This window comes from Streptomyces sp. KL116D (genome assembly GCF_030766975.1).
GTDB classification, from domain to species: domain Bacteria; phylum Actinomycetota; class Actinomycetes; order Streptomycetales; family Streptomycetaceae; genus Streptomyces; species Streptomyces longispororuber_A.
This window is the reverse complement of the sequence record NZ_JASERH010000106.1, coordinates 1-57,671: the sequence shown is the minus strand read 5'-3', so window position 1 is coordinate 57,671 and position 57,671 is coordinate 1. Positions and strand designations below refer to the sequence as shown.

The 57,671-nt window shown below is 72.0% G+C and carries 43 protein-coding genes and 1 riboswitch (1 of these 44 running past the window's edge); of the genes, 22 read left to right on the top strand and 21 right to left on the bottom strand.

Annotated features, from left to right (window positions below):
* The 4 genes from RBJ77_RS41375 to RBJ77_RS41360 all read right to left on the bottom strand — a co-directional run.
* Nucleotides 1-935 carry the 5' portion of a MoxR family ATPase gene (locus RBJ77_RS41375; RefSeq protein ID WP_255983632.1) on the bottom strand. It extends 55 nt beyond the left edge of the window, so only the first 935 of its 990 coding nucleotides appear in the window; it begins with the start codon at nt 933-935; the stop codon falls past the left edge of the window.
* Complete coding sequence (locus tag RBJ77_RS41370; RefSeq protein ID WP_372349689.1) at nt 935-2,083, bottom strand: DUF4350 domain-containing protein; 1,149 nt, start codon at nt 2,081-2,083, stop codon at nt 935-937. The genes RBJ77_RS41375 and RBJ77_RS41370 overlap by 1 nt, the downstream gene beginning before the upstream one ends.
* A gap of 227 nt (nt 2,084-2,310) precedes the next feature.
* Nucleotides 2,311-2,976, bottom strand: a complete 666-nt coding sequence (locus RBJ77_RS41365) for a DUF4129 domain-containing protein (RefSeq protein WP_372349686.1) — start codon at nt 2,974-2,976, stop codon at nt 2,311-2,313.
* Nucleotides 2,977-3,004: 28 nt separating this feature from the next.
* On the bottom strand, nt 3,005-4,423 hold the full coding sequence (locus tag RBJ77_RS41360) for a glycerophosphoryl diester phosphodiesterase membrane domain-containing protein (protein ID WP_372349685.1): 1,419 nt from the start codon (nt 4,421-4,423) through the stop codon (nt 3,005-3,007).
* Nucleotides 4,424-4,563: 140 nt separating this feature from the next.
* On the opposite strand from RBJ77_RS41360, the gene mtnA reads away from it, so the two are divergent.
* From mtnA to RBJ77_RS41325, 7 genes are all read left to right on the top strand, one after another.
* Complete coding sequence (gene mtnA, locus RBJ77_RS41355) at nt 4,564-5,751, top strand: S-methyl-5-thioribose-1-phosphate isomerase (protein ID WP_372349684.1); 1,188 nt, start codon at nt 4,564-4,566, stop codon at nt 5,749-5,751.
* A gap of 4 nt (nt 5,752-5,755) precedes the next feature.
* On the top strand, nt 5,756-6,445 hold the full coding sequence (mtrA, locus tag RBJ77_RS41350; RefSeq protein WP_305128854.1) for a two-component system response regulator MtrA: 690 nt from the start codon (nt 5,756-5,758) through the stop codon (nt 6,443-6,445).
* Between the two features lies 1 nt (nt 6,446).
* On the top strand, nt 6,447-8,576 hold the full coding sequence (mtrB, locus tag RBJ77_RS41345; protein ID WP_372349683.1) for an MtrAB system histidine kinase MtrB: 2,130 nt from the start codon (nt 6,447-6,449) through the stop codon (nt 8,574-8,576).
* A gap of 89 nt (nt 8,577-8,665) precedes the next feature.
* On the top strand, nt 8,666-10,423 hold the full coding sequence (locus tag RBJ77_RS41340) for an LpqB family beta-propeller domain-containing protein (protein ID WP_372349688.1): 1,758 nt from the start codon (nt 8,666-8,668) through the stop codon (nt 10,421-10,423).
* Between the two features lie 356 nt (nt 10,424-10,779).
* The gene (locus tag RBJ77_RS41335) at nt 10,780-11,568 is read left to right on the top strand and encodes a ComF family protein (protein ID WP_372349682.1); all 789 of its coding nucleotides are present in this window, start codon (nt 10,780-10,782) and stop codon (nt 11,566-11,568) included.
* A 336-nt stretch (nt 11,569-11,904) separates the two neighbouring features.
* A complete protein-coding gene (gene hpf / locus RBJ77_RS41330; RefSeq protein WP_372349681.1) occupies nt 11,905-12,600 on the top strand; it encodes a ribosome hibernation-promoting factor, HPF/YfiA family in 696 nt (231 codons plus the stop codon).
* A gap of 229 nt (nt 12,601-12,829) precedes the next feature.
* Nucleotides 12,830-13,582: a response regulator transcription factor gene (locus tag RBJ77_RS41325; protein WP_255981126.1), complete on the top strand. Its 753-nt coding sequence runs from the start codon at nt 12,830-12,832 to the stop codon at nt 13,580-13,582.
* Here RBJ77_RS41325 and RBJ77_RS41320 read toward each other — a convergent pair.
* Nucleotides 13,579-14,748 (bottom strand): winged helix-turn-helix domain-containing protein, encoded by a 1,170-nt coding sequence (locus RBJ77_RS41320; protein ID WP_372349680.1) that lies wholly within the window; start codon nt 14,746-14,748, stop codon nt 13,579-13,581. The two genes, RBJ77_RS41325 and RBJ77_RS41320, sit on opposite strands and share 4 nt — an antisense overlap.
* 335 nt (nt 14,749-15,083) lie before the next feature.
* The gene (locus RBJ77_RS41315; protein WP_372349679.1) at nt 15,084-15,758 is read right to left on the bottom strand and encodes a GNAT family N-acetyltransferase; all 675 of its coding nucleotides are present in this window, start codon (nt 15,756-15,758) and stop codon (nt 15,084-15,086) included.
* Nucleotides 15,759-15,955: 197 nt separating this feature from the next.
* Between RBJ77_RS41315 and secA the strand changes: the two genes are divergently transcribed.
* Nucleotides 15,956-18,763, top strand: coding sequence for a preprotein translocase subunit SecA (gene secA, locus RBJ77_RS41310; RefSeq protein ID WP_255981120.1), 2,808 nt, complete (start codon nt 15,956-15,958; stop codon nt 18,761-18,763).
* A gap of 85 nt (nt 18,764-18,848) precedes the next feature.
* Here the strand turns inward: secA and RBJ77_RS41305 are convergent, their stop codons facing one another.
* Nucleotides 18,849-19,271 (bottom strand): Rv3235 family protein, encoded by a 423-nt coding sequence (locus RBJ77_RS41305; RefSeq protein WP_372349678.1) that lies wholly within the window; start codon nt 19,269-19,271, stop codon nt 18,849-18,851.
* Nucleotides 19,272-19,554: 283 nt separating this feature from the next.
* Between RBJ77_RS41305 and RBJ77_RS41300 the strand changes: the two genes are divergently transcribed.
* The 3 genes from RBJ77_RS41300 (at nt 19,555) to RBJ77_RS41290 (ending at nt 23,217) form a co-directional block, all read left to right on the top strand.
* Entirely contained in the window at nt 19,555-20,070 is a 516-nt protein-coding gene (locus RBJ77_RS41300) for a hypothetical protein (protein ID WP_372349677.1), read from the top strand.
* A gap of 47 nt (nt 20,071-20,117) precedes the next feature.
* Complete coding sequence (locus RBJ77_RS41295) at nt 20,118-20,789, top strand: HAD family hydrolase (protein WP_372349676.1); 672 nt, start codon at nt 20,118-20,120, stop codon at nt 20,787-20,789.
* 127 nt (nt 20,790-20,916) lie between these two features.
* Nucleotides 20,917-23,217 carry a LuxR C-terminal-related transcriptional regulator gene (locus RBJ77_RS41290; protein ID WP_372349675.1) on the top strand — a complete coding sequence of 767 codons (2,301 nt, stop codon included), beginning with the start codon at nt 20,917-20,919 and terminating at the stop codon, nt 23,215-23,217.
* Nucleotides 23,218-23,506: 289 nt separating this feature from the next.
* Here the strand turns inward: RBJ77_RS41290 and RBJ77_RS41285 are convergent, their stop codons facing one another.
* A complete protein-coding gene (locus tag RBJ77_RS41285; protein WP_372349674.1) occupies nt 23,507-24,073 on the bottom strand; it encodes a DJ-1/PfpI family protein in 567 nt (188 codons plus the stop codon).
* Between the two features lie 425 nt (nt 24,074-24,498).
* Between RBJ77_RS41285 and RBJ77_RS41280 the strand changes: the two genes are divergently transcribed.
* The 4 genes from RBJ77_RS41280 to RBJ77_RS41265 all read left to right on the top strand — a co-directional run bounded on the left by RBJ77_RS41280 (nt 24,499) and on the right by RBJ77_RS41265 (nt 32,352).
* Nucleotides 24,499-29,430, top strand: a complete 4,932-nt coding sequence (locus RBJ77_RS41280) for an NAD-glutamate dehydrogenase (RefSeq protein WP_372349673.1) — start codon at nt 24,499-24,501, stop codon at nt 29,428-29,430.
* 198 nt (nt 29,431-29,628) lie between these two features.
* Nucleotides 29,629-30,429 carry a polyprenol monophosphomannose synthase gene (locus RBJ77_RS41275; RefSeq protein WP_372349672.1) on the top strand — a complete coding sequence of 267 codons (801 nt, stop codon included), beginning with the start codon at nt 29,629-29,631 and terminating at the stop codon, nt 30,427-30,429.
* Nucleotides 30,426-30,890, top strand: a complete 465-nt coding sequence (locus RBJ77_RS41270; RefSeq protein ID WP_372349671.1) for a GtrA family protein — start codon at nt 30,426-30,428, stop codon at nt 30,888-30,890. The genes RBJ77_RS41275 and RBJ77_RS41270 overlap by 4 nt, the downstream gene beginning before the upstream one ends.
* Complete coding sequence (locus tag RBJ77_RS41265) at nt 30,874-32,352, top strand: hypothetical protein (RefSeq protein WP_372349670.1); 1,479 nt, start codon at nt 30,874-30,876, stop codon at nt 32,350-32,352. Before RBJ77_RS41270 ends, RBJ77_RS41265 begins: the two co-directional genes overlap by 17 nt.
* Nucleotides 32,353-32,474: 122 nt before the next feature.
* Here the strand turns inward: RBJ77_RS41265 and RBJ77_RS41260 are convergent, their stop codons facing one another.
* The 5 genes from RBJ77_RS41260 to RBJ77_RS41240 form a co-directional block, all read right to left on the bottom strand.
* Entirely contained in the window at nt 32,475-34,139 is a 1,665-nt protein-coding gene (locus RBJ77_RS41260) for a glycosyltransferase family 2 protein (protein ID WP_372349669.1), read from the bottom strand.
* Nucleotides 34,139-36,361, bottom strand: a complete 2,223-nt coding sequence (locus RBJ77_RS41255) for a CDP-glycerol glycerophosphotransferase family protein (RefSeq protein ID WP_372349668.1) — start codon at nt 36,359-36,361, stop codon at nt 34,139-34,141. The genes RBJ77_RS41260 and RBJ77_RS41255 overlap by 1 nt, the downstream gene beginning before the upstream one ends.
* 1 nt (nt 36,362) lies before the next feature.
* The gene (locus RBJ77_RS41250) at nt 36,363-40,055 is read right to left on the bottom strand and encodes a CDP-glycerol glycerophosphotransferase family protein (RefSeq protein WP_372349667.1); all 3,693 of its coding nucleotides are present in this window, start codon (nt 40,053-40,055) and stop codon (nt 36,363-36,365) included.
* Nucleotides 40,056-40,148: 93 nt separating this feature from the next.
* Nucleotides 40,149-40,985, bottom strand: a complete 837-nt coding sequence (locus RBJ77_RS41245; RefSeq protein WP_372349666.1) for an ABC transporter ATP-binding protein — start codon at nt 40,983-40,985, stop codon at nt 40,149-40,151.
* A complete protein-coding gene (locus RBJ77_RS41240; RefSeq protein WP_372349665.1) occupies nt 40,978-41,907 on the bottom strand; it encodes an ABC transporter permease in 930 nt (309 codons plus the stop codon). The genes RBJ77_RS41245 and RBJ77_RS41240 overlap by 8 nt, the downstream gene beginning before the upstream one ends.
* Before the next feature lie 129 nt (nt 41,908-42,036).
* Between RBJ77_RS41240 and RBJ77_RS41235 the strand changes: the two genes are divergently transcribed.
* The gene (locus tag RBJ77_RS41235) at nt 42,037-42,660 is read left to right on the top strand and encodes a TetR/AcrR family transcriptional regulator (protein WP_372349664.1); all 624 of its coding nucleotides are present in this window, start codon (nt 42,037-42,039) and stop codon (nt 42,658-42,660) included.
* Here the strand turns inward: RBJ77_RS41235 and RBJ77_RS41230 are convergent.
* Nucleotides 42,647-42,856: a DUF397 domain-containing protein gene (locus tag RBJ77_RS41230; protein ID WP_372349663.1), complete on the bottom strand. Its 210-nt coding sequence runs from the start codon at nt 42,854-42,856 to the stop codon at nt 42,647-42,649. The two genes, RBJ77_RS41235 and RBJ77_RS41230, sit on opposite strands and share 14 nt — an antisense overlap.
* Nucleotides 42,853-43,686 carry a helix-turn-helix domain-containing protein gene (locus tag RBJ77_RS41225; protein ID WP_372349662.1) on the bottom strand — a complete coding sequence of 278 codons (834 nt, stop codon included), beginning with the start codon at nt 43,684-43,686 and terminating at the stop codon, nt 42,853-42,855. Before RBJ77_RS41225 ends, RBJ77_RS41230 begins: the two co-directional genes overlap by 4 nt.
* Before the next feature lie 140 nt (nt 43,687-43,826).
* On the opposite strand from RBJ77_RS41225, the gene RBJ77_RS41220 reads away from it, so the two are divergent.
* From RBJ77_RS41220 to RBJ77_RS41210, 3 genes are all read left to right on the top strand, one after another.
* Nucleotides 43,827-44,240, top strand: coding sequence for an ATP-binding protein (locus RBJ77_RS41220; RefSeq protein WP_372349661.1), 414 nt, complete (start codon nt 43,827-43,829; stop codon nt 44,238-44,240).
* A 50-nt stretch (nt 44,241-44,290) separates the two neighbouring features.
* On the top strand, nt 44,291-45,064 hold the full coding sequence (locus tag RBJ77_RS41215) for a class I SAM-dependent methyltransferase (RefSeq protein WP_372349660.1): 774 nt from the start codon (nt 44,291-44,293) through the stop codon (nt 45,062-45,064).
* 106 nt (nt 45,065-45,170) lie between these two features.
* The gene (locus RBJ77_RS41210; protein ID WP_372349659.1) at nt 45,171-45,521 is read left to right on the top strand and encodes a hypothetical protein; all 351 of its coding nucleotides are present in this window, start codon (nt 45,171-45,173) and stop codon (nt 45,519-45,521) included.
* Between the two features lie 25 nt (nt 45,522-45,546).
* On the opposite strand, the gene RBJ77_RS41205 is transcribed toward RBJ77_RS41210, so the two are convergent.
* Nucleotides 45,547-46,623, bottom strand: coding sequence for an NlpC/P60 family protein (locus tag RBJ77_RS41205; RefSeq protein WP_372349658.1), 1,077 nt, complete (start codon nt 46,621-46,623; stop codon nt 45,547-45,549).
* Nucleotides 46,624-46,921: 298 nt separating this feature from the next.
* On the opposite strand from RBJ77_RS41205, the gene RBJ77_RS41200 reads away from it, so the two are divergent.
* Complete coding sequence (locus RBJ77_RS41200) at nt 46,922-47,275, top strand: hypothetical protein (protein WP_255979137.1); 354 nt, start codon at nt 46,922-46,924, stop codon at nt 47,273-47,275.
* On the opposite strand, the gene RBJ77_RS41195 is transcribed toward RBJ77_RS41200, so the two are convergent.
* Nucleotides 47,253-48,227 (bottom strand): tellurite resistance/C4-dicarboxylate transporter family protein, encoded by a 975-nt coding sequence (locus tag RBJ77_RS41195; protein ID WP_372349657.1) that lies wholly within the window; start codon nt 48,225-48,227, stop codon nt 47,253-47,255. The two genes, RBJ77_RS41200 and RBJ77_RS41195, sit on opposite strands and share 23 nt — an antisense overlap.
* Before the next feature lie 25 nt (nt 48,228-48,252).
* Nucleotides 48,253-49,449: an NlpC/P60 family protein gene (locus RBJ77_RS41190; protein WP_372349656.1), complete on the bottom strand. Its 1,197-nt coding sequence runs from the start codon at nt 49,447-49,449 to the stop codon at nt 48,253-48,255.
* Between the two features lie 6 nt (nt 49,450-49,455).
* Nucleotides 49,456-49,638: riboswitch (cyclic di-AMP (ydaO/yuaA leader) on the bottom strand.
* 223 nt (nt 49,639-49,861) lie between these two features.
* On the opposite strand from RBJ77_RS41190, the gene pcrA reads away from it, so the two are divergent.
* Nucleotides 49,862-52,375 (top strand): DNA helicase PcrA, encoded by a 2,514-nt coding sequence (gene pcrA / locus RBJ77_RS41185; protein ID WP_372349655.1) that lies wholly within the window; start codon nt 49,862-49,864, stop codon nt 52,373-52,375.
* 48 nt (nt 52,376-52,423) lie between these two features.
* Here the strand turns inward: pcrA and RBJ77_RS41180 are convergent, their stop codons facing one another.
* Together RBJ77_RS41180 and RBJ77_RS41175 are read right to left on the bottom strand one after the other, a co-directional pair.
* On the bottom strand, nt 52,424-53,962 hold the full coding sequence (locus RBJ77_RS41180) for a M23 family metallopeptidase (RefSeq protein ID WP_372349654.1): 1,539 nt from the start codon (nt 53,960-53,962) through the stop codon (nt 52,424-52,426).
* 251 nt (nt 53,963-54,213) lie between these two features.
* Nucleotides 54,214-55,149 (bottom strand): lipase family alpha/beta hydrolase, encoded by a 936-nt coding sequence (locus tag RBJ77_RS41175; protein ID WP_372349653.1) that lies wholly within the window; start codon nt 55,147-55,149, stop codon nt 54,214-54,216.
* A 465-nt stretch (nt 55,150-55,614) separates the two neighbouring features.
* On the opposite strand from RBJ77_RS41175, the gene RBJ77_RS41170 reads away from it, so the two are divergent.
* Complete coding sequence (locus tag RBJ77_RS41170) at nt 55,615-56,031, top strand: cobalamin B12-binding domain-containing protein (protein WP_255979149.1); 417 nt, start codon at nt 55,615-55,617, stop codon at nt 56,029-56,031.
* A 311-nt stretch (nt 56,032-56,342) separates the two neighbouring features.
* Here RBJ77_RS41170 and RBJ77_RS41165 read toward each other — a convergent pair.
* Nucleotides 56,343-57,671 (bottom strand): DUF5691 domain-containing protein (locus RBJ77_RS41165; RefSeq protein WP_372349652.1); only part of this gene is annotated, 1,329 nt, incomplete at its 5' end.

Genomic DNA, 57,671 nt, shown 5'->3' with positions numbered 1-57,671 from the left:
ACGCCTTCCATCTCTGCCTCCGGGCGCAACTGGATGCGGTGGCGGAGGGTGGGGAGGGCCAGGGCCTTCACGTCGTCGGGGGTGACGTAGTCGCGGCCGGTCAGCCAGGCCCAGGCGCGGGCCGTGGAGAGGAGGGCCGTGGCGCCGCGCGGGGAGACGCCGAGGGTGAGGGAGGGCGACTCGCGGGTCGCGCGGCAGATGTCGACGACGTAGGCCGTGATCTCGGGGGAGATCTGGGTCTTGGCCACCGCGGCGCGGGCCGTTTCCAGGTCGGCCGTCGTGGCCACCGGGCGGATGCCGGCCGCTCGCAGGTCGCGGGGGTTGAAGCCGGACGCGTGGCGGGTCAGGACGTCGATCTCGTCCTGGCGGGTGGGGAGGGGGACGTTCAACTTCAGGAGGAAGCGGTCCAGTTGGGCCTCGGGGAGGGGGTAGGTGCCCTCGTACTCGACCGGGTTCTGGGTCGCGATCACCATGAACGGGTCCGGCAGCGGGCGCGGGGTTCCGTCGACCGTGATCTGGCGTTCCTCCATGGCTTCCAGGAGGGACGACTGGGTCTTGGGCGGGGTGCGGTTGATCTCGTCCGCGAGGAGGAGGTTGGTGAAGGCCGGGCCCGGCTGGAAGGAGAAGCGCGAGGTGTGGGTGTCGTAGACCAGGGAGCCCGTGACGTCGCTGGGCATCAGGTCGGGGGTGAACTGGACGCGCTTGGTGTCGAGTTCGAGGCTTGCGGCCAGGGCGCGGACGAGGAGCGTCTTCGCCACGCCGGGCACGCCCTCGAGCAGGACGTGGCCGCGGCACAGGAGGGCCACGACCAGGCCCGTGACGGTGGGGTCCTGGCCGACCACGGCCTTGGCGATCTCCGTGCGCAGGGCTTCCAAAGAGGCCCGTGAGCTGCGGGGATCGGTCGTGGGCCCGGCGTTGTCAGTGGTCGGGTCCATCATGAATGGCGTACCTCTCTTTCGAGGGCGTCGAGGTGGTCGGCGAGTGCGATGAGTGCTGCGTCGGTCGCGGGTGGCGGGCCGAAGAGGAGGGCGTGCAGGTCCTGGTGGGGCGTGGGGAGTTGGCGTGCCAGGGCCGGGAGGAAGGTCTCGGGCGTGTGGGCCTGGGACGGGGGGACGCCGATGAGGGGGGCCAGGCGGGTGCGGGTGGAGATACGCAGAGCTGTCGCGGCGCGGTCGCGGGCGTTCGCCTTGCGGTAGAGGCGGGCTCGGCCTTCGACGGTTTCGGAGGCGCGGATCGCGACGGGCAGGCGTTCGGGGACCAGGGGGCCCAGTCGGCGTGCGCGCCACAGGGCGGCCAGTGCTGCCGCGATGAAGAGCTGGAGCGTGCCCCAGAGCCAGCCCGAGGGGATCAGGTCGAAGAAGCTGCGGTCGTCGGAGCCGGTGGCCGCGGCGTCGTCGGAGAGGGAGGGGAGGTACCAGACCAAGTGGGGGCGGGTACCGAGGAGTTGGAGGGCGAGCGAGGCGTTGCCCTGCTCGTCGAGGGTGTCGTTGAGAAGGATGTCGGGGGCGCCGAGGAGCACCGTGTCGCCGTTGCCGTCGCCGGTCTTGTCCGGCAGGCGCAGGAGCGTGGGGGCGCCGTCGCTCGGGTAGCAGGCGTCGGCGTCGGTTCGCGTCGTGTCGTAGCGGAGGCCGCCCGTGTCCGCCGGGCCGGCGCTGCGGGCGGCCGGCAGGGAGCAGTCGGGGTCGAGCGTCGTGTCGGTGCTGGGTGCGGGGTCCGCGGTGACCCCGGGCGCCAGGGTGTCGACCGAGGCGGCACCGGGGGCGACGAGGAGCGTGCGGCCGCCCGAGCCGGCGGTGGCGCCGCGCAGCTGCTGTTGCTGGCGGGGCGTGAGCAGGTCGGGGACGGCGACCAGGAGCGTCGTGTCCGGTCCAGCCGCGGCGCGGGCCTCGGCGGTCGTGGTGACGACGCGTGTGGTCACGCCGCGGTCGGCGAGGAGTTCGGCGACGGCGCGGCTGCCGTACTGGTCGGCGGAGCGCGGGTCGAGCGTGCCGTGCTTCTCGCCGGAGCGGACGACCGCGATGACGACGGCGGCGAGCAGGAGGACGACCAGGGCCAGGGCGATGCCTCGCGTGCGGGTCCAGATCTGGCGGGCCGTCGGGGTCGTCGAGGTGCCGGCCTCGGGGGGCGTCGTCGGTGGTTGCGGGGGCGGGACCGTGAGGGTGGTCGTGCCGCTCGATGGTGGCGAGGGGTGCGGCGCTGCGGCAGCCGGGTGCTGAGGGGTGCTCGGCGGCTGGGGCGCGGGGCTTCGGTGGCCGGAGGCGTCGGCGGGGGCGCCGTGGCTCCGGTCGGGGTTCGGGGTCGAGGGGTCGGTCACCGGGGTGCTCCCGGGGCGGCGAGGGTCGGGGTGGTGCGTTCCGCCGCGGTGTCCAGGGCGGTGAGGCGCTGGTACGTCTCCTGGGTCGCGGTGCGGCCTCCGTACGTGACGTCGTCGAAGTCGCGGGCTGCCGCGCGCAGGGCGTCGGCGTGCTGGGGGAGCGGGCGGGCTGCTTCGGTGGCGGCCTCGTCCGCGGTGCGGCCGGGGCGCGGGTCGAGCAGGGCGCGTTCCTCCAGGGAGCGGACCAGGGCGCGCATGCGTTCCTGGGCGGCCTGGTTCCAGTGGCCCTGGGCGGCATGTGCCTCGGCGGCCGCGCGGTGTTCGGCGGCGCTGCGCGGGCGGTCGTCGAAGAGCGGGGCCGTCGACGTGGGGGAGCGGCGCGGCGCGCCGAGGCGCCACCAGAGAGCGGCGGCCACGGCGACGACCGCGAGCACGATCACGAGGAGGCCGATGGTGCCGCCGGGGGCGGCACCGGACGCCGCGGAGAACAGCTTGTCGACCCACTCCCAGAACTTGTTCAGGGCGCGCATGAACCAGCTCGGGTCGTTCTCGTGGTACGCGGGCTTGGACAGCTCGCGCTCGGCGGCCTCCCGCGCGGCGTCGCGCGGGATCGTCACCGGTGGCCCGTCCCCGTCGGCGCGCGTCAGCCAGGCCGTGGCCATGCGCACTCCCCCCGGCGCACTCACCGCATCAGCTCCCCGGGGTGGCGCCGGAGGTGTTCCCGTAGTCCTGCAGTCCCGCCGCGCGGGCGAGTTCCAGGTCGAGGGCCTCGCGGCGGATGCGCTGGTCGATGTAGAGCAGCACGGTGACGCCCGCGGTGATCGGGAAGGTGATGGTCGAGCCGACCACCGCGCCGATGCCGCTGACGATCAGGAAGGCCCAGCCGGCGTCGCCGCCGGTGTCGAGGAAGCTGCTCATGCCGTCGCCGCTGACCACGCCCGCGATGAGGGTGAAGGGGACGAGGATGATCGACGCGACGACGCCGGCGATGATCGACGCGAGGATCTGGATGCCGAAGACGCGCCACCAGGATCCGCGGACCAGCTTGGTGGAGCGGCCCATCGCCTTGCGGACGGTCTGCTTCTCCAGCATCAGCGCGGGCGAGGCCAGCGAGAAGCGGATCATCAGCCAGACCGCGACGACGAACCCGACGACGCCGCCGAGGACCGCGAGCGCGATGCCTCCGTCGTTCGAGCCGAAGACGGCGACGAGGATGCCGGGGACGGTGCCGACGAAGACGATCGCGGCGGCGATCAGCGGCAGCAGCAGCGTCAGGCCGAGCAGCCTGAAGACCTGCGGCCGGGCGTCGCGCCAGGCTTCCCCTATGGTCACGGACTTGCCGAGCACCGCGCGGCTCGTGACCGTCGTCAGCAGGGCCGTGGCGATGATCGTGCCGAGCAGCGTCACCACCTGGACGACGCCGGAGCCGATGAGGACCCCGCCCATGGCGCGGGTGACCTCGCCCGCGCTGGCGTTGGGGTCGTCGAGGGCGTCGGTGGTCGCGGAGTCGTTGAGGATGAAGCCCTGGAGGAGCACGACCAGGATCTCGGTGATCACGGCGACCGTGAGGGAGATGCCCAGGACGGTGCGCCAGTAGGTGCGCATCGTCGACACCGCGCCGTCGAGGATCTCGCCGACGCCGAGCGGGCGCAGCGGGATGACGCCGGGCTTGGCGGCCATCGGCTTGCCCTGCCAGCCGCCCCAGCCGGGGCCGCCGTATCCCGGGCCCCCGCCGTAGCCGGGACCTCCGTAACCAGGGCCTCCGCCGTATCCCGGACCGCCCGGGCCGCCGGGGCCGCCCTGCGGGGTGCCCCACTGGCCGGGCGGGCCGCCGGGTGCGCCGTTGCCCCAGCCGGCTCCCGGAGCGGGCGGCGGGGGCGGGGGCGGGGTCTGGCCGGAGCCGGGGGCGGGCGGGCCGGAGGGCGCGGACCACTGGGCGGGCGGCGGCTGCTCCTTGGACCACTTGGGGCCCTGGGCGTCCTGGGGAGCGGCGTCCTGCGGGCCGGTGCCCTGGGCGTCGTCGCTCTGGCCCGGGTCGTCCTGGCGCTTGCCGTCGGGGCCGTCGGAGGGGGCAGATCCGGGCGATGCCCAGCCCGGAGTGTCGTTCATCGTCGCTCCTTCAAGGTGCCCGTCCGCGGTCGCGGCGGCAGGTTGGCTGCCATCGTGCCATGGGGTGGGCACAGGGTGACCTGGCCCCGTAGGGGCTGGACACCTTCAATTGTCGGGCCTCCACGGGGCAGACTGGGCGGATGGCTGATCAGTACGCGCAATCCAGCGAGGACATACAGCTCAGCGAGGACATTCAGGCCAAGACCATCGACCTACCGGCGATCCGTTGGGAGGAACCGGCGGAGGGGCCCGTGCTGGTGCTCCTCGACCAGACGCGGTTGCCGGCCGAGGAAGTCGAGCTGGTGTGCACGGACCCACCGGCTCTGGTGCAGGCGATCCGGACGTTGGCCGTGCGCGGGGCGCCGCTGCTCGGGATCGCCGGGGCGTACGGGGTGGCGCTCGCGGCCGCCCGTGGGTTCGACGTGCAGGAGGCGGCGGACGCGCTGGCGGACGCGCGGCCCACCGCGGTGAACCTGGCGTACGGCGTGCGCCGGGCGCAGAAGGCGTACCGGTCCGCGTTCGGGAACGGGGCGGGCGATGCCGAGACTGTCCGGGAGCGGGCCGCGGCGGCGGCGCTCGCCGCGGCGCGGGAGCTGCACCGGGAGGACGCGCGGGCCAGCGCCAAGATGGCGGAGAACGGTCTGCGGCTGCTCGACGAGCTGCTGACCGGCGGCACCCACCGGATCCTGACGCACTGCAACACCGGGGCCCTGGTCTCCGGTGGTGAGGGCACGGCGTTCGCGGTGGCGCTCGCCGCGCACCGGGCCGGGCGGCTGCGCCGGCTGTGGGTGGACGAGACCCGTCCGCTGCTCCAGGGTGCGCGCCTGACCGCGTACGAGGCCGCTCGGAACGGGATGGCGTACACACTGCTCACGGACAATGCGGCGGGATCGCTGTTCGCGGCAGGTGAGGTGGATGCCGTGCTCATCGGGGCGGACCGGATCGCGGCCGACGGTTCGGTCGCCAACAAGGTGGGGAGCTATCCGCTCGCCGTGCTGGCGCGCTATCACCATGTGCCGTTCATTGTGGTGGCACCGGTGACGACGGTGGATCCTGAGACTCCCGACGGTGCGTCCATCGAGGTGGAGCAGCGGGCCGGACATGAAGTGACGGAGGTCACGGCGCCCCAGGCGCCGCTGGCCGGAGTGGAGGCGGGAGGCGGGATCCCGGTGGCACCGCTGGGAACGCAGGCGTACAACCCTGCGTTCGACGTGACGCCGCCGGAATTGGTGACGGCGATCGTCACCGAGTGGGGCGTTGTGGCGCCTGTGACAGCAGATGACCTGGGTGAACTGTGTGCTAGGTCACGCCAGGTAACGATGAGCTAATGGGATGATGTGGCACATGAAGGGACGAGTCCTTGTCGTCGACGACGACACCGCACTGGCCGAGATGCTCGGCATTGTGCTGCGTGGTGAAGGTTTTGAGCCGTCGTTCGTAGCTGACGGCGACAAGGCGCTGGCCGCTTTCCGTGAGACCAAGCCCGATCTGGTTCTCCTCGACCTGATGCTGCCCGGCCGGGACGGCATCGAGGTGTGCCGCCTGATCAGGGCGGAGTCCGGGGTGCCGATCGTGATGCTCACGGCGAAGAGCGACACCGTCGATGTGGTGGTGGGCCTGGAGTCCGGGGCCGACGACTACATCGTGAAGCCGTTCAAGCCGAAGGAGCTCGTGGCCCGCATCAGGGCGCGGCTGCGGCGGTCGGAGGAGCCCGCGCCCGAGCAGCTGGCCATCGGTGACCTGGTCATCGACGTGGCCGGTCACTCGGTGAAGCGGGAGGGCCAGTCGATCGCGCTGACGCCGCTGGAGTTCGACCTGCTGGTCGCGCTCGCGCGCAAGCCCTGGCAGGTGTTCACGCGTGAGGTGCTCCTCGAGCAGGTCTGGGGGTACCGCCATGCGGCGGACACCCGTCTGGTCAATGTGCATGTGCAGCGGCTGCGTTCGAAGGTCGAGAAGGACCCCGAGCGGCCGGAGATCGTGGTGACCGTCCGTGGCGTCGGTTACAAGGCCGGACCGAGCTGACGTGTCCCGGGACAGTGCCGCTTCGGCGCCCGGGAAGCCGGGGTCTCGTCCGGAGCGGCCTGTGGGACCGACGACCGGGCAGGGCTCACGCCTGCGCCGGGTCATCGACGGCGGGCTGCTGCTCCAGGGCGGCATGAACGGCAGCCCCGTGCTGCGTCTGTTCACGCGCTGGGTGCGGCGCCCGCTGCTGCCCGCCATGCGGTTGTGGCGGCGCAACATCCAGTTGAAGGTCGTCGTCACGACGCTGCTGATGTCGCTCGGTGTGGTGCTGCTGCTCGGCATCGTCGTCATCGGCTCCGTGCGCAACGGACTGCTCGACGCCAAGGTGAAGGCGTCGCAGAGCCAGGCCGAGGGCGGGTTCCGCGCGGCCAAGGACAAGGCGGACTCCGCGCTGGCCGGCGCGCGCAACGGCACGCCGGGAGCCGACGGCCGCACGACGTCGAACGCCAACAACTGGATGAGCGAGCTCGTCACCCAGCTGTCCAGCGGCGGAAAGGGCGCCTTCTACGTGGTGACGCTGAGCCCCGGCGACACCGACAGCGGCAGCGGGCGGGCGCCGCGTGGCTCCGGCGGCGTGGTGCCGGACCGCAGCGTGCCGGACGGGCTGCGCCAGCAGGTCGACCGGATGACCAGCGCGTCCCAGGAGTACACGCGCATCGTCTTCGACGACGGTGAGGAGTCGCAGCCCGGCCTCGTCGTCGGCAAGCGCCTCACCGACCCGCAGGGCAAGCCCTACCAGCTGTACTACCTCTTCCCGCTCACGCAGGAGGAGAAGTCGCTCGGCCTGGTCAAGGGCACGCTGGCGACGGCGGGACTCTTCGTGGTCGTGCTGCTCGGGGCCATCGCCTGGCTCGTCGTGCGGCAGGTCGTCACGCCCGTGCGGATGGCGGCCGGGGTGGCCGAGCGGCTCTCCGCGGGCCGCCTCCAGGAACGGATGAAGGTGACCGGCGAGGACGACATCGCGCGCCTCGGGGAAGCCTTCAACAAGATGGCGCAGAACCTGCACCTGAAGATCCAGCAGCTGGAGGATCTGTCGCGGATGCAGCGCCGGTTCGTGTCGGACGTGAGCCATGAGCTGCGGACGCCGCTGACGACCGTGCGGATGGCCGCCGATGTCATCCACGAGGCGCGGGTCGACTTCGATCCGGTGACCGCGCGCTCCGCGGAGCTGCTGGCCGACCAGCTGGACCGGTTCGAGTCGCTGCTCGCGGACCTGCTGGAGATCAGCCGGTTCGACGCCGGTGCGGCAGCGCTGGAGGCCGAGCCGATAGATCTGCGGGAAGTCGTACGGCGGGTCGTCGGCGGCGCCGAGCCGCTCGCCGAGCGCAAGGGCACGCACGTCCGGATCGTCGGTGACGACCAGCCGGTGGTCGCCGAGGCGGACGCCCGCCGGGTGGAGCGCGTACTGCGCAACCTGGTGGTGAACGCGGTGGAGCACGGCGAGGGCAAGGACGTCGTGGTGCGGCTCGCCGCCGCAGGTGGCGCGGTCGCCGTCGCCGTGCGCGACTACGGCGTCGGGCTCAAGCCCGGCGAGGCGACCCGGGTGTTCAGCCGCTTCTGGCGGGCCGACCCGGCACGCGCGCGTACCACCGGCGGTACCGGCCTCGGCCTGTCCATCGCCCTGGAGGACGCGCGGCTGCACGGCGGCTGGCTGCAGGCGTGGGGCGAGCCGGGCGGCGGTTCGCAGTTCCGGCTGACGCTGCCCAGGACGGCGGACGAAGCGTTGCGGGGTTCGCCGATACCGCTGGAGCCGGAGGACTCGCGGCGCAACCGCGGGCTCGGTGACGCCGGGCTGCCGGGCGCCGACGGCAGGAAGCTCGCGACGGTGCCGGTCCAGGCGCCGCCCGTGCCCGCGAAGGCGCCGATCGCCCCGCGCATCGCGCAGGCGGTGGCCGCGGATCCGACGGCGTTGCCGGGCAGCGGTGCCCGGGTGGTGTCGCGACGGGACACGGCGAGCGTGCCGCGGCAGCCGGACGACGGGGAAGAGCGGGTGGACGGGACCGGTCCGATGGGCGCGGACGGGGCCGCCGACGGCCCCGGGGCGCGGCATGACGGTGCGGCCACGGGCGGCGGCGCGGACGGGGCGGACGACGACTTCGGAGCGCGGCGAGGGGAGCGACGGCGGTCGTGAAGGACGAGCGGACGCCGCACGGGCGGCGTGGAGTGCGGGCCGGAGCGCTGGCCGGGTGCGGTGTGATCGTGCTCGCCGGCTGCGCCTCGATGCCGGAGAGCGGCGGCCTGGAATCGGTCGAGGCGTCGCAGCGGCCGGACTCCCAGGTCCGCGTCTTCGCCGTGCCGCCGCGGGACAACGCGGGACCGCTGAGCATCGTCGACGGCTTCCTGGAGGCGCTGACCAGCGACGACCCGTCGTACGCGATGGCTCGCAAATACTTGACGCCCAAGGCGGCGAAGAGCTGGAAGCCGGGCCGGCAGACCGTCGTGCTCGTCGACGGCCCCACCCCGGGCGCGTCGGGCCGGCCGAACGCGGGCGACGAGGGGCAGACCTTCTCGCTGACCGGCCAGCAGGTCGCCAAGGTCGACCAGCGGCAGGCGTACGAGCCGGACCAGAAGCCGTACGACGAGACCCTCCACCTCAGTCAGGTGGACACCGCCAAGGGCAAGCAGTGGCGGATCGACAACCCGCCCGACGGCGTCGTCCTCGGCGAGTCCGACTTCCAGCGGATCTACCAGTCCGTCAACAAGTACTACTACGCGGTGGATCCGGCGAGCGAGGAGAGCCCGCAGAAGAGGCTGGTCGCCGACCCCGTCTTCGTACGGCAGTGGACCGACCCGCTGACCGAGACCGTCAAGGAGCTGCTCGACGGGCCGACGAGGTGGCTGAACCCGGTCGTCATCACGGCGTTCCCGACCGGTACGAAGCTGAAGGACGGCGTGAAGTCGCTGGCCCCGGACGACGCGAACAAGCTGACGGTGCCGCTGAACCGGGCGGCTGACCAGGTCAGTCAGGGCCGGTGCAAGGAGATGGCGGCCCAGATGCTGTTCTCCCTGCGGGACCTGTCGTCGTCGAGCGTCGGCGAGGTCGAGCTGAAGCGTGCCGACGGCGGACTGCTGTGCGCGCTCACCGAGCCCCAGGCCGACGCCCTGGTGGCGCCGCGGATGTCGGGGCGCATGGACGACATGTACTTCCTCGACGGCAAGGAGCGGCTCGTCCGGATGCCCGGCAAGGGCAGTTCCACCAAGGCGCCCGAGCAGGTGCCTGGCCCGCTCGGTGAGGGGACCCAGCGGCTGAGCGCGGTGGCGGTCTCGCGCGACCAGGAGCGTGCGGCGGGGGTCTCGAACGACGGGCGTGCGCTGTACGTGGCGTCGATGGTCACCAGCGCCTCCCTGGGGGACGCGCTGGTCCGCAGCCGTGCGGACCACGAGAAGGACCGCCTGACGACGCCCAGTTGGGACGGGCGCGGCGATCTGTGGGTGGCCGACCGCGATCCGGCGAAGAAGCGGCTGCTGATGTTCGGGCAGGGCCAGGCCGACCAGCTGCACGAGGTCCGCGTCAGCCGGCTCGACGACGAGGCGAGGATCGAGGCGGTGAAGATGTCCGCCGACGGGGCGCGCATCGCGCTGCTCGTGACGGAGAAGGGCAAGACGAAGCTGCGGATCGGACGGGTCGAGCGGCATCCCGACGGTGACGGGGGCATCGAGGTCTCCGTGGACCAACTGCGCCCGGCCGCACCGGAGATGGACGAGGTCACGGCCGTGTCGTGGGCGGGCGGCAGCCGGCTCGTGGTGGTCGGCCGGGAGCCCGACGGGCTGCAGCAGATGCGGTACGTGCAGAGCGACGGCTCGGCGCCGACCGGGCAGGCGTTGCCGGGGCTGACCCGGGTGAGCGAGATCGCGGCGTCGGAGAACGACGGGCTGCCGCTGCTGGCGCACTCGGACGACGGGGTGGTGCGGTTGCCCGCCGGGGCGGCCTGGCAGTCGGTGCTCAAGGAGGGTACGGCTCCGGTCTATCCGGGGTAGTGCGCCGGTTCGCCGTGGGTTTCGGGCGTAGCTCGCGCCCATGGGCCGCCCACGGCCGCCCGCGGTCCGCCCACGGTCCGTCGACGGGCCCACCACTGCGACCACCTGCCGGTCACGCGCCAGCCGTGCACCAGCCGTGCACGAGCCGTGGACGAGCCGCGCGCGCTAGCCGTGCACCAGCCGCCGCGCGCCGGTCACGTGTCGGCCCCGCGGCGCGGTCGTGTACCGGTACCGTCCCGCCCCTGGATGCACGCCGTCTGACGGTGCGGCAGTTTTGCGTCAGCCGAGGCCAGTTGTCCACAGGGCGTTGTCCACAGGGGTGGCCGGGTGGCGCGGGTGTTGGCACAGTGGTGGGTATGCGGGGGTGGTGGCAGGACCTCTCCGACCTGGTGCTGCCGGCCCAGTGCGCAGGCTGCGGCAGGTCTCGTACGACGCTGTGCGCACGGTGCGCGGCGGCGGTGCGCGGGGCTGGGCCGAGCCGGGTGCGGCCGCGTCCGGAGCCGGTCGGGCTGCCCGTCGTGCATGCGGCCGCGCCGTACGGGGACGCGGTGCGGGCCGTGCTGCTCGCGCACAAGGAGCGTGGCGCCCTGGGGCTCGCGGGGCCGCTCGGCGAGGCGCTGGCCGGGGCCGTGCGGACCGGTCTGGCGGCGGCCGGATGGGGCGGAGGGGAGGCCGTGGCGCTGGTCCCGATGCCCTCGGCGGCGCGGGCCGTGCGGGCGCGTGGGCACGATCCGACGCGCCGGATCGCCTGGTCGGCGGCGGCTTCGCTGCGCCGTGCGGGTGTTCCGGCCCGGGTGCTCGCGGTGCTGCGCCAGCGGCGCGCGGTGGCCGATCAGGCGGGTCTCGACGCCCGGCAGCGGCTGGCCAATGTGGCGGGTGCGCTGGAGGTGGTGGGCGGTGGATCCGGGCTGCTCACGGAAGTTGGCCGGATCGTGCTGGTCGACGACCTCATGACGACCGGTGCCTCTTTGGCGGAGGCGGCACGCGCAATACACGCCGCGACGCGTACGGAAGAGACCGAAGGCGCGGATCGTAGGGCAGTACCGGACCGGGCCACAAGAGGGCTTGGAATGTCAGGCGCGATCACGGTCCGAGCAGCCGTGCTTGCCGCTTCTCCGGATTCCTTCGAAATAAACCGGAACTGATCGGGAATCTGCGTCGTTGCAGGTAGTGAGAGAGTCCATTCACCTGAATGGAGGTACGCGTCAGTAGAGGGTGACGACATCCGTCCGGGCGAGATATGTTCGGTTGTGAGGAACTCGGCAGGAAAGACGGTCGGCGTACCTCGCATATCGGAATGCCGTGCCATGGGTTTGCGCAGATGTTTTGGCAATCCCTCGGAACGGTGGGGTGGAGATCTTGTCCACGGGGGAGGAGGAGGTGGAAGTCACCGAGTCCGAGACTCCGGAAGTGGCCGGAGTCTGGTGCAAGAGGGAGATGCTCCGCCGCTGGAGCGGAGCTATCCGGGAACGGAGTTCTGCGTGGACATCGTCGTCAAGGGCCGCAAGACCGAGGTACCGGAGCGGTTCCGCAAGCACGTGGCCGAGAAGCTGAACCTGGAGAAGATCCAGAAGCTCGACGGCAAGGTGATGAGCCTCGACGTCGAGGTGTCCAAGGAGCCCAACCCCCGCCAGGCCGACCGGTGCGACCGCGTGGAGATCACGCTGCGCACGCGCGGCCCGGTGATCCGGGCAGAGGCCTCGGCGAACGACCCGTACGCGGCGCTCGACCTGGCCACGGAAAAGCTGGACGCGCGTCTGCGCAAGCAGCACGACAAGCGGTCGTCGCGGCGCGGTACGAAGCGGATCTCGGCGGCGGAGGTCGCCGAGCGTGTCCCGGACGCCGCCACGCTCAACGGGGACGGCACGGTCGCCAGGGACGAGACCGAGGCCGACGGCGTGCCGATCACCCGCGTGGGATCGCTGGAGATCCAGGGCGAGGGCCCGATCGTCGTCCGTGAGAAGACGCACGTCGCAGCCCCCATGTCGCTCGACCAGGCGCTCTACGAGATGGAGCTGGTCGGGCACGACTTCTATCTGTTCGTCGACTCCGAGACCAAGGAACCCAGCGTCGTCTACCGACGCCACGCCTACGACTACGGTGTCATCCACCTCAGCACGGACCCCATGGTCGCCGAAGTGAGGAGCGCCGACGCGGGCGACGCCATCGGCGGCTGAGCCTGCCGGACGGCAGCCGACGGCAAGCTGTCCGAAAACCCACTCATCGGGTGCCCCTGGAGGCGCGTGCGCCCCCGGGGGCACCTTCGTGCGACCCCCTGGTGCACCGCACCGTCGTCGCGTGGACGCCCGGGCATGAAATCATGGCCGAGCCGGGTCAACCGGTGTGCTGGCGCCTCGGGTTGGCCCGGCACAGGAAGACGGGCCACGGCCTTCAGGGGGAGGAACGATGGCGGACAGCTTCGGACCGATGCGGGGCGAGGACGCCGGCGCTGCCGACGGCGGCGCCGGCATGGGACCGGACGCGGGCTCCCCGCGCAAGGAGCCCATCCGGGTCCTTGTGGTGGATGATCACGCCCTGTTCCGGCGGGGCCTGGAGATCGTCCTCGCCGCCGAGGAGGACATCCAGGTCGTCGGCGAGGCGGGCGACGGCGCGGAGGCGGTGGACAAGGCGGCGGACCTGCTGCCGGACATCATCCTCATGGACGTACGGATGCCCAAGAGAGGCGGCATCGAGGCGTGCACCTCCATCAAGGAGGTCGCACCCAGCGCCAAGATCATCATGCTCACGATCAGTGACGAGGAAGCCGATCTCTACGACGCGATCAAGGCGGGCGCGACCGGTTACCTGCTGAAGGAGATCTCGACGGACGAGGTGGCCACGGCCATTCGCGCCGTGGCCGACGGGCAGTCGCAGATCAGTCCGTCCATGGCGTCGAAGCTGCTCACCGAATTCAAGTCGATGATCCAGCGCACGGACGAGCGCCGGCTCGTGCCCGCGCCCCGGCTGACCGACCGGGAGCTGGAGGTGCTCAAGCTCGTCGCGACCGGGATGAACAACCGGGACATCGCCAAGGAGCTCTTCATTTCCGAGAACACCGTGAAGAACCACGTGCGCAACATCCTGGAGAAGCTTCAGCTGCACTCCAGGATGGAGGCCGTGGTCTACGCGATGCGGGAGAAGATCCTCGAGATCCGCTAGCCGAGCGCGCGGACCAGCTGCGGCTCGAGCTCCGCGGCGTCCATGCGCTCCACCCGGACGCTGTCGCAGCCCACCCAGCCCGCGGCCTCCAGAAGGGCCTGGGCCACCGCGGGGACGGCCTTCGCGCCGTCCAGGGAGACCTGCTTGGCGACCAGCGTGGTGCCTTCGCGCGCCGGGTCGACGCGGCCCACCAGACGGCCGCCGGACAGGACCGGCATCGCGAAGTAGCCGTGGACGCGCTTCGGCTTGGGGACGTAGGCCTCCAGGCGGTGCGTGAAGCCGAAGATCCGCTCCGTGCGCGCCCGCTCCCAGATCAGGGAGTCGAAGGGCGACAGGAGCGTGGTGCGGTGCCGGCCGCGGGGCGCCGACTCCAGGGCCGCCGGGTCGGCCCAGGCCGGCTTGCCCCAGCCCTCGACCGTCACCGGGACCAGGCCGGTGTCCTCGATCACCGCGTCGAACTGCTCGCTCTTGAGCCGGTGGTAGTCCGCGATGTCCGCGCGCGTGCCCACCCCCAGCGCCTGCCCGGCCTGCAGCACCAGCCGGCGGACGCACTCGTCGTCGGCCAGGTCGTCGTGACGCAGCTCGGCCGGGATGGCGCGCTCCGCCAGGTCGTAGACCCGCTTCCAGCCGCGGCGCTCGACGCACACCACCTCGCCGTACATCAGGGCGCGCTCGACGGCGACCTTCGACTCCGACCAGTCCCACCACTCGCCCTTGTTCTTCGCGCCGCCCAACTCCGTGGCGGTGAGCGGGCCTTCGGCGTGCAACTGCTTGATCACCTGGTCGTACGCGCCCTCGGGGAGGTGGTGGTACCAGTGCGGGCGGGCGCGGTAGGCGCGACGGCGGAACGCGAAGTGCGGCCACTCCTCGACGGGCAGGACGCAGGCGGCGTGCGACCAGTACTCGAAGGAGTGCCCGCCGCTCCAGTACGCCGCCTCGATCTTCTTGCGGCCGATCGCGCCCAGGCGGGCGTACGGGATCAGCTCGTGGGAGCGGGCCAGGACCGAGATCGTGTCGAGCTGGACCGCGCCCAGGTGGCGCAGGACCCCGCGGGCGCCCGCCCTGCGGTCGGGGGCGCCGAGGAAGCCCTGGGCGCGCAGGGCGATGCGGCGGGCTTCGTCTGCGGTCAGTGCGGTTACGGGAGCGGGACGCGGCCGGATCGTCATGGTCCCGAACGATAAGGGGCGGCACTGACAATCGGGCGGCGGACCGGTGATCCGGTCGGGCCGAAGACCGGGTCGGTCGGGTCGGTCGAGTCGGGTCGGTCGGGTCGGGTCGGTCGAGTCGGGTCGGTCGAGTCGGGCCGGCCGGGGCGGTCAGGCCGGTCGGTCGGTCAGGTCGGTCAGGTCGGTCGGTCAGGCCGGTCGGTCGGTCAGGTCGGTCGGTCAGGCCGGTCGGTCGGCTGGTCGGCTGGTCGGTCAGGTCGGCCGGTCGGGTCGGTCGGCCGGTCGGGCCGGTCAGGTCGGTCAGGTCAGTCAGACCCAAGACCCGGTCGGGCCGATCAGGCCGTGGCCCCCGGGGACGCCGTGGCCCCCGGGGACGCCGTGGGCCCTGCCGACCCCACCGGACCCCCCGATCCCACCGGACCCCCCGGCTCCGCCGACCCCGTAGACGCCGGCAGGTACGGCAGTGCGCCCGGCAGGCCCACGTCCGACGGGAGCAGGGAGGCGATCCAGCAGTCCCGCAGGACGCCCTTGTTCGGCAGGCCCGCCCTGATCACGCCCTCCATCGTGAACCCGGCCTTCTCGGCCACGGTGCGCGAGCCCGCGTTGCCCACCTCGGCCCGCCACTCCAGGCGCGTGCAGGCCAGGTCCGTGAACGCCCAGGCGGCCAGGCCGAGGACCGCCTCCGTCATGTAGCCGTGGCCCCGGTGCTCCTTGGTCGCCCAGAAGCCGATCTCCCACGCACCCCCGCGCGGGTGGTGCAGCGCGATCGCGCCGACGATGGGCCCCTCCTCCTCGGTGCGCATCGCGAACGAGTACTCGGTGTCGCCCCGCCAGCCGTCCGCCACCACGCGGTTGATGAAGTACTCCGCGTCCACGCGCGCGTACGGCGAGGGAATCGTGGTCCAGCGCTGGATGTCGGGGTCCTGGGCCGCCGCGTACACCTCGTCGATGTCGGCGGGTACGAGCGTCCGGAGCCGGAGGCGGTCGGTGGTCAGCGTCACGGGGTCCATTGCCCGATTCTGCTCGGACGAGGGGAGGTGCGCCATCACTTTTCGTGCCCGGTACCGGCACCTTCGGAGGCCCCTGTCCGTTGGACCTGATGGCAGACCTCCCGGCGCGGTGGGGTCCTCGCATACGATGGCCGTTGCTCAGGCTGTCGCCCGAGTAACCGACCGTGCCAGGCCCGACCGGCAAGGAGACCAACCGCGTGTCCGTCCTCCAGAAGATCATGCGTGCAGGCGAAGGCAAGATCCTGCGCAAGCTGCACCGCATCGCGGACCAGGTCAACTCCATCGAAGAGGACTTCGAGAGTCTCTCCGACGCCGAGCTGCGCGCGCTCACCGACGAGTACAAGCAGCGTCTCGAGGACGGCGAGACCCTCGACGACCTGCTGCCCGAGGCGTTCGCCACCGTCCGCGAGGCCGCCCGGCGCGTGCTGGGCCAGCGCCCCTACGACGTGCAGCTCATGGGTGGCGCCGCGCTCCACCTCGGCTACGTCGCGGAGATGAAGACCGGTGAGGGCAAGACCCTGGTCGGCACGCTGCCGACGTATCTGAACGCACTGTCCGGCAAGGGCGTCCACCTGATCACGGTGAACGACTACCTGGCCGAGCGCGACTCCGAGATGATGGGCCGCGTCCACAAGTTCCTGGGCCTCACCGTGGGCTGCATCCTGGCGAACATGACGCCGGCGCAGCGCCGCGAGCAGTACAACTGCGACATCACGTACGGCACGAACAACGAGTTCGGGTTCGACTACCTCCGCGACAACATGGCGTGGTCCCAGGACGAGCTCGTCCAGCGCGGCCACAACTTCGCGGTGGTCGACGAGGTCGACTCCATCCTCGTCGACGAGGCCCGTACGCCGCTGATCATCTCCGGCCCCGCCGACCAGGCCACCAAGTGGTACGGCGACTTCGCCAAGCTCGTCACCCGCCTCAAGAAGGGCGAGGCGGGCAACCAGCTGAAGGGCATCGAGGAGACCGGCGACTACGAGGTCGACGAGAAGAAGCGCACCGTCGCCATCCACGAGCCGGGCGTCGCCAAGGTCGAGGACTGGCTGGGCATCGACAACCTGTACGAGTCGGTGAACACGCCGCTGGTGGGTTACCTGAACAACGCCATCAAGGCCAAGGAACTCTTCAAGAAGGACAAGGACTACGTCGTCATCGACGGCGAAGTCATGATCGTCGACGAGCACACCGGCCGTATCCTCGCCGGCCGCCGCTACAACGAGGGCATGCACCAGGCGATCGAGGCGAAGGAAGGGGTGGACATCAAGGACGAGAACCAGACCCTTGCGACGATCACCCTGCAGAACTTCTTCCGCCTCTACGACAAGCTCTCCGGCATGACCGGTACGGCGATGACCGAGGCCGCCGAGTTCCACCAGATCTACAAGCTGGGCGTCGTCCCGATCCCGACGAACAAGCCGATGGTCCGCAAGGACCAGGCCGACCTGATCTACCGCACCGAGGTCGCCAAGTTCGACGCCGTGGTCGACGACATCGCGGAGAAGCACGAGAAGGGCCAGCCGATCCTCGTCGGTACGACGTCGGTCGAGAAGTCCGAGTACCTCTCGCAGCAGCTGTCCAAGCGCGGTGTCCAGCACGAGGTGCTGAACGCGAAGCAGCACGACCGCGAGGCCACGATCGTCGCGCAGGCGGGCCGCAAGGGCGCCGTCACCGTGGCGACGAACATGGCGGGCCGCGGCACCGACATCAAGCTCGGCGGCAACCCGGACGACCTCGCCGAGGCCGAGCTGCGCCAGGCGGGCCTCGACCCCGTCGAGCACGTCGAGGAGTGGGCGGCCCGGCTGCCCGCCGCCCTGGAGAAGGCCGAGCAGGCCGTCAAGGCGGAGTTCGAGGAGGTCAAGGACCTCGGCGGGCTCTACGTGCTGGGTACGGAGCGGCACGAGTCGCGGCGCATCGACAATCAGCTGCGCGGTCGCTCCGGCCGTCAGGGCGACCCGGGCGAGTCCCGGTTCTACCTGTCGCTCGGTGACGACCTGATGCGTCTGTTCAAGGCGCAGATGGTCGAGCGCGTGATGTCGATGGCGAACGTGCCGGACGACGTCCCGATCGAGAACAAGATGGTCACCCGCGCCATCGCCTCCGCCCAGTCGCAGGTCGAGCAGCAGAACTTCGAGACGCGCAAGAACGTCCTGAAGTACGACGAGGTGCTCAACCGCCAGCGCGAGGTCATCTACGGCGAGCGCCGCCGCGTCCTGGAGGGCGAGGACCTGCACGAGCAGGTGCAGCACTTCATGGACGACACCATCGACGCCTACATCGGCGCCGAGACGGCGGAGGGCTTCGCCGAGGAGTGGGACCTCGACCGGCTGTGGGGCGCCTTCAAGCAGCTCTACCCGATCAAGGTGACGGTGGAGGAGCTGGAGGACGAGGCCGGTGACCGCGCCGGTCTGACCGCCGAGTTCATCGGCGAGGCCGTCAAGGACGACATCCACGCGCAGTACGAGTCGCGCGAGGAGCAGCTCGGCTCCGAGATCATGCGTGAGCTGGAGCGCCGGGTGGTCCTCTCCGTGCTCGACCGCAAGTGGCGCGAGCACCTCTACGAGATGGACTACCTCCAGGAGGGCATCGGCCTGCGCGCCATGGCGCAGAAGGACCCGCTGGTCGAGTACCAGCGCGAGGGCTTCGACATGTTCACCGCCATGATGGAGGGCATCAAGGAGGAGTCCGTCGGCTACCTGTTCAACCTGGAGGTCCAGGTCGAGCAGCAGGTCGAGGAGGTCCCGGTGGAGGACGCGGCGCCCACGTCCCTCGACAAGGAGGACACGGTCCCGGCGCAGGCCGGCTCGCGTCCGGAGATCCGGGCCAAGGGCCTCGACGCCCCGCAGCGGCCGGACCGCCTGCACTTCCAGGCGCCGAACGCCGAGGGCGGTGTCGACGAGGGCGACTTCGTGACCGAGGGCGGACCCACGCGGTCGGAGGCCGACGGCCTGACCCGCGCCGAGCGCCGCAAGCAGCAGAAGGGGCGTCGTCGCAAGAAGTGACGCCGTTGTAGGAGTCGCTGCGGGAAGCAGCAGGGGAAGGGGCCGGGCACGGGGTGTCCGGCCCCTTCCGCGCTGTCCGGGGCCCCTACTCGTACGTCTCACGAGGCGGGCGCGTGTCCAGTTCGACCGCTGTGCAGCGCCAGCGGTGGTCCGCCGTGCGGGCCAGGCGGAAGGCCAGGGCGTGCAGGCGGGGGCCCACCGCGATGCGGGCGAAGACCTCGTAGGCGGCGGGGCCCGCGACGAAGTGGCCGACGTCGTGGACCGTGGGGCGGGGGCCCGTGCGGGGCAGTGGGCGGTGGTCGAGGAGCCACAGCAGGTCGTCGAAGGCGTGGCCGGTGGTGTGGCGGGCGAACCAGTGCAGTGGCCGGTGGCCGGTCAGGACCAGCAGGAGCCGGTCGGTGAAGAGTTCGGTGGGGTGCGGCGGGGGCTGGGGAGCGGCCCGGACCGGGCGGCGGGAGTCCCGGCGCGTGGGCGGCCGTGTCGTCCGTCGGGGACCCTGCCTGTTCATCACCTTCTGCACGCCGCCTCCGGGGTACCGGTCGGTAACTTCTGATGGAGATCTTGTACGGGGGGCCGGGCAGGGGCGGCAAGGGGACGGGTCGGCCGACCGCGGGCGCGGGACGGTTCACCTATCCGGATGGCCGGCGGGCGCCGCGGGCGGCAACCGCGGGGCGGGGCCGGGTGACCGGGCGGACCCGGGCTGACGTGCGGGGGACCCGGGCGGCAGCCCGAAGGGGGACTCCCGCACGTATCCTGAAGGTCGTCACGGGCTCCTACGAAAGCGGACCGGCATGCGTGTCTACGTACCTCTCTCCCTGCCTCGACTCGCGGAGGCGTACAAGGCGGGCGAGCTGGGGCCCGCGCCGCTCACCGCCTTCGCCGTGACGCCCGCGCTGCGCGAGTGGTACCTCTCCGACGACATCGAGGAGCTGGAGTACGCCGCCCTCAACCGGGCCGCCCTGGCCTCGCTGCGGCTGCTCGCCGGTGAGCCCGACGCGGAGCGCCGGCGGGTCGTCGTGGCCGTGGACGTCGCGGACCGCGCGGCCGTCGCCGACCCGGACCGCGGGCTCGACCCGACCGCGCTCGGCGAGGTCTCCCTGCGCGAGGTCGTCCCGCTGGCCAAGGCCGCCGCCGTGCACGTGGACGGCGAGGACGCGCAGGCCGACGTCGTGGCCGCCGCCGACGCGCTGGGCGCGGCCGACCACGGTGACGACGACGCGCAGTTCGTCGTCGACGGGGCCGAGGACCACGAGCTGCTCTGGTTCGCGACCCAGGAGATCCCGAACCTGGTGGGCCTCGGCGACTGACCCGGAGGCCCCGCGGGGCCGCCCGGTGCGCGGGGTACTTTCTACGTATGGGGAAGCACATAGCCGACGCGCACATCGTCTGGGACTGGAACGGGACCCTCTTCCACGACACCCACGCCGTCATCAGCGCCACCAACGCCGCCTTCGCGGAGCTCGGACTCGCGCCGATCACGCTGGAGAAGTACCGCGCGCTGTACTGCGTGCCCGTCCCCAAGTTCTACGAGCGCCTGATGGGACGCCTGCCCACCGAGACCGAGTGGCTGCTCATGGACGAGACGTTCCACCGGCACTACACGCGGCACGCGCCCGACTGCGGGCTCGCGGAGGGCGTCGAGCTGCTGCTCGCCGGCTGGCAGGCCGCCGGCCGCAGCCAGTCCATCCTCAGCATGTACGGGCACGAGGAACTGGTGCCGCTGGTACGGCGGTTCGGGATCGCGGAGCGGTTCGTGCGCGTCGACGGGCGCACCGGGCCGTCCGGCGGCAGCAAGGCCGAGCACATGGTGCGGCACCTGGGGACGCTCGACGGTGTGGCGCCGGGACGGACCGTGGTGATCGGCGACGCCGCCGACGACGCGATCGCCGCGCTGCACGCCGGAGCGCGGGCCGTGCTCTACACCGGCGGCTCGCACGGCAGGTCGAGCCTCGAAGGGGTGGGCGTGCCCGTGGTGGACTCGCTGGCCGACGCGGTCCGGGTCGCCGAGGAGATCGCCGCGGGGTGAACTCCCGGCGGGGCACCCCCCGTTCGCGTGTCCCCTTCACCGGTCCCGTTCACGCTCCGCGTGTAGCTGCGTACGCTGTGGTGGTGGGATCGGTGGTGCGGCACGGCGTGACGGGGAGACAGAGGCCATGGGTTTCGGGTTCGGTCAGCGACGGGGCGGTCAACTGCCCGTAGAGGTCACCACGTTCGTCGGCAGGTCGGCGGAGCTCGCACAGGTGCGGGGCGCGTTCGACCGGGCCCGGCTCGTGACGCTGGTGGGGCCCGGCGGGGTGGGCAAGAGCCGCACGGCGATGCGGGCCGCGGCGGGGCTCGCCGAGCGGTTCCCGGACGGGGTGTGGCTCGTCGAGCTGAGCGCCCTGCGCGACCCGGAGCTGATCCCCGCGACCCTCGCCGCCGTGCTCCAACTGCCGGAGCAGGCGGGCATGGAGCCGCTGGACGCGGTCGTCGCGCATCTGCAGGGGCGGCGGCAGCTCATCGTCCTCGACACGTGCGAGCACCTCGTCGACGCGTGCGCGATGCTGACCGACGTGCTGCTGCGGGAGGCCGCGGGCGTCAGCGTGCTCGCCACCAGCAGGCAGCCGCTCGACGTGCCCGGCGAGCACTGCTGCGCCATCGCGCCGCTCGGCCCCGACGACGCCCTCGAACTGTTCGTGCAGCGCGCCGCCGCCGTCGTGCCGGGCTTCACCGTCACCGACGACAACCGCGAGCAACTCGCCGCCCTCGCCAATCGGTTGGACGGCATCCCGCTCGCGCTCGAACTGGCGGCGGTGCGGCTGCGGGCGGTGCCGCTGGCCCAGCTCGTGGAGCGGCTCGGGCACCGCTTCGAGGTGCTCACCGGCGGGCGGCGGACCTCCCTCACCCGGCACCAGACGCTGCGCACGGCCATCGGCTGGTCGCACGAACTGTGCACCCCGCAGGAGCGGCTGCTGTGGGCGCGGCTCTCCGTCTTCGCCGGATCCTTCGAGCTGTCGGCCGCCGAAGTCGTCTGTGCGGGCGGCGAGTTGGGCAGCGGCGAGGTCCTGGAGCGGCTGATCGGGCTCGTCGACAAGTCCGTCGTCCAGCGGATCGGCGAGGACGGCAGCAGGTACCGGCTGCTCGACACCATCCGCGAGTACGGTGCCGAGTGGCTGGAGGAGTCGGGGCAGGCGGCCGCCGTGCGGGCGCGGCACTTCGCGTACTACCGGGACCTCGGGCAGCGCTACTGGGACGAGTTCCTCACCCCCGCGCAGCCCGCGCACTACCGGGTGCTGCGCGCCGAGACCGCCGATCTGCGGGCCGCGCTGGAGCACGCCTACCGGACCGAGGAGTCGGCGGCGCAGGGCCTGTGGCTGGCGGCGCAGCTCGGGCCCTACTGGCGTGCGACCGGGGCGATGTCCGAGGGGCGCTACTGGATCGAGAAGGGCCTCGCGCTCCTCGGCGAGGTGGGCGAGGAGCAGGCCTGGGGCCGGTTCATGATCGCGCTGAGCGCCGTGTGGACCGGGGACCTGCCGGGCGCGCTCGAACTGTTCCACCGGGCCGTCGAGGTGGCGCGCGAGTCCCGCAACGACCGGGTGGAGCTGTTCTGCGACGCCTATCTCGGCGGGCTCACCGCACTGTGCGGCGAACCCGAGGGGCTGGTGGCCCTGGAGGACGCGCGGCAGCGGATCCTCGCGCGGGGCGACGGGCTCGGCATAGGAGTCGTCCACTACGAGGCCGCGATGCTGCGGGCCGTCCTCGGGGACACCGACGGCGCGCTGGAGCTGTGCGGGACCGGGCTCTCGTTCCTGGAGGGGACCGGCGAGCGCCAGCTGCTCGGGTCCACGCTCATGGTGCAGGGCGTGATCCTGTGGCTCGCCGGGCGGCGCGCGGAGGCCGTCGGGTCGCTGTGCCGGGCGCTCGACGCCGCCGCCGAGGTGGACGAGGTGCTGGTGGGGGCGCTGTGCTGCCTGGGGCTCGGCTGGGCCGCTGCGCACGAGAAGCGGTTCGTCCGGGCGGCGTGGCTGCTCGGGTACGCGGAGCACGCGCGGCGGCTGGGGGCGGGCGACCCCGTCGGGATGCTGCCGTCGCTCTTCGAGGAGCAGGAGGCCGTGCGCAAGGCCGTCCGGGTGGCGCTGGGCGACGAGCAGTTCACGCGGTGGACCGAGGTGGGGGCGCGGCTCTCCGGTGAGCAGGTGCTGGACGCGGTGCGGCGCGGGGCCGACAAGCCGGGAGCGGCGGTGCCGCCGGCCCGGGCGGGCGGGGTCGACGCGCTGACCCGGCGGGAGCGCGAGGTCGCCGCGCTGGTCGCGCAGGGGCTGTCCAACCGGGAGATCGCGGAGCGGCTGGTCATCTCGAAGCGGACCGCCGACGCCCACGTGGAGCACATCCTGGCGAAGCTGGGGGTGGGCTCGCGGACCGAGGTGCGGGCCGTGGCCGGAGTGGCCGTGCCCACCGTCCCCACCGGTGACTGACAGGTCCTAGGTATACGGAGCCGTCACGCCGCCGTTCCAATGCGTATACCGGTCTCCCGGAATACCGATGTCACGGGCATCGGCCCGCCGGGAAGCTGTCCGTGTGTCGTGCTCCTCCGGGAGGAAGCGGTGCGGCGGAGCGTCGGGCAGTAATGGTCAACTCCCCACGGCTGTCGTGGCAACGGCCCTCCGTCGTGGCGCCCGGAGGACGGCACTCGGGTGGCTGCCCTCGTCGGCGGGGCAGCCACCGCCGCTCCACACAACAGCCCGCCCGGACCCCGCGGGCTGTTCAGGAGACCGGCGCCTTCGCCCGCAGCACCGTGAGGAACTCCCGCATCCACGCCGAGTGGTCCGGCCAGGCCCGGGACGAGACCAGCGTGCCGTCGACCACCGCCTCCGCGTCCTGGAACGTGGCACCGGCCGCCTGCATGTCGGGTTCGAGCGCCGGGTACGCCGTCACGCGCCGGCCCCGCAGCCCGTCCACGGACGCCGTCAGGAGCGGCCCGTGACAGATCTGCGCGATGGGCTTGTCGGTGTCGAAGAAGGCCTTGACGATCTTGCGGAGCTCGCCGTCGCCGCGCAGGTACTCGGGCGCCCGGCCGCCCGGGATCACCAGAGCGGCGTACTGGCCCGGATCGACTTCCGCGAAGGCCAGGTCGGCCGGCCAGGTGTAGCCGGGCTTCTCCGTGTACGTGTCGAAGCCGGGCTCGAAGTCATGGACCACGAAGCGGAGCTTCTTGCGGGTGGGGGCCGCGATGTCGACCTCGTAGCCCTCCTCGCGCAGCCGCTGGTAGGGGTAGAGCACCTCCAGGGACTCCGCCGCGTCGCCGGTCACGATCAGGATCTTGGGTGCCATGGGTCGCACGCTCCCCTCGCTGATGGGCCTGCGCCCAACCTGCCGCCGCGCCGGGGTCCTGACAAGAGGGCGCGGTTCTGTGCAGAGTGTCAAAGTTCGACCCCCAGTTTTGTACACATACGGCTCATGACGCCTCCCGGGCGGAGAGCGATAGCCTTGACCCGTGATCAGCGCGATATCTCGCGGGGGCATCGTCGCCCCCTGCCCGCGCCGGGAGCCCACGGACCGCCACAGCGGACGTGCCCGGCGCTCAGACGCTGATCGTTTCCGGCGGATGGCCAGTACGTTGAAAATGGCGCATTCCCGTCCGCTCTTCTCCCATCCCGGCATAACGTCGTCGCAGACCGGACACCCCGCGTCGAGGCGTTACGTCGAACCACTTTTTTCTACGTCACGCAACGGCGCGCGACAGGAGCCAGAGGACAATGCAGACCAAGCTGGACGAAGCCAAGGCCGAGCTGCTCGCACGGGCCGCCCGGGTAGCTGAGAACAGCCCGGTAGGGGGGCACCTACCGACTGGGGCGACGGACGAGGGCACTCCCGACCGGGACACCGTGCTCGCGTTCCTCCAGCGCTACTACCTGCACACTGCACCGGAGGACCTGAGCGACCGCGACCCGGTCGACGTCTTCGGAGCGGCGTACTCGCACTACCGACTCGCCGAGAACCGTCCGCAGGGCACCGCGAACGTCAGGGTCCACACGCCGACCGTCGAGGAGAACGGCTGGACCTGCAGCCACTCCGTCGTCGAGGTCGTCACCGACGACATGCCGTTCCTCGTGGACTCCGTCACGAACGAGCTGTCCCGGCAGGGGCGCGGCATCCACGTCGTCATCCACCCGCAGGTCCTCGTCCGCCGCGACGTCGCGGGCAAGCTCCTGGAGGTGCTCCCCGCGGGCGCGTCCACCGACGCCCACGACGTGGTCACCGAGTCGTGGATCCACGTCGAGACGGACCGCGAGACCGACCGCGCCGACCTCAAGCAGATCACCTCCGACCTGCTGCGCGTCCTGTCCGACGTGCGCGAGTGCGTCGAGGACTGGGAGAAGATGCGCGACTCCGCGCTGCGCATCGCGGACGAGCTGCCCAGCGAGCCGACCGCCGACGACCTGCGCGACCAGGAGGTCGAGGAGGCCCGCGAGCTGCTGCGCTGGCTGTCCGCCGACCACTTCACGTTCCTCGGCTTCCGCGAGTACACGCTCACCGACGACGACTCGCTCGCCGCGGTGCCCGGTACCGGACTCGGCATCCTGCGCTCCGACCCGCACCACGAGGCCGACGAGCACCACCCGGTCTCGCCGTCCTTCAACCGGTTGCCCGCCGACGCCCGCGCCAAGGCCCGCGAGCACCGGCTGCTCGTCCTGACGAAGGCCAACAGCCGCGCCACCGTGCACCGCCCCAGCTACCTCGACTACGTCGGCGTGAAGAAGTTCGACGCCGAGGGCAACGTGATCGGCGAGCGGCGCTTCCTGGGCCTCTTCTCGTCCGCCGCGTACACGGAGAGCGTGCGCCGCGTCCCCGTCATCCGCCGCAAGGTCGCCGAGGTCCTCAAGGGCGCGGGCTTCTCGCCCAACAGCCACGACGGCCGCGACCTGCTGCAGATCCTGGAGACGTACCCGCGCGACGAGCTCTTCCAGACGCCCGCCGACGAGCTGCGTTCCATCGTCACCTCCGTCCTGTACCTCCAGGAGCGCCGCCGGCTGCGGCTCTACCTGCGCAAGGACGAGTACGGCCGCTACTACTCGGCCCTCGTCTACCTGCCGCGCGACCGCTACACGACGGGCGTCCGGCTGCGGATCATCGACATCCTGAAGGAGGAGCTCGGCGGCACCAGCGTCGACTTCACCGCCTGGAACACCGAGTCGATCCTGTCCCGGCTGCACTTCGTCGTCCGGGTCCCGCCGGGCACCGAGCTGCCGCAGCTGTCCGACGCCGACAAGGACCGCATCGAGGCCCGGCTCGTCGAGGCCGCCCGCTCCTGGGCCGACGGCTTCGGCGAGGCGCTGAACGCCGAGTGCGGCGAGGAGCGCGCCGCCGAGCTGCTGCGCCGCTACGGCCAGGCGTTCCCCGAGGGCTACAAGGCGGACCACTCGCCGCGGGCCGCCGTCGCCGACCTGGTCCACCTGGAGCAGCTCACCCACGGCGCCAAGGACTTCGCGCTGTCCCTGTACGAGCCGGTGGGCGCGGCCCCCGGCGAGCGCCGCTTCAAGATCTACCGGACCGGTGCGCCGGTCTCCCTGTCCGCCGTCCTGCCGGTGCTGCAGCGGCTCGGCGTCGAGGTCACCGACGAGCGCCCCTACGAGCTGCGCTGCGCGGACCGGACGACCGCGTGGATCTACGACTTCGGCCTGCGCATGCCGAAGCCGGCGAACGGCAGCGGTGACGAGCTGGGCGCCGACGGCCGCGAGCGGTTCCAGGAGGCGTTCGCCGCGACCTGGACCGGCCTCGCCGAGAACGACGGCTTCAACGCCCTCGTGCTGGGCGCCGGGCTGAACTGGCGGCAGGCGATGGTGCTGCGCGCGTACGCCAAGTACCTGCGCCAGGCCGGTTCCACGTTCAGCCAGGACTACATGGAGGACACCCTCCGGACGAACGTGCACACCACGCGTCTGCTGGTGTCGCTGTTCGAGGCGCGGATGTCCCCGGACCGGCAGCGCGCCGGCACCGAGCTGACCGACGGGCTGCTCGAAGAGCTCGACGGGGCGCTCGACCAGGTCGCCTCGCTCGACGAGGACCGGATCCTGCGGTCCTTCCTCACCGTCATCAAGGCGACGCTGCGCACGAACTTCTTCCAGGAGGCCGGGGGCGGCAAGCCGCACACCTACGTCTCCATGAAGCTCGACCCGCAGGCCATCCCCGACCTGCCCGAGCCGCGGCCCGCCTACGAGATCTGGGTGTACTCGCCGCGCGTCGAGGGCGTCCACCTGCGCTTCGGCAAGGTGGCCCGCGGCGGTCTGCGCTGGTCCGACCGGCGCGAGGACTTCCGTACCGAGATCCTCGGTCTGGTGAAGGCGCAGATGGTGAAGAACACCGTCATCGTGCCGGTGGGCGCGAAGGGCGGCTTCGTCGCCAAGCAGCTGCCCGACCCGTCGGTGGACCGGGACGCCTGGATGGCCGAGGGCGTCGCCTCGTACAAGACCTTCATCTCGGCGCTGCTCGACATCACCGACAACCTCGTCGCCGGTGAGGTCGTGCCGCCCGCCGACGTCGTGCGGCACGACGAGGACGACACGTACCTCGTGGTCGCGGCCGACAAGGGCACGGCGTCCTTCTCCGACATCGCCAACGGGGTCGCCGAGTCGTACAACTTCTGGCTCGGGGACGCCTTCGCGTCCGGCGGCTCGGCCGGCTACGACCACAAGGGCATGGGCATCACCGCGCGCGGCGCCTGGGAGTCCGTCAAGCGGCACTTCCGCGAGCTGGGCGTCGACACGCAGTCCGAGGACTTCACGGTCGTCGGCGTCGGCGACATGAGCGGTGACGTGTTCGGCAACGGCATGCTGCTGAGCGAGCACATCCGCCTGGTCGCCGCCTTCGACCACCGGCACATCTTCATCGACCCGAAGCCGAACGCGGAGACCTCGTACGCCGAGCGCCGCCGCATGTTCGAGCTGCCGCGCTCCAGCTGGGCCGAGTACAACAAGGAGCTGATCTCGGCGGGCGGCGGCGTCTTCCCGCGCTCCGCCAAGGCGATCCAGCTCAACGCCCACATCCGCGAGGCCCTCGGCATCGAGTCCGGCCAGGCCAAGATGACCCCGGCCGAACTGATGAAGGCCATCCTCCAGGCCCCGGTCGACCTGCTGTGGAACGGCGGCATCGGCACGTACGTGAAGTCGTCCGCCGAGTCGAACGCGGACGTCGGCGACAAGGCCAACGACGCCATCCGCGTCGACGGCCAGGACGTCCGCGCCAAGGTCATCGGCGAGGGCGGCAACCTCGGCGCGACCCAGCTGGGCCGCATCGAGTTCGCCCGCACCGGCGGCAAGGTCAACACGGACGCCATCGACAACAGCGCGGGCGTGAACACGTCCGACGTCGAGGTCAACATCAAGATCCTGCTCAACGGCCTGGTCTCCGAAGGGGACATGACCGTCAAGCAGCGCAACAAGCTGCTCGCCGCGATGACCGACGAGGTCGGGCACCTGGTGCTGCGCAACAACTACGCGCAGAACACCGCCCTCGGCAACGCCGAGGCGCAGTCCGCGTCCCTGCTCCACGCCCACCAGCGGTTCATGCGCCGCCTGGGCAAGCAGGGACACCTCGACCGGTCCCTGGAGTTCCTGCCGAACGACCGGCAGATCAAGGAGCTCCTCAACACCGGGCGGGGCCTGAGCCAGCCGGAGCTGGCCGTCCTCCTCGCGTACACGAAGATCACGGCCGCCGACGAGCTGATCACGACGTCGCTGCCGGATGACCCGTACCTGCGCCGGCTGCTGCACGCCTACTTCCCGCAGGCGCTGCGCGACAAGTACCTCGACGCGATCGACGCGCACGCGCTGCGCCGCGAGATCATCACGACGGTGCTCGTCAACGACACGGTGAACACGGGCGGTTCGACCTTCCTGCACCGCCTCCGCGAGGAGACCGGCGCGTCGCTGGAGGAGATCGTGCGGGCGCAGCTCGCCGCGCGCGAGATCTTCGGCCTCAGCGAGGTGTGGGATGCCGTCGAGGCGCTCGACAACGTCGTGGCCGCCGACGTCCAGACCCGGATCCGGCTGCACTCGCGGCGTCTGGTCGAGCGCGGCACGCGCTGGCTGCTCAACAACCGGCCGCAGCCGCTCCAGCTGGCCGAGACGATCGACTTCTTCAAGGCGGGCGTCACCGAGGTCTGGGCCGCCATGCCGAAGATGCTGCGCGGCGCGGACGCCGAGTGGTACCAGTCGATCCTGGACGAGCTGACCGGGGCCGGGGTGCCGGAGGAGCTGGCCGAGCGGGTCGCCGGGTTCTCGTCGGCGTTCCCGACGCTGGACATCGTGCAGATCGGCGACCGGATGGGCAAGGACGCGCTGGCCGTCGCCGAGGTCTACTACGACCTCGCCGACCGGCTCTCCATCACGCAGCTGATGGACCGCATCATCGAGCTCCCGCGGGCCGACCGCTGGCAGTCGATGGCGCGTGCGTCGATCCGCGAGGACCTGTACGCGGCGCACGCCGCGCTCACCGCCGACGTGCTGGCGGCGGGCAACGGGACGTCGTCGCCGGAGCAGCGGTTCAAGGCGTGGGAGGAGAACAACGCGCCGATCCTGGGCCGCGCGCGCACGACGCTGGAGGAGATCCAGGGCTCTGACGCCTTCGACCTGGCGAACCTGTCGGTGGCCATGCGGACGATGCGCACGCTGCTGCGCGCGCACTCGTAACGCGACAGCACTGAGCACGAGGGTGCCCCGGGCCGCACGGCCCGGGGCACCCTCGTGCTGTCAGGCAACCCGGACCGTCCTCCTGCCGTCTGCCCAGATGGACCACGGCGTGCCACGCCTCCGCCGAGCGCCCTATGCCTCGAAATCGGGCATTCCGTCTAAAGTGGACCCGATTGTCTGACAGATCAGGGAGAGTCGATGCCGTCGAAGCCGGATGCGAAGCCGGACACGAAGCCGACGAGCCGCGCGGTCGCACTGCCGGACGACTGGGCCGCGACCCCGCTCACCGTCGTCATGCCGACGTACAACGAGGCGGGCAACCTGCCGGGCATGGCGGAGGCGCTCATGGCGCTGCCCCTGCCAGGACTCCGGCTGCTCGTCGTCGACGACTCCAGCCCCGACGGCACCGGCGACATCGCCGAGGAGTACGTGCGCCGCTTCGGCGGCGAGCGGATGGCCGTGCTGCACCGGGCGGGCAAGGAGGGGCTCGGCCGCGCGTACGCGGCGGGCATGACGCGGGCCGTCACGGACGGCGCCCGCTACGTGCTGCAGATGGACGCCGACGGCAGCCACCCGGTCGCCCGGGTCCCCGAGATGCTGGGCGTCGCCCTCTCGACGGGCGCGGGCGTCACCATCGGCAGCCGCTACGTCGAGGGCGGCACCCTGTCCGACGCGTGGGGCGCCCACCGAAGGCTGCTCTCCCGCTGGGCCAACGCCTACGCGGGCACCATCCTCGGCACCCGCGTCCGCGACATCACCGGCGGCTTCAACCTGTGGCGCGAGGACGCGCTGCGCGCCATCGACCTGGCCTCCGTCGACAGCGCCGGGTACAGCTTCCAGGTCGAGATGAAGTACCGCGCCGTGCGCCGCGGTTACGGAACCATGGAGGTGCCGATCCACTTCGAGGACCGCACCGTCGGCGAGTCGAAGATGAACCTGATGGTGCAGCTGGAGTCGGTCGCCATGCCGTGGAAGCTGCGCGCGAGGTCGCGCCGGTGACCGCGACGGCGTACGCGCCGCCGCGCCCCGCGCTCGTGGTCCGGCTGCGCCGGCTCTCCTACGAGCTCGTCAAGTTCTGCGTGGTCGGCGGCAGTGGCGTCCTCGTCAACCTGCTCGTCTTCAACCTCCTTCTGCACGGCCTGGGTTCGGGCCCGATGGCGGCGACCGTCCTCGCGAGCTGCGTCGCCATGGGCACCAACTACCTGGGCTTCCGCTTCTTCGCCTACCGCGACCGCGCCGCCCGCACCCGCCGCCAGATCCTGCTGTTCTTCGTCTTCAGCGGCCTCGGCGTGCTGATGGAGAGCGTGCTGTTCTACGCGGGCTACCACGGCGCCGGAATGACCGGCCCGCTCGCCTCGAACGCGGCCAAGGCCCTGTCGATCCTGCTGGCCTCCGCGTTCCGCTTCCTCGTCTACCGGACGTGGGTGTTCCAGCATCAGCACCATGCGCGGCACCGCTAGGACAGGCCCTGGCGCGGCGGCCCGGTCCGCCGCGGTCCTGGTCCTCGTCCTGCTGGTGGGCGTCGTCGTGCGCCTGCCGTGGGCCGGGGACCTCGGCATGCACGCCGCCACCATCGAGCGGCTGCGGCACGATCTGCTCGACCCGGGCGATCCGCTCGTCGCCGCCGACGCCCCCAGCCCGTACTACACGCCCTGGACCCTGCTGCTCGGCTCCGTCGCGAAGGTGACCGGGTTCGGGGTGTTCGTGGTGCTGCGGATCGCGGCGCTGGTGTCGCTCGGCGTGCTGGTGACGGGCGTGTGGGCGTTCGTCGGCACGTTCCTCGACCGGGCGGCGGACCGGTGGCGGCACGCCACCGTCGTCTCGGTCGTGCTGCTCTGCCTCGTCCTGCTGTGGGGGACGCTGCTGTTCAACTGGAGCGGTTTCCTCGGCCTCAACTCCCTTGCGCTGACCGTCTCCTACCCCAGTACGTTCGCGCTCGGCGCCGCCTTCTGGCTGTGGTCGCTGCTGCGCCGGGCCGAGGGCTGGGGGCACTTGGTCGGCGCCGGTGTGCTGTGGGCGGTGATCCTGCTCAGCCACCAGTTCACCGGGGTCGTCGCCTCGCTCGGCGCCCTCGCGATGGTGCTCGGGGCGCGGCCGTGGCCGGCCCGCGCGACCTGGCTGCGGCTCGCGGCCGGGCTCGCGGTGGGCGTGCTGCTGCTGGTCTGCTGGCCGTACTACCGGTTCTTCGCCCTGTTCGGCGTCGGCGGTCTGGAGGGCATCCACCGCTCGCTGTACCGGGACCTCCTCGGCCGGTTCTGGCTGGCCGGGCTCGTGGGCGGGGCCGCGCTCGCGCTGCGGTGGCGGCGCGACCGGCGGGACCCGCTGGTGCTGTTCTGCCTGTTCGGGTGCGTGGTGTTCGCGGCGGGCGGGGTGAGCGGGCACTGGTCGTGGGGGCGGGTGCTGCCCGCCGTGCTGATTCCGGCGCAGGTCGCGGCGGGCCTCGAAGTGTTCTGCGCGCCGCGCTCCGCGGTGCGGGCCGCGTTCGGCTGGGTCGTCGCCGTGGCGCTGGTGGTGGGGGCGTGGACGCAGTCGGGGACGCTCGGGTACGTGCTGCCGCGGTCGGTCCTGCCGCCGCCCGCCGCCGCCCACTACCGGGAGCCGTGGCCCGGTTACCGGTGGATCACGCCGTGGGTGAAGTACGGGGACGTGGTGCTGGCCAAGACGTTCCCGGCCCGGCAGATCCCGGCGTACGGGCCGTACACGGTGGCGCCCGGCTACCCGGACCTCTTCCTGGGGGACGAGGGGGCGCGGGACGCGGCGGTGCGGACGTACTTCGCGGCGGGGTCGTCGCGGGCCGAGCGGATCGCGGTGCTGCGGCGGTACGGGGTGAAGTGGGTCGTGGCGTACCCGGGGGACGGGGGCCTGCCCCTGGAGCGGGTCGCGGTGGGACCGCGGGGGCAGGTGCTGTACCGGGTCGGGTGACCTGAAGGGGCGCGGGGAACTGCGCGCTCAGCCCTCCACCGGCGCGCAGACGCGTCTGCCACGTCCTGCCCCACGGCGAGTGCGGGTCCGTGCGGGCTGAGCGCGCAGTCCCCCGCGCCCCCTCACCGCACCAGCCGTACCGCCTGACGGACCTTGCGGCCCCACGGGCTGCGCCCGACCCGCCGTGCCACCGGCCCCACCACGCTCGCGGTCAGCCCGACCGACTCCCACCGCACCTGCAACCGCCCGGACCCCCGGCCCTCCGGCTCCACCGTCACCCGGTGGTGGGCGACTTCCGCGGTGAACGCGGGGAAGTCGAGCGGGGCCAGCAGGAGTCCCGTGTTGCGCAGGCCGCCCGGGGCCTGGAGCTGGAGCAGCGGGTGCCGGACCCCGTCGAAGCCCTGCGCCGGCAGCGGGGCCGACGCGAGGTCGAGCAGGACCCGGCCCTCGAAGACGCCAGGCCGCACCGGATCGAGCCGGAACCGCACCGTCAGGCGCTTGCGGCCGGGGGAGATGAGCAGCGAGGCGACCTGCGGGCCGACAGGCAGCCGCAGACCCGGGTCGTACGTGCGCACGTGCAGCGCGACGGAGGCCGGTCCCGGGCCCCGCTCGACCGACACGATCTCGTGCCGGAACTGCGCCCGGGGGAACGGCCGCGCCTCCAACGCCAGCTCGGTCAGGTCGAGTTCACGTCGTCCGGTGCCGGAGTCCGGCACCCGGTCGCCCCAGTACACGGCGCCGCCCTCGTCGGCCGACGTCACCCGCGGGGCGACCCCGTGGCCGAGGCCCCGCGCCGCGGTCCGCGCGTCGTCGAGCCGGCCGTCGCGGACCAGCTGGACGACGACCCGCTCGGCGCGTGGCAGGCGGGCGAACGCGCCGGGGGAGAGGCGGGTCAGGTACGGGGTGACGAGGGCGGCGAAGCCGCGCAGCCACTCGTCGTCCCGGTACGGCAGGTCGCCCGCGTACATCCGGAAGTCGTGCTTGAGGAACTTGTAGTCCTTCGCCTCGCGCAGCGCCTCGCTGTAGTCGCCGTCGGCCAGGAAGTCGTCGATGAGTTCCTGGACGTGGATGCGGTCGCGGACGTTGCTCAGCTTGTGCCGCTGGTTGGAGATGGAGGCCGCGGACTCGGCGACGTACGGCGCGATGTACCAGCGGTAGACCGGCTCGGGGACGATCCTGAAGGCCTTGGCGAGGCAGTAGGCCTGCGCCGAGAACAGCTGGTCCTCGTAGTGGATGCCCTCGGGGAAGCGCAGCCCGTGGCGGTCCAGGAACTCCCGCGCGTACATCTTGCTGGTCGACAGGTGCTCGAAGAACAGGCCGGGTTCGGCCTCGATGCCCAGGACGGTGCGGCCCTCGGCGACCAGCTGCGGCATCCACGTCGACGTGCGCCCGGTGTCGACGCGGACCCGCTCGACCGCGCCCATCGCGAAGTCGACGGCGGGCTCCTCGCCGTGCGCGGCGAGGAGCAGCTCGACGGCGCGCGGCGGCAGTTCGTCGTCGCTGTCGAGGAACATCAGGTACGGGGCCCGCGCGATGTCGAGGGCCCGGTTGCGCGGGGCGCTGCAGCCGCCGCTGTTCTCCGGCAGCCGCAGGTACGTGATGCGGTGGTCGGCGGCCGCCAGCTCCCGGGCCACTTCCGGGGTGCGGTCGGTCGAGTGGTCGTCGCTGATGATGATCTCGATGTCGCCGTGCGTCTGCGCCTGGAGCGAGGCGACGGCGCGCGGCAGGCGCTCGGCGTCGTTGTAGACGATGACCGTGACGGTGACGTCGGGGGTGCGCGCGGGCATCAGCTGGTCGCCTCCTCGGGCGTGGGCGCGGGGGTGCGGGACTCGACCGGGACGACCGGCGGCAGCGCCTCCTCGGGCTCGCCGAGGAAGACCCGGCGCACCACGCGCTCGGCCGCGTGCCCGTCGTCGAACTCGCAGAACCGGCGCCGGAAGTGCGCGCGGGCCTTGGCCGACGCCTCGTCGCGCCAGGCACCGCCGACCAGGATCTCCGTCAACTCGTCCTGGGTGCGCGCCACATGACCCGGCGGCTCGGCCATCAGGTCGAAGTAGGTGCCGCGCGTCTTCGCGTACGTCTCCCAGTCGTCGGCGTAGCTGATGATCGGGCGGTCCAGGTTCGCGTAGTCGAACATGATGGACGAGTAGTCGGTGATCAACGCGTCGGCCGCCAGGGCCAGTTCCTCCACCGGGTCGTACGTGGACACGTCGATGACGCGGCCGCTGCGGCGCAGTCCCGCGAGCGGGGAGGCCGTGCCGCCGTAGAAGTAGTGGCCGCGCACCAGGAGGACCGTGCCGGCGCCGAGCCGTTCGGACAGGGCCGTCAGGTCGAGGCGCGGGGTCCACGTCGCCTCGTAGTCGCGGTGCGTCGGCGCGTAGAGGACCGCCCGCTTGCCCGGCGCGATGCCGAGGCGGTCGCGGACCGCGCGGATGTCGGCGGCGGTCGCGCTGTAGTAGACGTCGTTCCGCGGGTAGCCGTGGTCGAGCGAGACGTAGTGGGAGGGGTAGGCGTGCTCCCACATGCGGGTGGAGTGGCTGTTCGCGCTGACGCTGTAGTCCCACTTGTCGATCCGGGACAGCAGCGCGTCGAAGTCGAGGCCCTTGGACGCCGTCGGGTAGTCGAGCTGGTCCAGGCCCATCTTCTTCAGCGGGGTGCCGTGGTGCGTCTGCAGGTGGATCGCGTCCGGGCGCTTGACCACCGCGTTCGGGAAGTTGACGTTGTTGGTGAGGTACGCGGCGCGGGCCATCACCTCCCAGTAGCGGCGGGTGCCGGGCACGACGTGGTCCGTGCCGGGCGGCAGCAGCGGCTCGGTCGCCTTCGACACCACCCACACCGGCCGGACGTGCGGCGCGAGTTCGGCGAGCTTCGCCGCGATCGCGCCCGGGTTGCAGGCCACGCCCCGGTCCCAGTACGCGGAGAAGACGGCGAGCTCCGGGTCGACCGGTGTGCGCAGCGCCCGCTGGTAGTAGTGGTCGCGGACCTTCGCCCCGGCCTTCTTCTTGCCCGCCCGCACGGCCGCCTTCAGATCGCGGCGCCGGTGGTTCGCGGCCTGGAACGCGCGGTACTTCGTGTACGCGTCCTCTTCGAGGAGCCGGCGCCTGATGCCCTCCAGGCCGCCGGGCCGCCGGTGCCCCGCGGGCTCCCAGCGGACGGCCGCCGCGGACGCCCGGTGGAAGAACTCCCGCGCCACCTCGTCCGGCATCGTCTCGCGCGCCACGACCCGCATCGCCTCCGTGGCCATCAGGTCGTACAGGACGGCGCGCGGGCGGGCCGGGGTGCGCAGGCGCTGCATCAGGCGCTGGAGGTCCTCGTACGCGCCGATCAGCCGGTACCGCTGCTCCGCGGTCACCGGCGGCAGGCTCTCGCGCCGCAACGCCCGCACGTCGAGGACCACTTGCTCGGTGCAGGCGATCCGGTCGGCGAGCACGAGCGCGGCCCGGGCCGGGAACATCTCGTCGTCGGCGGCCAGTTCCTCCTCGTGAGCGCGCCAGAACGCGGCGCGCAGCGCGCGGTTGCCGAGGAGCGGCGTGACGCGCAGCAGGCCGGGGGCCTCGCCGAGGGTGACGTCGCGGCGGCCGACCGCGGCCAGGTACCGGGCGTCGCCGCCGCTGCCGCCACCGCTGGAGCGCCAGGTCGAACGGACGTGGTCCGCGACCACCACGTCCACCGTGTCCGGTACCTCGGACACCCGGTCGAGCAGGGCCCGTACGCCGCCCACCGGCGGCCGGTCCTTGGCGTGCACGAACCACAGCCAGTCGCCGCGGGCCCGCCCGGCCCCGGCGGCCCGCGCCGCCGCGTCCGACGTGCCGTCCGGCAGCGGGACGACGGTGCCGCCGTGCCGCACCGCCACGTCCTGCGCCGCCTCGCCGACGGCGGCCGTCAACAGCTCGACGCCGGACGGCAGTTGGCCGGCCACGGCGTCCAGGCAGACGCCCAGCAGGCCCTGCACGTCACGGCCGTGCACGATGACGCTGAGCCGGGGCGCCGCCGGGTTCGTCGTCGTCATCTCAGGCTCCGCCCTTCTCCAGCATCCGGTCCACCACCCGGCGGGCCGCCCCGCCGTCGTCGAAGTCGCAGAACGCCGAGCGGAACTCCGCGTACGCCCGCTCGTACGGTCCGGTCGCCGCGGTCACGTCCCGCAGCGCCGCGATCAGTTCGCCGGACGTCTGCAGGAGCGGGCCCGGCGCCTTCTCCTCGAAGTCGAAGTAGAAGCCGCGCAGCCGGCCCCGGTAGTGCTCCAGGTCGTACGTGAAGAACAGCATCGGTCGGCCGGTGACCGCGAAGTCGAACATCACCGAGGAGTAGTCGGTGACGAGGACGTCCGCGACGAGCAGCAGGTCCATCACGTCGGTGATCCCGGCCTGTGCCGACACGTCCCACACGAAGCCGTCGCCCGCGCCCGGCACCGGCTCCGCGACGTGCGCGTGCGGCCGGATCAGCAGGACGTGGTCGTCGCCCAACTCGCGTCTGGCCGCGTCTAGTTCGATCCGCAGGTCGAGCAGGAAGCCGCCCCGGTGGCGCTGCTTGTCCTCGCGCCAGGTCGGCGCGTACAGGACGACCTTCTTGCCCTCCGGCAGGCCGAGCCGCTCGCGCATCCGCTGGGCGCGCTTGGCGCGGTCGGCGGACAGCAGCACGTCGTTGCGCGGGTAGCCGGCCTCGACGAGGTCGCCCTCGTAGCGGAACGCGCGGCGCAGGACCGGCGTCGAGAAGCTGTTGGGGGACAGCAGCATCGACCACTGGTGGCGCTCGCGGTCCAGGTCGTCGAGGTAGGCCGTGGACGCGAAGTGGTCGTTGTCGAAGTCGAAGCCGATGCGCTTGAGCGGGGTGCCGTGCCAGGTCTGCACGATCTGCTGGCCCGGGCGGCGCTCCAGCCACTTCGGCAGGTGGGTGTTGCCGACGACGTAGCGGGAGCGGGCGAACGCCTCGTAGTACTCGGGGCTGTGCACGCGCAGCGCCCGCGCGGTGGGCGGCACCTCGCACTGGCCGTCCTTCACCACCCACAGGTGCTCCAACTCGGTTCCCCTGCGCACCAGTTCCTCGTGGATGGCGCGGGGCGAGTCGCCGTACATGCGGCCGCCGAACACGTCGTAGACCACGGCGTCGCGCAGCGGTTCGTGGCGGGCCAGCGGGTACGTGTGCTCGCGCAGGCGGGTCTGCCGGTGGCGGCTGCGCTCGGCGGGGCGCAGTTCCGAGTGGGCGAGCAGGGCGAGCTGGTCGTACTGGCGGGCCTGCAGCTCGATCCGCTTGCCGGCCGCGGTCACCTCGGCCGGGAGGGCCTGGTACGCGGTCGGGGCGAGCTGCACCGAGCTGCGGGTGCCGTCCCGGCGCTCGACCGACGGCCACCAGAAGCCGGAGCGCAGGGGGAGGGCGGAGTCGGGCGGGGCCGGGGTGAAGGTGGCGCGGAACCGGCCGTCGGCGGCCTCGGCGGGGAACGCGTACTCGTGGCCCGACCAGGTCTGGCGCAGGACCAGGCGCAGGGGGTGGGTGCCGGGGGCGGGGTAGGTGCCGGTGAGGGTCACGGTCCCGTCGGCGTCGACGGTGACCGTCTCCACGAGGGGCTGGGCGGGCTGGTCCACGAGCTGGAGGTAGCCGCCGGGGGAGCGGCGGGCGTACAACGCCCGGTCGGCGTTGGGGAACTGGGCTCCGCTGCATCCCTCGCGGTCGTCGAGGACGAGGGCGAGCCGGGTCGTCCCGGCGGGCGCCTGCGTCCCGGCACGCGGCACCGTGGGCCGCCTTGCCCGCCCTGCCGCCCCGGGCGGCGGACTGCCCGAGCCGGGGCCGGGGCCGCCCGGAGCGTCGGCGGGGCCGAGCAGGACCGACGTGTCCCAGCGGGCGATCGAGCGTTCCGCCTGGGTGGGGCGCAGGCGTTCGTGGTCCTCGCGGACCTCCCGGAGGTCCGCCGCCCGCACCCGCGCGGTGAACGGCACCCGGCCGTCGCCGTCGGCCGGGCCCAGGTCGAGCGGCGCGAGCAGCACCTTGCCGGACTCGCGGTGGCGCAGGCGCAGGGCGGCCGCGGCCTCAGGGGCCGTGCGCAGCACGCCCCGCACGACCAGCTCGCCGGCCACGTGGCGCACTTCGAGGGCGCGGGCCTGCGCCGTCTCGACGCGCAGCTGCAGGATGCCGCCCTGGATCTGCGGGGCGACGCGGACGTCGGGGGAGACCCAGTGGGCGGGCGGCGCCTGGCCGGAGCCGGTGCGCGCTCCGTGCAGCGGCCCGCGGCGCGGTGTCGCGTGCGTGCCGCCGACCGCGATCCTGACGTGCCAGATGCCGTCCGCCCAGCGGCCGCGGTGCCGGAGCCGGCCCGGATCGACGGTGGCGCTGAAGCCCGCCCAGTCCACGTGCCGGAACTCGCCGCCGGAGGCGACCGTGGCCTCCGGGTCGTGGTGGCTGCGGGCCGGGACGACGACGCGCTTGCGGCCGCCCTTCTCCCGCAGGACGAGGGCCTTGAGCGCCTGGCTGCGCTTCTCCGCGCCGAGCTGCCGGGCGAACGCCCAGCCCGCCAGGTGCAGCTTCCCGTCCGCGCCCCAGGACGCCGAGTCGAGCCGGCTGCGCAGGCCCAGCTCCTGGTGGTCCAGGCGGAGGACCGCGTCGGGGACCGGGCGGGAGGCGTCCAGGAACGGATAGGCGGCGCGCGGGTGCAGCACCCCGGCCACCGGCAGCGAACCGCCGTGCTTCTTCTCGAACTCCAGCAGGGCGATCAGCTCGTCCATCCGCCGGTGCACCGTCAGATAGATCTTGAGCTTGTGCGGGACGGGCAGCGCCTTGACCCTTTGCTGCCCGATGTCGCGGGCGAGCTGCCCGACGTGGTCGAGGAACGCCGCCCGGTACGCCGGGCCGGAGGCCGGCAGCACCTTCCAGAAGAGCGGCATCTCCTCGTACAGGGCGTTGTGGTCGTAGACCGCGAGGTGCTCCGCGTACATCGGGTCGGAGCCGACCCGCCCGGCCAGGAAGTCGCGCACCATCCGGATCGACCGCACCCGGTCGACGAGCCCCCGCGGGTCCGTGCGGTTCTGCGTGATGGAGCGCTCGCCGGTCTCCCGCTCGCGCCAGTGGTAGATCGGCTCGCTCAGGACGTCGACGGAGCCGGCGAGGTAGTGGGCCGGAATGCTGACGGGCGCGTCCTCGTACAGCATGCCCTCGGGGTACGCGAGCGCGTGCTCCTGCCAGAAGTCGCGGCGGTACACCTTGTTCCACGCGGTGCGGTCGGTGAGCAGCGGGCGGAACCGGGAGATGTGGGTGCGCAGCCGGGTGGTCGCGAAGGGGGTGCGGTGCACCGGCGACTGGACGTGCCCGGCCGACCGGAAGCGCGTCACGTTGCCCGCGGCGAAGTCGGAGCCCGTCTCGTCGAGCGTCTCGATGAGCAGCTCGTACGCGTTCGGCGGGAGGGTGTCGTCGCTGTCGACGAACGCCAGGTACGTGCTGCCGGGGGCCGTCTCGCGCACCCCCGTGTTCCGGGCGGCGCCCAGCCCCCGGTTCGGCTGCGATATGAGGCGGAAGCGGCGGTCGCGGGCGGCCCACTGCCCGGCGATCGCGGCGCTCCGGTCGGTCGACCCGTCGTCCACCATCACCACCTCGAAGTCGGTGAAGGTCTGGTCGGCCAGGGACCGGAGGCATTCGTCGAGGTACAGCTCGACGTCGTGGACGGGGACGATCACACTCAGCCGGGGCTGAGCCTGGGGCTGCCGGGCCTTGGCCTGCACGCGTGCTCCTTATCCTCTTCTGTTCACCGCTCAGCGCACCATATTGGCACTAAACGGACAAAAGGGTAAGTGCGGTTGTGCTTTTGGTGGGCCTCACGAGGGAAGAGGGGCTTTGGCCCGTTTAGGTTCAGTCTTGGTGGGATTCGTGAAGGCCTCGTACGCCTTGAGGACCTCGTCCGTCGGCCCGTCCATCCGCAGCTCCCCGCGCTCCAGCCAGAGCACGCGGTCGCAGGTGTCGCGGATCGACTTGTTGCTGTGGCTGACCAGGAAGACGGTGCCCGCGTGCTTGCGCAGCTCCCGGATGCGGGCCTCGGAGCGCTTCTGGAAGGAGCGGTCGCCGGTGGCCAGCGCCTCGTCGATGAGCAGCACGTCGTGGTCCTTGGCGGCGGCGATGGAGAACCGCAGCCGGGCCGCCATGCCGGACGAGTAGGTGCGCATCGGCAGCGTGATGAAGTCGCCCTTCTCGTTGATCCCGGAGAAGTCCACGATCTCGTCGTAGCGGTCGCGGACCTGCTCGCGGGACATGCCCATCGCGAGCCCGCCGAGCCGCACGTTGCGCTCGCCCGTGAGGTCGTTCATCAGGGCCGCGTTCACGCCGAGCAGGGACGGCTGTCCGTCGGTGAAGATCCGCCCGTTCTCCACCGGCAGCAGCCCGGCCACGGCCTTCAGCAGCGTCGACTTCCCCGACCCGTTCGTGCCGATGAGCCCGATGGCCTCGCCGCGGTACGCGGTGAAGCTGACGTTCCTGACCGCGTGCACGGTGCGCACCCCGGCCCGCTTCTCGGCCTTCTTCTTGCCGCCGATGATCCGGTTGAGGGCGGCGGTGGCGGTGCCGCGGCCCGCGCCGGTGCCGTTGACCCGGTAGACGATGTCGACGCCGTCGACGATGACGGTGGGCACCGCTTCGGTGCCGGTCCTCTTGTCAGCCACGGCCGTACGTCTCCTCTGCCTTCCAGAAGTAGATGAACCCGCCGACGCCCGCGAGCAGCGCCCAGCCCAGGGCCCACGCCCACACGTGCGTGGGCAGCTGGCCCGCGGTGAAGGTGTCGATCAGCGCGAAGCGCATCAGGTCGATGTAGACGGCGGCCGGGTTGGCCTGGAGCAGCACGGTCACGATGTGCGGCAGACCCTTGTCGCCGACCAGGTGGTCCAGGCTCCACATGACCCCGGACACGTACATCCAGGTGCGGAGCAGGAACGGCATGAGCTGGGCGATGTCGGGGGTGTGCGCGCCGACCCTCGCCATGATCAGCGCGAGCCCGGTGTTGAACGTGAACTGCAGCAGCAGCACCGGGATCACCAGCAGCCAGGACATGGCCGGCGGGACGCCGAAGCAGAGCAGGATGACCACCAGCGCGCACATCGAGAACAGCAGCTGCTGGAGCTGCTGGAGGCAGTACGAGACGGGGAGCGCGGCGCGCGGGAAGTGCAGCGCCCGCACCAGCCCCATGCTGCCCGCGATCGCCCGGGTGCCCGCCATCACGGACGACTGCGTGAACGTCCACACGAACACGCCCGTGACCAGGAACGGGACGTAGTCCGGCACGTCCCTCTTGGTGTCCATCAGGACGCCGAAGATGAAGTAGTAGACCGCCGCGTTCAGCAGCGGCGTCGCCACCTGCCAGACCTGGCCCAGCTTCGCCTGGCTGTACTGCGCGGTGAGCTTGGCCGTCGCGAAGGCGGTGATGAAGTGGCGCCGCTGCCACAGCTGGCGCACGTACGCGGGCAGGGAGGGCCGGGCGCCGCTGACGCTCAGTCCGTACCGCGCGGCGAGGACCGCCGCGTCCTCCGTCCCGTGCGCCGCGGTGGGCGCGGGCGCCGGCGCGGGAGGCGTGTCCAGGGCCTGACTCACATCGCCTGCTTTCCTCGGGGTTTGCCTGCTGTTTACGTCGGGACGGACCCGTATCGTCGTGACGCGAGACTAGGCCGCTTCGACGTCGGAACGCAACCGTTTCGTCGTTACGGAACTATGCTTTGCCCCATGACGACCAACGCCGACTCCGCCAAGCCGACGCGTCGCAGGGCTCCCGCCGGGGCCGCGGTCCTCCGCGAGGACGTGACCGACGCCATCCGCGCAGCCGTCTTCGAGGAACTCGCCTCGGTCGGCTACGCACGCATGTCCATCGAAGGGATCGCGCGCCGCGCGGGTGTCGGGAAGACGGCGGTCTACCGCCGCTGGCGCTCCAAGCTGCACCTCGTCCTCGACCTGGTCTCCGCCATGGCGGTGCAGGGCCTTCCGGCGCCGGACACCGGCTCCCTGGAGGCCGACCTGCTGCTGCTCTACCAGGTCACGTCACGGGCGCTGCGCCACCCGGTGGCCGGCCAGATCATCCCCGACCTCCAGGCCGAGGCGGCCCGCAACCCCGACATCGCCGAGGCCATGCAGAAGGCGCTGCGCGAAGGGCAGCACGGCGTGGCGAGCGGCATCGTCCAGTCGGCCGTCGCCCGCGGCGAGCTCCGCGAGGGCCTCGACGAGGACCTCGCCCTCGACCTGATCTCCGGCCCGCTCTACTGGCGCGCGGTGGTCGTGCGCTCGCCCAAGCTGCCCAAGGGCCATCTTGAGCGGTTGTCCGCGGCCACGTCGGCCGCGCTCAGGGCGCTGTGACGTAGCCGAGGAAGGCGGCCCAGGCGGCGGGGGCCGCGGTGAGCCGGGCGTGCTCGGGGCGCTTCGAGTCTCGGACGTGGATGGTGGTGGGGGTGGGGGCGACTTCCACGCAGTCGTTGCCGTCGCCGCTGCTGCTGTAGCTGCTCTTGTGCCAGCGCAGGTCAGCGGCGAGGTCGGCGAAGGTCGTACGGATCATGTCTCTCCCAGCAATCGCTCGACTAGGGCTCGCGACTCCCGCGGTGACAGAGCCTGAGCCCGGATCATTCCATAGCGCAATTCCAGGATCCGGAGCTGCTTCGGATCGGAAACGGGACGCCCGTTGAACGCGCCGTCGGAGCGGCCGATCGCGGTCCCGTCCGGGAACTTCAGCACCTCGATCAGTCCGCCCGTTCCAGGATGCTCCTCCGACGCGGTCGGCATCACCTGCAGCGCGACGTTGTGCAACTGGCCGATCGCGAGCAGGCGTTCGAGCTGCTGGCGCCAGACCATTGTGCCGCCGACCCGGCGGACCAGCGTCGCCTCCTCCTGGATGAAGCTGAGCGCCGGCGCGGGGTCCCGGTCGAAGACCGTCCGCCGGGCGAGGCGGGCGGCCACCACGCGCTCCAGGTCGTTCGTCGAGTAGGCGGGGAGCCAGCCCGCGAAGAGGGCGCGCATGTGGCCCTCGGTCTGCAGCAGGCCGTGCACGTTGTGGTTGCTGTACAGACACATCTCGACGCACCGCGCCTCCATGTCCGCCAGCTCCCGCACCTTCTTCGGATAACGGGCCCTGGCCATCCGGGACTTCATGTGGCGGACGGCGCCACCCGCGCCCAGCACCTCGTCCACCTTGTCCAGGTACTCCGGCCGAGGAATCCGTGCGCCGCGCTCGATCTTCCGTACGAGGTCCTCGCCGTACCCGACGGCCTCCGCGAACTCCGGCACCCGCAGACCCGCCGCCTCCCGCAGGAACTTCAGCTGGTCGCCCACGATCTCGACCGCCGAGGCGATCTCGTCCTCGGGGTCGACGTCCCACCCGGGCTCGTCCATACGCACCCACCTCCACTGCCGAGCCGTACCCGTACGGCCTCCCGGACAGCGGGGACAAGCCGGGACAGACGCGGGACAGATCCGATACGCACCGCAGTCGTGCCAGCTCGAAGGACCCCTCGTCCGGAACGCTGAGTGACATGGAAACAGAAACTCAACTCACCGCAACCGAACGCGAGTTCACGCTCCAGTTGTCGGCGACGCCGCGCGGCGCCCGGCTGGCCCGGCTGCTCGCGACGGAACAGCTCCGGGCCTGGGGCCTGCCGTTCGAGGCGGCGGGCCACGTGGTCGCGGAACTCGCGGCGAACGCCGTCACGCACGGCCGGGTGCCGGGGCGGGACTTCCACCTCGCGCTCCGGGCGACGGACGACGCGATCCGGGTGGAGGTGACGGACACGCGCGCGGAACGCCTCCCGGAACTGCGGCCCCCGGCCGCCGACGCCGAGTCGGGCAGAGGGCTCCTGCTGGTGGAGGCGCTGGCGACGCGCTGGGGCGTGGCGGTCGGGGTGCCCCCGCGCAAGACGACCTGGGCCGAACTGGCGGTGCGGGCCTGACCCGAAAACCCGGTGCCCGGCCCCGCCCGCCCCCGCTACCGTCGCTCCCCATGGTCAACGGAGACGCACCCAAGGACCCCGACGGCTACTTCCCCGAGCGCATCGCGGCCGACTACGACCGGTCGTCCGCCCGGATGTTCACCCCCGAAGTCCTCGACCCCACCGTCGACTTCCTCCACCGGCTCGCCGGTGACGGGCCAGCGCTGGAGTTCGGCATCGGGACGGGGCGGATCGCCCTGCCGCTCGCCGCGCGCGGTGTCGACGTGCGCGGGATCGATCTGTCCGAGGCGATGGTCGCCCGGCTGCACGCCAAGCCGGGCGGCGACCAAGTACCTGTGTCCATCGGGGACTTCGCGACCACCACGGTCGGCGCCGGAGGCGAATTCACCCTCGTCTACCTCGTCTTCAACACCGTCATGAACCTGACCTCGCAGGACGCGCAGGTCGACTGCTTCAGGAACGCCGCCGCGCACCTCGCCCCCGGCGGCCGTTTCGTGGTCGAGACCATGGTGCCCGACCTGCGCAGGCTGCCGCACGGGCAGGAGGCCGTGCCGTTCCACGTGAGCGACACCCGGTGGGCCTTCGACCGGTACGACGTCGTCACGCAGGCCATGAGCTCGAACTACGTCGAGGTCGACCCGGAGACCGGGCACGGCTCGTACTGGACCATCCCCTTCCGGTACGTCTGGCCGGCCGAACTCGACCTCATGGCACGCCTCGCCGGGCTGCGGCTGCGCGAGCGGTGGGGCGGCTGGGCGCGGGAGCCGTTCACGGGCGAGAGCGGCCAGCACGTGTCCGTGTGGGAAAAGCCCGCCGGCCCCTGATCTCCGCCCTTGGCCCTAGGTCGGTGGTCCCTTGTGGTTCGTGACGCGAACTACCTGTCGTTCGTACTGCGAACCACGTCAACGGGGCCCGGGGGAAAGGGAGATCATGTTCGTCAGCACGCGACGCGTCGTCTTCGGATTCGGCGCGCACACCGGCGTCGACGAGGCGGCCGCCGCCGTGGGGCGCGACCCGGGGGAGGTCCGCACCGTGTTCAACCTCCCCGGGCGGATCACCGAACGGCCGCTGCCCGCCACCCGTACGCCCGACGGGACGTGGGTGGGCGGCAGCGTCGGCCAGTGGGTCGAGGAGCTGACCGGCGCGGTCCTGGAGCACGGCGCCGCGGGGTTCACGCTCTTCCCGCCCGGCCACGAGGCCCAGGACGACACCACGCTCGCCCGCTGGGCCCGGGACGTCGCCCCGGCCGTCCGCGAGGCCGTCGCACGGGAGCGCGGCTGAGTGCGGGGCGTGTCCCGGGGCTCGCTCACGCCACCCGTGTGGCCCCTGCGAACGGCATCTCGTCGATCGGCGCGATCCGCACCGGCGCGCTCGGGTTCGGCGCGTGGATCATCTTCCCGTCGCCGATGTAGAGGCCGACGTGGCTGATGCCCGAGTAGAAGAACACCAGGTCACCCGGCTGGAGTTGGGACTTGGCCACCCGCTGTCCCGCGTTGATCTGCGCGTACGTCGTGCGCGGCAGCGAGATGCCCGCCGCGCGGTACGCGGCCTGTGTCAGGCCCGAGCAGTCGAAGGCGGACGGCCCGGTCGCGCCCCAGACGTACGGGCTGCCGAGCGCGTCGTAGGCGTAGGCGATGGCCGATGCCGCACGGGAGTTGGGGGCCTTGGACGGGGCGCCGGCCGAGGGGGAGGCGGCACGGTCCGTGGAGCGGGAGGCGCGGTCGGCGGCGGACGCGCCGGGCCCGCCGGCCGGGTCGAGGGTGCGGTCCGCCGGGGCGAGCCGCTCCAGGAGCTGCCTGGCCTCGCCCAGCTTCGCCGTCACCGTCTTCTTCTGCTGCCGCAACTCCTTCTGCTTCGAACGGAGTTCGGAGAGCTGTCCGTCGGCGTGGTCGCGCAGCTGGTCGATCTCGCGCAGCTCCTTGCGGACCCGGGTGATCGTGGCCGCCTGCCGGGTGCCGACCCGCTCGGCGAGCGCCGCCTCGTCGAGGTAGCGGTCGGGGGCCGAGGAGAGGAGCAGCCGGACCGTCGGGTCGACGCCGCCGGTGCGGTACTGCTCGGCCGCCGCCGCACCCAGCTTCTGCCGCTGGGAGTTGAGGGCCTCGGTGCGCCGGGACGCCTCGTCCTGGAGGGCGTCGACCTTCTTCTGCGCCTTCCCGGCCTTCTCCTTCGCGCCGTTGTACTTCTCGGTGGCGACCTCCGCTTCCTGGTAGAGCTTGTCGACCTTCGCCTTCACCTGAGCGGGGGTGAGGTTCGGCTCCGCGTGCGCCGCGCCGCCGTCGAAGGCGGTGGCGGTCGCCGCGGAGGCGAGGGCGAGGGTGGCCGCGGTGCGGACCGTACTGCCGCTGAGCGAGCGCTGCCTGGGCTTGCGATGCGCTGCCGGCACGTGGCGCCACGTCCTTCCGGGTCGTACGCCCGCCTTGTGCGTCCGGCGGCGGCCCGCACAGGGGGAGCGGGTCGCCGCCGGACCTTTCTCGGCGGTGGTGTCCGACTGCCGCCCCTGGTCCGGACGGCGGTGGGGAGCCGGTCACCTGGGGAAGGACGCTAAACCTCGGCGTAACGGGTTGGTGTGGGATTGTTCGCAACTGGTCCGTTTGTTACGGATCGTGTCAGAGCGTGACAGGCGAGTGTTCGTGGGGGATCGGTGACGGCGTCCGATGAACGCCCCGTTAGGCTCCGGAACCATGGACTTTCTCATCCATCTCTTCGTCGGCCTGCACATCATCGGCATCGCCTCGCTGCTCGGCGGCTTCCTCACGCAGATGTCGGCGATGGGACAGGGCACGGCCCGGTTCAACAAGGCGATGCTGCACGGCGCCCTGACCATGCTGGTGACGGGCGTCGCCCTCGTCGGCCTCAACCAGGCCGACGACAACACCGTCAACAACATCAAGATCGGCGTGAAGCTCGCGATCCTGATCGTGATCCTCGGCATCGTCTACGTGAAGCGGGACGAGGAGAAGGCCGAGAAGGGGCTCTTCGCCGCGGTCGGCGGGCTCACCGTCGCCAACATCTTCATCGCGGTGCTCTGGACCTGAGCACCTGCCGGACCGCCCCCGTCGCGACGACCAGCCAGACGGGGACGGCGATCCACAGCAGCACCTTCCCCGGCCACGTCAGCCAGGACACCTCGACGGCGGTGGCGACCGTCAGCGTCGCGACCGCCGTCATCCCCATCGGGAAGACGGTCGACCAGCGCCGCACGTCGTACCGGAACCGCGGCCGCACCAGCTCCGCCCCGCACAGCACCGCGTACCAGCTGAGGTCGAGCGTGAGCAGCAGCCCCGCCATGAAGCGCAGCACACCGGTGTCGTCGGAGTTCCACAGGTCACCGGCCCGCCCGGCGAGCACCAGCTTCGCCGCGGCCAGCGCCGAGATCGCCAGCGCGCCGCCCGCGACCCAGTGGTCCCCCGACCCGGTCAGCACCTGCCGCAGGTCGAAGCGCGTGAACGCGGCCGCGTAGATCGCGAGCCCCAGCCAGAACAGCGTCATCGCCGCGTACCCCAGCCAGTCCCCCCGTGCCGGTCCCAGCGCCGCCGACAGCGTCGCCCCGAGCACCGCGAGCGCCTGCGTGGCCACGCACGTGATGAACACGCCGCCCGGCATCTTCGGCTTCCAGTGCCGGACGACGACGTACAGCAGCCCCGGCCACACCACGACGGCGACCGCCAGCAGCACCTCGGCGAGCCCCTGCCACCCCAGCAGCGAGAACCGGGTGCCGAGCACGCACGTCGCGGCGACCGCGGTCATCGCGGGCGGGGTGTCCGCCTCCCGCTCCCACCGGTCGCGCTCGCGGAGCAGCCGGAAGCAGAAGTCGGCCGCGAGCAGCACCCACAGCGCGGCGGCGAGCACCAGGAAGACGCCCGACGTCCCGTCGTGCCCGGTCAGGTGCAGCCCGACCGAGACGATGCCGGTGGCCATGACGGCGGCGCCGGCGGCAGGCGGGAGCTGGGACCAGTAGGGACGCGAGGTGACGTTCGGGCCGGGCACCGCCCGAACGTAACCGCGGACGGCGTCAGGCGGGCCGCACCACGCTGTGGATCGACGCCGTGCCGTCGTAGTAGATGGACTCCTCGCGGACGTACGCGCCCGGCTTCGGGGCGTGGATCATCATGCCGTCGCCGAGGTACAGGCCGACGTGGCTGATGTCGTCGTAGAAGAAGACCAGGTCACCCGGCTGGATGTCGGAGAGCGGCACCGTCGTGCCGACCTCCACCTGGTCCCAGGTGGTGCGCGGCAGGGTGATCCCGGCGGCCTTCCACGCCGCCTGGGTCAGACCGGAGCAGTCGTACGAGTCCGGGCCCGTGGCGCCCCACACGTACGGCTTGCCCTCCTGGGCCTTGGCGAACGCGAGGGCCTTCGCGGCCTTCGTCGCGTAGTCGGAGGAGCCGGACCCCGTGGACGAACCGGAGCCGGAGCCGGACGAGGAACCCGAGCCGGACTGCTCCTGCTCCTGCTGCGCCGCCTCGTCGGCCGCCTTCTGCTTGGCCTCCTCGGCGGCCTTCTGCTTCGCGGCCAGCTCGGCGGCCTTCTTGCGGGCCGCCTCCTGCTTGGCCTTCTCGATCGCCGCGAGACGCGCCTTCTCCTCGGCGGTCAGCTTCGACAGCAGGGCGCGGGCGTCGGCGAGCTTCGTCTGCACGTCCTTCTTGGACGTCTTCAACTCGGTCTGCGAGGAGGTGAGTTGCTGCAGGTTCTCCTGCGCCTCGGTGCGCTTCTTCGCGGTCGCGCGCTGCTGCTCCTGGTAGTCGTCGACGGCCTTCTTCTGCTCGGACGTCATCCGGCTGAGCAGCTGGTCCTGCGCGAAGTAGTCCTCGGGGTTGTCGGCGAGGAACATGGTCGCGGTGTTGCTGACGCCACCGGTGCGGTACTGCTCCGCGGCGAACCGGCCCAGCTCCTGGCGGGCCGTGTTCATCTTCTCGGTGCGCTGCGCGATGTCGTCGAGGAGCTTGTCGACCTGGGTCTTCTTCTTGTCGGTCTGCTCCTTGGCGGAGTTGTACTTCTGCGTGGCGACCTCGGCCTGCCGGTACAGGGTGTCGACCTTCTTCTGCACCTCTTCGAGGCTCGGCCTGTCCGGCTGCGTCGGAGCGGCCTGCGCCGTCTGCGAGAGCAGGGCGACCGAGGTGAGGGCGGCGGTCGTGATGCCGACGGCAGGGGTCGTACGGAGACCACCGGACATCCGGGACCGGCTGCGCGGCTTGCGGTGCGACGCCAAAACAGGCGCTCCTTCCGTGGTCCGCCTACCGGGTTAGCTGTCGGGTTCGGGCCGGTGGTACATGTCGTACGGAAGGCTGCCCTACGGTCAACCGCCCGGTCCTGCTGGGCCGTTGAGCCGATTCACCCCAAGGTCGGTGGGTCCCCGGTTCCCTGCCTCTCGGCGTACGGAACTCGGCGGGGGCTGCCCGCTCGCCGCGTTGTTCGCGGGCGGGGGGACGGGCTGCCCGCGCAGCACCGTAGCCAACTCGTGTTGCTGCTGTGAAGGTTGATGTTCGATATGCCCGATACATTTTCGTGACCTTGCTCTCGGGCACGCTCCGTGTCGCTTTGGGTGCCGCATCGTGCGCGAAGGGTCACGTATGGGAAGACGGCGGCGGGGTGTCAGTGGGGCGGCCTAGACTCGTAGAGCGATGAGCAGCCTCTTTGACGACAACTTCCTGGCCAGCCTCCAGAGCGGTACGGAGGAGCCCCCGCCGCCGCCCGAGGACTCCGACAGCGACAGCGCTCCGGAGGCGATTCCGGACGACCTGTTCGGCGGGAAGTTCGACGCGCCGCCGCCCCGGGACGCCTACTACCGGGACGGGGCGCCACGCCCGGCGATCGACCCGGCAGCCCTCCTCGACGGGCTGAACGAGAACCAGCGGGCGGCCGTCGTGCACGGCGGCACGCCCCTGCTCATCGTCGCGGGCGCCGGCTCCGGCAAGACCCGCGTCCTCACGCACCGCATCGCGCACCTGCTCGCCGAGCGGCACGTGCACCCCGGCCAGATCCTCGCGATCACGTTCACGAACAAGGCCGCGGGCGAGATGAAGGAGCGCGTCGAGGCCCTGGTGGGCCCGCGGGCCAACGCGATGTGGGTGTCCACCTTCCACAGCGCCTGCGTGCGGATCCTGCGCCGCGAGAGCAAGAAGCTCGGCTTCACGTCCTCCTTCTCGATCTACGACGCCGCCGACAGCAAGCGCCTCATGGCCCTGGTCTGCCGCGACCTCGACCTGGACCCGAAGAAGTTCCCGCCGAAGTCCTTCAGCGCCAAGATCTCGAACCTGAAGAACGAGCTGATCGACGAGGAGGACTTCGCCGCCACCGCCGCCGACGGCTTCGAGAAGACGCTCGCCCAGGCGTACGCGATGTACCAGTCGCGGCTGCGCGAGGCCAATGCCCTCGACTTCGACGACCTGATCATGACGACGGTGAACCTGCTGCGCGCGTTCCCGGACGTCGCCGAGCACTACCACCGCCGCTTCCGGCACGTCATGGTCGACGAGTACCAGGACACGAACCACGCGCAGTACGCGCTGGTCAAGGAGCTGGTCGGCCCGACCGACGGCGAGGACGCGGACCCGGCCGAGCTGTGCGTCGTGGGTGACGCGGACCAGTCGATCTACGCGTTCCGCGGCGCCACCATCCGGAACATCCTCCAGTTCGAGGAGGACTATCCGAACGCGACGACGATCATGCTGGAGCAGAACTACCGCTCCACGCAGACGATCCTCTCGGCGGCGAACGCGGTCATCGAGCGCAACGAGTCGCGCCGCCCCAAGAACCTGTGGACGAACGCGGGAGCGGGCGCCCAGATCACCGGCTACGTCGCGGACACCGAGCACGACGAGGCCCAGTTCATCGCCGACGAGATCGACCGGCTCACGGACGCCGGCGACGCGAAGGCGGGCGACGTCGCGGTCTTCTACCGGACGAACGCACAGTCCCGTGTCTTCGAAGAGATCTTCATCCGCGTCGGCCTGCCCTACAAGGTCGTCGGCGGCGTCCGCTTCTACGAGCGCAAGGAGGTCCGGGACGTCCTCGCGTACCTGCGGGTGCTGTCGAACCCCGAGGACTCCGTCCCGCTGCGCCGGATCCTGAACGTGCCCAAGCGCGGCATCGGCGACCGCGCGGAAGCGATGATCGACGCGCTGTCGCAGCGCGAGAAGATCTCCTTCCCGCAGGCGCTGCGCCGCGTCGACGAGGCGTACGGCATGGCGGCCCGCTCCACGAACGCGGTGAAGCGGTTCAACACGCTGATGGAGGACCTCCGCACGATCGTCGAGTCGGGCGCGGGCCCGGCGACGGTCCTGGAGGCCGTCCTGGAGCGCACCGGATACCTGGCGGAGCTGCAGGCCTCGACCGACCCGCAGGACGAGACCCGGATCGAGAACCTCCAGGAACTCGCCGCCGTGGCCCTGGAGTTCGAGCAGGAGACCGGCGCCGCCGAGGGCGAGGGCGAGGGTCAGGGTGAGGGCCAGGGTCAGGGCGAGGACGCCGGCGGGGCCGCTGCCCCGGGCACCCTCTCCGACTTCCTGGAGCGGGTCGCGCTCGTCGCCGACTCCGACCAGATCCCGGACGAGGAGGACGGTGACGGAGTCATCACACTGATGACCCTGCACACAGCGAAGGGCCTGGAGTTCCCGGTCGTCTTCCTGACCGGCATGGAGGACGGCGTCTTCCCGCACATGCGCTCCCTCGGCCAGACCAAGGAGCTGGAGGAGGAGCGCCGTCTCGCGTACGTCGGCATCACACGCGCGCGGGAGCGGCTGTACCTGACGCGCTCGTCCATGCGCAGCGCCTGGGGCCAGCCCTCGTACAACCCGCCGTCCCGCTTCCTGGAGGAGATCCCGACCGCGCACCTGGACTGGAAGCGCACCGGCCCCTCCGCCCCGGCGGCCCCGACCAAGAGCATCGGCGGAGGCATCGCGGCATCGCTGTCCTCGTCGCGCTCCCGCTCGACCCCCGCGTTCGCCACGCGCCGGGCGAGCGAGAAGCCGGTGGTGTCGCTGGCCGTGGGCGACCGCGTCACGCACGACCAGTTCGGCCTCGGCACGGTGGTGGGCGTCGGCGGCTCGGGCGGGAACGCGGAGGCGACGATCGACTTCGGCGACCCGAAGCCGAAGCGGTTGCTGCTGCGGTACGCGCCGGTGGAGAAGCTGTAGCCGACCGCTGCGGGCGGCTCGGGTTCGGGACGCCCGGGTTCGGGCGGCTCAGGTGGGGTCGAGGCCGTGGCTGCGCAGCCACGGCAGCGGGTCGATCGCCGAGCCGCCGCCGGGGCGCACCTCGAAGTGCAGGTGCGGCCCGGTCGAGTTCCCGGAGTTGCCCGACCGCGCGATGACGTCGCCCGCCTTCACGGGACCGCTCATCACGGTGTGCGCGGAGAGGTGGCAGTACCAGGTCTCGGTACCGTCCTTGGCGGTGACTATCGCCATGTTCCCGTACGCGCTGTTCCACTGCGTGCGCACGGTCCCGTCGGTCGCGGCCATCACGGGCGTCCCGTACGAGACGGGGAAGTCGATGCCGCTGTGCACGGACATCCAGTTGATCCCGGCCTGCCCGTAGTAGGCGCTGAGCCCGTGCTCCTTCACCGGGAGCGCGAACTTCGGCCGCTCCGCCTCCTTGCGCGCGGCCTCCTGGGCCGCCTTCTTCCGGTCGGCCTCCTGCTTGGCCTTCAGGTCGATGCGCTCCTGGGTGCGGCTCGCCCGGTCGGCGAAGTCACCCGCGTCCGCGGACAGGTCCTGCAACTGGGTGTCCAGCTTGTTGTTCGCGACGGACGGCTTCACGGCGGTCGCGTCCGGCGCCGACGCGGCCTGCGTCTCTTTGCCGTCGTCGCCGCTGCCCATCACCGACGCCGCCGCGATCCCGGCGACACCGACCACGCACACCGACGGCACGGCGACCGTCAGGAGCGCGGAGCGCTTGGCGGGGGTGCGGCGCCTGGCCCGGCCGCGGGAGGCGCCGCGCGGGGCGAACTCCGGGGCGCCGGACGGGAGGTGAGAGGTTTCGTCGTCCGTGTCGACGGGGCCGACGGGTTCGGCGGGCTCCGGACCGGCGGCGGGCTCGGGCTCCGGGTGGTGCGCGTCGTGGTCGTGGTCGTGGGCCTGGGCCTCGGGGTGGTCGGCCGGGCCGTACTGGTCCGGCACCTGCTCGTGCACGGTCTCCTGCTCGGCGGTGCCGCCGGAGTTCCACTGCGTGGCGTCGTACGCGCCCGTGTCGTAGGCCGTCGTCCCGAGGAACGGCGCCTCGAAGGTCTGGGTGGCCTGCGCCTCGTACGACGTCCCGTACGCCGACGCGGCCTGCGGGGTGTCCCACTGACCGGTTTCCCACTGGCCCGTGTCCCACTGGCCCGTGTGCTGCTGGTCCGTGTGCTGCTGTCCGGCGTGCGTCGTCGCCTGCGCCGGAATGTCGGCGCCCTGCCCGTACCCACCGCTCGCCCAGACGGCGGTCGTGTCGTAACTGCCGGTGTCGTACGCGGAGTAGGGGGCGGCGTACTGCTGCTGCGCCTGGTCCGGGTACCAATGACCGGTGTCGTAGGAACCCGTGTCGTAGGAGCCGGTCCCGTAGGCACCGGTCGCGGGGGAACCCGTCGCGTAGGAACCGGTGTCGTAGGAACCAGTGGCGTAGGAACCGGTGTCGTACGGGTCGTTGCCCGACAGATCGCCGAAGAGCGGATCGGCGGCGAAGCTGGTCGTGGAGTAACCGTCGTAGGCCGCGTACTGCGCGTTCCCCGACGGATGACGGTCGTTCACCAACTTCTCTTTCGCCTCGACAACAGGGGCTGCCAGAGCAGTGCGGTGACTGTACCCGGCGGTACGAGGGCACGACAATCTTCCGCAGGTTTCCTGCCCTGCGGAAACGGGCAATCGGCCGCCTTTCGGTGGACTGTGGGCGGAGCTTTGGCTCTGAGTTCGAGATGCGTTCGACGATTTCGGGCCTGCGGCGGGTCTCCGGCAGACCTGCGGACAGCCGGTGGCGGCTCAGTAGCGGCTCAGTGGCATGGTCACGCCACCGTCAGACCGCCGACCGAGTCGGCGGCGCGCGCTCCTTCCGCGGTGGGTTCGGCGTCCAGGGCCTGCCGGATGCCGGTCGCCACGGCCGGGTGCACCGGCAGCGCGAGGTGACCGATGCCGGTGACCCGCACGTTCTGCGCGAGCAGGTCGGCGTGGTCGATGCAGGCGGTCTCCAGCGGCACCATCAACTGATCGAGGTCGCTCCAGAAACTCACGAAACGCGTCCGGCACCCGGGCGCCGGCTGCTTCAGCTCCTCGACGACCGAGGAGCCGGGGCGCATCTGTCGCACGATCGGGTGGGCGTCCGCCAGCGGTGCGACGAGGGTGCCGGCGTGCGGGGTGCCGAGCGTGACGAGGGTGCGCACGCGCACCTCACCGCCGAGACACTGCACGTAGTAGCGGGCTATCAGGCCGCCCAGGCTGTGGCCCACGATGTCGATCCGGTCGTGGCCCGTGCGCTCGCACAGCTCCTCCACGTGCCGGCCGAGCAGTGCGGCCGCGGCCCGGATGTCGCAGGTCAGCGGCGAATAGTTGAGGGACTCCAGCTGGTTTCGGCCGTGCTGGGCCAGGGAGCGGCGCAGCAGGACGAACACGGAACGGTTGTCGATGAAGCCGTGCAGGAGCAGCACCGGCGGCTTCGCGGGGGTGGGCAGCCGCGACGCCCCGGCCGGCTCCGCCAGGACCTCCGCCAGGTCTTCCGCCACCGGGCCCTCGTCGGCTGACGGCGGGGCGGGTGGCAGTGCGGGCGGGAGCGGGGCCTGATGCCTTCGCTCCGGGAGGATGCCGGAGGGATAGAGGAGCAGGTGCCCGGCGAGGATCGCCAGCTCGAGCGCGGTCGCCTTCAGGAGCGCGATCGAGAGCCCGGCCAGTCTGGTGGGCAGCAGATGGCAGAGCGGGCGAAAGGGCAGGGTCCTCGTGACCTGCATCGGTCAACCTCCCGTCGGCACACGGGAGGGCGTCTCCGTCCCCCGTGTGCGCTCATGAGGAGCCTGCCCTGCGAGCTCCGTCCCGTGGACCACCCGGTGAACCGGAATGCCGACCCGGCTCGACGATCGGTGAGTGGTCCGCGCGGTGTGATCCGCGCGGTGCTGTCCCCGCGATGGCGAACGCACCGTGCCACCGTGCCGTGCGGCTGGCGGCGCGGTGGCCCGGCGCTCTCGAAAGCGGCTCCCCTCGCGCCTGGCCCGGATGCGGCCGAAGGGCCGCCTGACGCGGGTGCGGCGCGTAGCGAACGTGTCCCACCGTGTGATTTCCCCCTCGCTCCGCACCGCGAAACGGCCGGTTGCGGGATGCTGTCGATAACGTTCGTTCACTTCGGGTATCCCGGATGGGGTATCAGGAACCCGGGTCGTTCCAGGGCCCCCGGGGACAGTCACTTCATGGAGGCAGTGATGGGTGTGGCAGCCGGTCCGATCCGCGTGGTCGTCGCGAAGCCGGGACTCGACGGCCACGATCGCGGGGCCAAGGTGATCGCGCGGGCGCTGCGCGACGCCGGTATGGAGGTCATCTACACGGGCCTGCACCAGACGCCCGAGCAGATCGTGGACACCGCGATCCAGGAGGACGCGGACGCGATCGGTCTCTCCATCCTGTCCGGCGCGCACAACACGCTGTTCGCCCGCGTCATCGAGCTGCTCGTCGAGCGGGACGCCGCGGACATCAAGGTCTTCGGCGGCGGCATCATCCCCGAGGCCGACATCCCGCCGCTGAAGGAGAAGGGCGTCGCGGAGATCTTCACGCCGGGCGCGACGACGGCGTCGATCGTGGACTGGGTCCGGGCCAACGTCCACCAGCCCGCCGGGGCGTAGTCCCTCCGGGCCGGATCCGTCCGGGCCGGATCCGTCCGGGCTGAATCCGTCCGGGCTGAATCCCTCCGGGCCGAGCGGGATGCCTCGGCGCGGTGCGGCGGGGCCTCGGGGCTTCTGCCGTGCGGGGTGCGCCGCCGGGTGGTGGCGTGCTCCCGCCCGTCCCTCGTCCTGGACGGACTGCCGGCCGGGGCGGCAGCGTGGGCAAGGCGGCCCCCGGTGCCGCGCGACCGGTGAGGCGGGGGCTCGCCCCGGGGCAGCGCGGCCGGTGCCGGTGTCGGTGCCGTGTGACAGGGGTGCGTCCCCGGCGACGCTCACCGCGCCAGCTCGTCCCGCATGGCCCGGCGCAGCCGCAACGTGCCGACCAGGCGCTGGAACGCCTCCGTCCAGTACCCGCCCGCCCCGGGCGCCGCGTCCTCCGGCTCCTCCACGGCCGCCGTGAGCCCTTCCAGCCGAACCGCCTCCTCAGGATCGAGACACCGCTCGGCGAGCCCCATCACCCCGCTGAAGCTCCACGGATAGCTCCCGGCGTCCCGCGCGATGTCCAGCGCGTCGACCACGGCCCGCCCCAGCGGCCGCGCCCACGGCGTGCCGCACACCCCCAGCAGCTGGAACGCCTCGGACAACCCGTGCGCCGCGATGAACTCCGCGACCCACTCCGCCCGTTCCTCCGCGGGCAGCGGCGCCAGCAACTTCGCCCGCTCCGCCAGCGACACCGCCCCGGGCGCCGTCGGCGGCCCGAGCAGCGCCCGTGACCACCCGATGTCCCGCTGCCGCACCGCCGCCCGGCACCACGCCGCGTGCAACTCGCCCTGCCAGTCGTCGGACACCGGCAGCGCGGCGATCTCCTCCGGAGTACGGCCGCCGAGCCGTGCGCCCCACCGGTCGAGCGGCGCGGCCTCCAGCAACTGGCCCAGCCACCACGACCGCTCGCCCCGGCCGGCCGGTGGCTTGGCCACGACGCCGTCCCGCTCCATCGCCGCGTCGCACTCGTGCGGGGCCTCCACCGTGATGGTGTGCGTCGTCCGGTCGAGCGCCACGCAGGACAGGGCCCGGTCCGCCATCCGCCCGGCGAGCGCGGACCGGGGGAGCGCGGAGAGCAGCTCGGCCGCCGTCGCCCGGACGTTCCGACTGCGGTCGGTCAGCGCCTTCTCGAGGAACGGCTCGTCGTCGTCGCCGAGCCCGGTCCGCAGCGAGTCGAGGAACATCAGCCGGTCCTCGGCGCGCTCCGTGCCCCAGGTCCCGGCCAGCAGCGCGCGGGCCGCCGCCGGATCGTGCCCGCGCACGGCGGCGAGCAGCGCGACCCGCTCCGCGAACAGACCCTCGTCCCAGAGGACGCGGACCTGCTCCGTGTCTCCCGGATCGGGGAGCGCGGTGCCCGCGCCGGGCGTGGCGCGCAGGGCGAACTTCCAGTCCGGGTTGAGCCGGGCGAGCCACAGCGCGCGCGGCCCCGCGAACGTGAGCGCCTGCGGCCGCAGGTCCGTCCGGCCGCGGGCCGCGTCGAGCAGGGCGGGCAGCAGCTCGAACGGTGGCGCGTACCCGTGCCCGTTGGCCGCGGCCAGCCACTGCGGGAGCAGTTCGAGGAGGTCGGGCGTGGAGCCCCGGCGCGTCGTCCCTGTCCCGGGCCGGTCGGTGAGCAGCAT

Coding starts and splice junctions, on each gene's coding strand:
- RBJ77_RS41260 (WP_372349669.1), bottom strand. CDS start 34,139: ATGCCCGCGCGCACCCCCGACGTCACCGTCACGGTCATCGTCTACAAC.
- RBJ77_RS41210 (WP_372349659.1), top strand. CDS start 45,171: ATGTTCGTCAGCACGCGACGCGTCGTCTTCGGATTCGGCGCGCACACC.
- RBJ77_RS41290 (WP_372349675.1), top strand. CDS start 20,917: ATGGGTTTCGGGTTCGGTCAGCGACGGGGCGGTCAACTGCCCGTAGAG.
- mtnA (WP_372349684.1), top strand. CDS start 4,564: ATGGCTGATCAGTACGCGCAATCCAGCGAGGACATACAGCTCAGCGAG.
- RBJ77_RS41285 (WP_372349674.1), bottom strand. CDS start 24,073: ATGGCACCCAAGATCCTGATCGTGACCGGCGACGCGGCGGAGTCCCTG.
- RBJ77_RS41295 (WP_372349676.1), top strand. CDS start 20,118: ATGGGGAAGCACATAGCCGACGCGCACATCGTCTGGGACTGGAACGGG.
- mtrA (WP_305128854.1), top strand. CDS start 5,756: ATGATGTGGCACATGAAGGGACGAGTCCTTGTCGTCGACGACGACACC.
- pcrA (WP_372349655.1), top strand. CDS start 49,862: ATGAGCAGCCTCTTTGACGACAACTTCCTGGCCAGCCTCCAGAGCGGT.
- RBJ77_RS41275 (WP_372349672.1), top strand. CDS start 29,629: ATGCCGTCGAAGCCGGATGCGAAGCCGGACACGAAGCCGACGAGCCGC.
- RBJ77_RS41225 (WP_372349662.1), bottom strand. CDS start 43,686: ATGGACGAGCCCGGGTGGGACGTCGACCCCGAGGACGAGATCGCCTCG.
- RBJ77_RS41325 (WP_255981126.1), top strand. CDS start 12,830: ATGGCGGACAGCTTCGGACCGATGCGGGGCGAGGACGCCGGCGCTGCC.
- RBJ77_RS41175 (WP_372349653.1), bottom strand. CDS start 55,149: ATGCAGGTCACGAGGACCCTGCCCTTTCGCCCGCTCTGCCATCTGCTG.
- RBJ77_RS41300 (WP_372349677.1), top strand. CDS start 19,555: ATGCGTGTCTACGTACCTCTCTCCCTGCCTCGACTCGCGGAGGCGTAC.
- RBJ77_RS41265 (WP_372349670.1), top strand. CDS start 30,874: ATGCGCGGCACCGCTAGGACAGGCCCTGGCGCGGCGGCCCGGTCCGCC.
- RBJ77_RS41215 (WP_372349660.1), top strand. CDS start 44,291: ATGGTCAACGGAGACGCACCCAAGGACCCCGACGGCTACTTCCCCGAG.
- RBJ77_RS41315 (WP_372349679.1), bottom strand. CDS start 15,758: ATGGACCCCGTGACGCTGACCACCGACCGCCTCCGGCTCCGGACGCTC.
- RBJ77_RS41255 (WP_372349668.1), bottom strand. CDS start 36,361: ATGACGACGACGAACCCGGCGGCGCCCCGGCTCAGCGTCATCGTGCAC.
- RBJ77_RS41170 (WP_255979149.1), top strand. CDS start 55,615: ATGGGTGTGGCAGCCGGTCCGATCCGCGTGGTCGTCGCGAAGCCGGGA.
- RBJ77_RS41365 (WP_372349686.1), bottom strand. CDS start 2,976: ATGGCCACGGCCTGGCTGACGCGCGCCGACGGGGACGGGCCACCGGTG.
- RBJ77_RS41305 (WP_372349678.1), bottom strand. CDS start 19,271: ATGAACAGGCAGGGTCCCCGACGGACGACACGGCCGCCCACGCGCCGG.
- RBJ77_RS41230 (WP_372349663.1), bottom strand. CDS start 42,856: ATGATCCGTACGACCTTCGCCGACCTCGCCGCTGACCTGCGCTGGCAC.
- RBJ77_RS41220 (WP_372349661.1), top strand. CDS start 43,827: ATGGAAACAGAAACTCAACTCACCGCAACCGAACGCGAGTTCACGCTC.
- RBJ77_RS41235 (WP_372349664.1), top strand. CDS start 42,037: ATGACGACCAACGCCGACTCCGCCAAGCCGACGCGTCGCAGGGCTCCC.
- RBJ77_RS41360 (WP_372349685.1), bottom strand. CDS start 4,423: ATGAACGACACTCCGGGCTGGGCATCGCCCGGATCTGCCCCCTCCGAC.
- RBJ77_RS41200 (WP_255979137.1), top strand. CDS start 46,922: ATGGACTTTCTCATCCATCTCTTCGTCGGCCTGCACATCATCGGCATC.
- RBJ77_RS41335 (WP_372349682.1), top strand. CDS start 10,780: ATGCGGGGGTGGTGGCAGGACCTCTCCGACCTGGTGCTGCCGGCCCAG.
- RBJ77_RS41320 (WP_372349680.1), bottom strand. CDS start 14,748: ATGACGATCCGGCCGCGTCCCGCTCCCGTAACCGCACTGACCGCAGAC.
- RBJ77_RS41340 (WP_372349688.1), top strand. CDS start 8,666: ATGCCGGAGAGCGGCGGCCTGGAATCGGTCGAGGCGTCGCAGCGGCCG.
- RBJ77_RS41280 (WP_372349673.1), top strand. CDS start 24,499: ATGCAGACCAAGCTGGACGAAGCCAAGGCCGAGCTGCTCGCACGGGCC.